Annotated in this window: 55 protein-coding genes; 29 read left to right on the forward strand and 26 right to left on the reverse strand. The window is 65.9% G+C overall.

The features are described 5' to 3' along the window. Positions 1 to 1249: pectate lyase family protein (locus AC3WJD_RS12045; RefSeq protein WP_492746886.1), on the forward strand; the 1249-nt coding region annotated here is incomplete at its 5' end. Between the two features lies 1 nt (position 1250). Here the strand turns inward: AC3WJD_RS12045 and AC3WJD_RS12050 are convergent. The 6 genes from AC3WJD_RS12050 to AC3WJD_RS12075 form a co-directional block, all read right to left on the reverse strand. Continuing rightward, on the reverse strand, positions 1251 to 2825 hold the full coding sequence (locus AC3WJD_RS12050; protein WP_492746887.1) for a carboxylesterase/lipase family protein: 1575 nt from the start codon (positions 2823 to 2825) through the stop codon (positions 1251 to 1253). Beyond that, positions 2812 to 3822, reverse strand: a complete 1011-nt coding sequence (locus AC3WJD_RS12055; protein WP_492746888.1) for a PfkB family carbohydrate kinase — start codon at positions 3820 to 3822, stop codon at positions 2812 to 2814. The genes AC3WJD_RS12050 and AC3WJD_RS12055 overlap by 14 nt, the downstream gene beginning before the upstream one ends. 16 nt (positions 3823 to 3838) lie before the next feature. Beyond that, complete coding sequence (gene kduD, locus AC3WJD_RS12060) at positions 3839 to 4594, reverse strand: 2-dehydro-3-deoxy-D-gluconate 5-dehydrogenase KduD (protein ID WP_492746889.1); 756 nt, start codon at positions 4592 to 4594, stop codon at positions 3839 to 3841. Further along, complete coding sequence (gene kduI, locus AC3WJD_RS12065) at positions 4591 to 5430, reverse strand: 5-dehydro-4-deoxy-D-glucuronate isomerase (RefSeq protein WP_492746890.1); 840 nt, start codon at positions 5428 to 5430, stop codon at positions 4591 to 4593. Before kduI ends, kduD begins: the two co-directional genes overlap by 4 nt. 24 nt (positions 5431 to 5454) lie before the next feature. Beyond that, positions 5455 to 6903 carry a glucuronate isomerase gene (uxaC, locus tag AC3WJD_RS12070; RefSeq protein ID WP_492746891.1) on the reverse strand — a complete coding sequence of 483 codons (1449 nt, stop codon included), beginning with the start codon at positions 6901 to 6903 and terminating at the stop codon, positions 5455 to 5457. 94 nt (positions 6904 to 6997) lie between these two features. Continuing rightward, positions 6998 to 8032 carry a LacI family DNA-binding transcriptional regulator gene (locus tag AC3WJD_RS12075; RefSeq protein ID WP_492746893.1) on the reverse strand — a complete coding sequence of 345 codons (1035 nt, stop codon included), beginning with the start codon at positions 8030 to 8032 and terminating at the stop codon, positions 6998 to 7000. A 104-nt stretch (positions 8033 to 8136) separates the two neighbouring features. Between AC3WJD_RS12075 and AC3WJD_RS12080 the strand changes: the two genes are divergently transcribed. Together AC3WJD_RS12080 and AC3WJD_RS12085 are read left to right on the forward strand one after the other, a co-directional pair. Then, positions 8137 to 9627 carry a UxaA family hydrolase gene (locus tag AC3WJD_RS12080; protein ID WP_492746894.1) on the forward strand — a complete coding sequence of 497 codons (1491 nt, stop codon included), beginning with the start codon at positions 8137 to 8139 and terminating at the stop codon, positions 9625 to 9627. Next, on the forward strand, positions 9624 to 11060 hold the full coding sequence (locus AC3WJD_RS12085; RefSeq protein WP_492746895.1) for a mannitol dehydrogenase family protein: 1437 nt from the start codon (positions 9624 to 9626) through the stop codon (positions 11058 to 11060). The genes AC3WJD_RS12080 and AC3WJD_RS12085 overlap by 4 nt, the downstream gene beginning before the upstream one ends. 5 nt (positions 11061 to 11065) lie before the next feature. Here the strand turns inward: AC3WJD_RS12085 and AC3WJD_RS12090 are convergent, their stop codons facing one another. Next, positions 11066 to 11917, reverse strand: coding sequence for a DUF6807 family protein (locus tag AC3WJD_RS12090; RefSeq protein ID WP_492746896.1), 852 nt, complete (start codon positions 11915 to 11917; stop codon positions 11066 to 11068). Between the two features lie 81 nt (positions 11918 to 11998). Here AC3WJD_RS12090 and AC3WJD_RS12095 point away from each other — a divergent pair, with 81 nt between their 5' ends. The 7 genes from AC3WJD_RS12095 to AC3WJD_RS12125 all read left to right on the forward strand — a co-directional run bounded on the left by AC3WJD_RS12095 (position 11999) and on the right by AC3WJD_RS12125 (position 20590). Next, a complete protein-coding gene (locus AC3WJD_RS12095) occupies positions 11999 to 12814 on the forward strand; it encodes a 2-keto-4-pentenoate hydratase (RefSeq protein WP_492746897.1) in 816 nt (271 codons plus the stop codon). 14 nt (positions 12815 to 12828) lie between these two features. Next, a complete protein-coding gene (locus AC3WJD_RS12100) occupies positions 12829 to 14115 on the forward strand; it encodes an MFS transporter (RefSeq protein ID WP_492746898.1) in 1287 nt (428 codons plus the stop codon). Positions 14116 to 14258: 143 nt separating this feature from the next. Continuing rightward, positions 14259 to 15071 carry a universal stress protein gene (locus AC3WJD_RS12105; protein ID WP_492746899.1) on the forward strand — a complete coding sequence of 271 codons (813 nt, stop codon included), beginning with the start codon at positions 14259 to 14261 and terminating at the stop codon, positions 15069 to 15071. Between the two features lie 154 nt (positions 15072 to 15225). Continuing rightward, positions 15226 to 16737: a flavin-containing monooxygenase gene (locus tag AC3WJD_RS12110; RefSeq protein ID WP_492746900.1), complete on the forward strand. Its 1512-nt coding sequence runs from the start codon at positions 15226 to 15228 to the stop codon at positions 16735 to 16737. Positions 16738 to 16948: 211 nt separating this feature from the next. Continuing rightward, a complete protein-coding gene (locus tag AC3WJD_RS12115; RefSeq protein ID WP_492746901.1) occupies positions 16949 to 19111 on the forward strand; it encodes a methyl-accepting chemotaxis protein in 2163 nt (720 codons plus the stop codon). Between the two features lie 113 nt (positions 19112 to 19224). Then, a complete protein-coding gene (locus AC3WJD_RS12120) occupies positions 19225 to 20067 on the forward strand; it encodes an HpcH/HpaI aldolase/citrate lyase family protein (protein ID WP_492746902.1) in 843 nt (280 codons plus the stop codon). 1 nt (position 20068) lies between these two features. Continuing rightward, entirely contained in the window at positions 20069 to 20590 is a 522-nt protein-coding gene (locus AC3WJD_RS12125) for a hypothetical protein (RefSeq protein WP_492746903.1), read from the forward strand. Positions 20591 to 20691: 101 nt separating this feature from the next. Here the strand turns inward: AC3WJD_RS12125 and AC3WJD_RS12130 are convergent, their stop codons facing one another. Together AC3WJD_RS12130 and AC3WJD_RS12135 are read right to left on the reverse strand one after the other, a co-directional pair. Continuing rightward, on the reverse strand, positions 20692 to 21132 hold the full coding sequence (locus tag AC3WJD_RS12130; protein ID WP_492746904.1) for a DoxX family protein: 441 nt from the start codon (positions 21130 to 21132) through the stop codon (positions 20692 to 20694). 69 nt (positions 21133 to 21201) lie between these two features. Continuing rightward, on the reverse strand, positions 21202 to 21681 hold the full coding sequence (locus AC3WJD_RS12135) for a DoxX family protein (RefSeq protein WP_492746905.1): 480 nt from the start codon (positions 21679 to 21681) through the stop codon (positions 21202 to 21204). 186 nt (positions 21682 to 21867) lie between these two features. On the opposite strand from AC3WJD_RS12135, the gene AC3WJD_RS12140 reads away from it, so the two are divergent. Continuing rightward, on the forward strand, positions 21868 to 22230 hold the full coding sequence (locus tag AC3WJD_RS12140) for a tetratricopeptide repeat protein (RefSeq protein ID WP_492746906.1): 363 nt from the start codon (positions 21868 to 21870) through the stop codon (positions 22228 to 22230). Positions 22231 to 22454: 224 nt separating this feature from the next. On the opposite strand, the gene dcd is transcribed toward AC3WJD_RS12140, so the two are convergent. From dcd to AC3WJD_RS12160, 4 genes are all read right to left on the reverse strand, one after another. Beyond that, positions 22455 to 23009, reverse strand: coding sequence for a dCTP deaminase (gene dcd / locus AC3WJD_RS12145; protein ID WP_492746908.1), 555 nt, complete (start codon positions 23007 to 23009; stop codon positions 22455 to 22457). A gap of 124 nt (positions 23010 to 23133) precedes the next feature. Beyond that, complete coding sequence (locus AC3WJD_RS12150) at positions 23134 to 23580, reverse strand: cytidine deaminase (RefSeq protein WP_492746909.1); 447 nt, start codon at positions 23578 to 23580, stop codon at positions 23134 to 23136. Then, the gene (locus AC3WJD_RS12155; protein WP_492746910.1) at positions 23577 to 24251 is read right to left on the reverse strand and encodes a GH25 family lysozyme; all 675 of its coding nucleotides are present in this window, start codon (positions 24249 to 24251) and stop codon (positions 23577 to 23579) included. The genes AC3WJD_RS12150 and AC3WJD_RS12155 overlap by 4 nt, the downstream gene beginning before the upstream one ends. Positions 24252 to 24275: 24 nt before the next feature. Next, positions 24276 to 24758 (reverse strand): UPF0262 family protein, encoded by a 483-nt coding sequence (locus AC3WJD_RS12160; protein ID WP_492746911.1) that lies wholly within the window; start codon positions 24756 to 24758, stop codon positions 24276 to 24278. Positions 24759 to 24969: 211 nt separating this feature from the next. Here AC3WJD_RS12160 and AC3WJD_RS12165 point away from each other — a divergent pair, with 211 nt between their 5' ends. Next, positions 24970 to 26481: a replicative DNA helicase gene (locus tag AC3WJD_RS12165; protein WP_492746912.1), complete on the forward strand. Its 1512-nt coding sequence runs from the start codon at positions 24970 to 24972 to the stop codon at positions 26479 to 26481. A 248-nt stretch (positions 26482 to 26729) separates the two neighbouring features. On the opposite strand, the gene AC3WJD_RS12170 is transcribed toward AC3WJD_RS12165, so the two are convergent. The 7 genes from AC3WJD_RS12170 to AC3WJD_RS12200 all read right to left on the reverse strand — a co-directional run bounded on the left by AC3WJD_RS12170 (position 26730) and on the right by AC3WJD_RS12200 (position 34400). Then, complete coding sequence (locus AC3WJD_RS12170) at positions 26730 to 27500, reverse strand: phosphoadenylyl-sulfate reductase (RefSeq protein WP_492746913.1); 771 nt, start codon at positions 27498 to 27500, stop codon at positions 26730 to 26732. Further along, the gene (locus tag AC3WJD_RS12175; RefSeq protein WP_492746914.1) at positions 27481 to 27918 is read right to left on the reverse strand and encodes a DUF934 domain-containing protein; all 438 of its coding nucleotides are present in this window, start codon (positions 27916 to 27918) and stop codon (positions 27481 to 27483) included. The genes AC3WJD_RS12170 and AC3WJD_RS12175 overlap by 20 nt, the downstream gene beginning before the upstream one ends. Then, positions 27911 to 29542: a nitrite/sulfite reductase gene (locus AC3WJD_RS12180; RefSeq protein WP_492746915.1), complete on the reverse strand. Its 1632-nt coding sequence runs from the start codon at positions 29540 to 29542 to the stop codon at positions 27911 to 27913. Before AC3WJD_RS12180 ends, AC3WJD_RS12175 begins: the two co-directional genes overlap by 8 nt. 137 nt (positions 29543 to 29679) lie before the next feature. Beyond that, on the reverse strand, positions 29680 to 29976 hold the full coding sequence (locus tag AC3WJD_RS12185; protein ID WP_492746916.1) for a DUF2849 domain-containing protein: 297 nt from the start codon (positions 29974 to 29976) through the stop codon (positions 29680 to 29682). Beyond that, the gene (gene cobA, locus AC3WJD_RS12190; protein WP_492746917.1) at positions 29973 to 30758 is read right to left on the reverse strand and encodes a uroporphyrinogen-III C-methyltransferase; all 786 of its coding nucleotides are present in this window, start codon (positions 30756 to 30758) and stop codon (positions 29973 to 29975) included. The genes AC3WJD_RS12185 and cobA overlap by 4 nt, the downstream gene beginning before the upstream one ends. Positions 30759 to 31496: 738 nt before the next feature. Next, a complete protein-coding gene (gene astD, locus AC3WJD_RS12195; RefSeq protein WP_492746918.1) occupies positions 31497 to 32912 on the reverse strand; it encodes a succinylglutamate-semialdehyde dehydrogenase in 1416 nt (471 codons plus the stop codon). Positions 32913 to 33002: 90 nt separating this feature from the next. Continuing rightward, entirely contained in the window at positions 33003 to 34400 is a 1398-nt protein-coding gene (locus tag AC3WJD_RS12200; RefSeq protein WP_492746919.1) for a protein adenylyltransferase SelO family protein, read from the reverse strand. 38 nt (positions 34401 to 34438) lie between these two features. On the opposite strand from AC3WJD_RS12200, the gene AC3WJD_RS12205 reads away from it, so the two are divergent. The 3 genes from AC3WJD_RS12205 (at position 34439) to AC3WJD_RS12215 (ending at position 37907) form a co-directional block, all read left to right on the forward strand. Next, positions 34439 to 35311, forward strand: coding sequence for an alpha/beta fold hydrolase (locus AC3WJD_RS12205; protein WP_492746920.1), 873 nt, complete (start codon positions 34439 to 34441; stop codon positions 35309 to 35311). Further along, a complete protein-coding gene (locus AC3WJD_RS12210; RefSeq protein WP_492746921.1) occupies positions 35308 to 36435 on the forward strand; it encodes a glycosyltransferase in 1128 nt (375 codons plus the stop codon). The genes AC3WJD_RS12205 and AC3WJD_RS12210 overlap by 4 nt, the downstream gene beginning before the upstream one ends. Before the next feature lie 68 nt (positions 36436 to 36503). Further along, positions 36504 to 37907, forward strand: a complete 1404-nt coding sequence (locus tag AC3WJD_RS12215) for an NAD(P)H-dependent flavin oxidoreductase (RefSeq protein WP_492746922.1) — start codon at positions 36504 to 36506, stop codon at positions 37905 to 37907. A gap of 137 nt (positions 37908 to 38044) precedes the next feature. On the opposite strand, the gene AC3WJD_RS12220 is transcribed toward AC3WJD_RS12215, so the two are convergent. After that, entirely contained in the window at positions 38045 to 39043 is a 999-nt protein-coding gene (locus AC3WJD_RS12220) for a 2-hydroxyacid dehydrogenase (RefSeq protein ID WP_492746923.1), read from the reverse strand. A 108-nt stretch (positions 39044 to 39151) separates the two neighbouring features. On the opposite strand from AC3WJD_RS12220, the gene AC3WJD_RS12225 reads away from it, so the two are divergent. Then, positions 39152 to 39634: an SH3 domain-containing protein gene (locus AC3WJD_RS12225; RefSeq protein ID WP_492746924.1), complete on the forward strand. Its 483-nt coding sequence runs from the start codon at positions 39152 to 39154 to the stop codon at positions 39632 to 39634. A 91-nt stretch (positions 39635 to 39725) separates the two neighbouring features. On the opposite strand, the gene AC3WJD_RS12230 is transcribed toward AC3WJD_RS12225, so the two are convergent. Beyond that, positions 39726 to 40580: a hypothetical protein gene (locus AC3WJD_RS12230; protein WP_492746925.1), complete on the reverse strand. Its 855-nt coding sequence runs from the start codon at positions 40578 to 40580 to the stop codon at positions 39726 to 39728. 95 nt (positions 40581 to 40675) lie between these two features. Further along, positions 40676 to 41947 carry a S8 family serine peptidase gene (locus AC3WJD_RS12235; RefSeq protein WP_492746926.1) on the reverse strand — a complete coding sequence of 424 codons (1272 nt, stop codon included), beginning with the start codon at positions 41945 to 41947 and terminating at the stop codon, positions 40676 to 40678. Positions 41948 to 42011: 64 nt separating this feature from the next. On the opposite strand from AC3WJD_RS12235, the gene AC3WJD_RS12240 reads away from it, so the two are divergent. The 3 genes from AC3WJD_RS12240 (at position 42012) to AC3WJD_RS12250 (ending at position 43691) form a co-directional block, all read left to right on the forward strand. Beyond that, positions 42012 to 42557 carry an RNA polymerase sigma factor gene (locus AC3WJD_RS12240; protein ID WP_492746927.1) on the forward strand — a complete coding sequence of 182 codons (546 nt, stop codon included), beginning with the start codon at positions 42012 to 42014 and terminating at the stop codon, positions 42555 to 42557. Then, complete coding sequence (locus AC3WJD_RS12245; RefSeq protein WP_492746928.1) at positions 42554 to 43243, forward strand: anti-sigma factor family protein; 690 nt, start codon at positions 42554 to 42556, stop codon at positions 43241 to 43243. Before AC3WJD_RS12240 ends, AC3WJD_RS12245 begins: the two co-directional genes overlap by 4 nt. Positions 43244 to 43400: 157 nt before the next feature. Then, a complete protein-coding gene (locus AC3WJD_RS12250; protein ID WP_492746929.1) occupies positions 43401 to 43691 on the forward strand; it encodes an endonuclease domain-containing protein in 291 nt (96 codons plus the stop codon). Between the two features lie 101 nt (positions 43692 to 43792). Here the strand turns inward: AC3WJD_RS12250 and AC3WJD_RS12255 are convergent, their stop codons facing one another. Next, positions 43793 to 44980, reverse strand: coding sequence for an acetyl-CoA C-acyltransferase (locus AC3WJD_RS12255; protein WP_492746930.1), 1188 nt, complete (start codon positions 44978 to 44980; stop codon positions 43793 to 43795). A 45-nt stretch (positions 44981 to 45025) separates the two neighbouring features. Then, the gene (locus tag AC3WJD_RS12260; RefSeq protein WP_492746931.1) at positions 45026 to 45940 is read right to left on the reverse strand and encodes a LysR family transcriptional regulator; all 915 of its coding nucleotides are present in this window, start codon (positions 45938 to 45940) and stop codon (positions 45026 to 45028) included. 108 nt (positions 45941 to 46048) lie between these two features. Between AC3WJD_RS12260 and AC3WJD_RS12265 the strand changes: the two genes are divergently transcribed. The 5 genes from AC3WJD_RS12265 (at position 46049) to AC3WJD_RS12285 (ending at position 50277) form a co-directional block, all read left to right on the forward strand. Further along, complete coding sequence (locus tag AC3WJD_RS12265) at positions 46049 to 47203, forward strand: isovaleryl-CoA dehydrogenase (RefSeq protein WP_492746933.1); 1155 nt, start codon at positions 46049 to 46051, stop codon at positions 47201 to 47203. After that, complete coding sequence (locus AC3WJD_RS12270; RefSeq protein WP_492746934.1) at positions 47200 to 47601, forward strand: VOC family protein; 402 nt, start codon at positions 47200 to 47202, stop codon at positions 47599 to 47601. The genes AC3WJD_RS12265 and AC3WJD_RS12270 overlap by 4 nt, the downstream gene beginning before the upstream one ends. A gap of 118 nt (positions 47602 to 47719) precedes the next feature. Next, entirely contained in the window at positions 47720 to 47968 is a 249-nt protein-coding gene (locus tag AC3WJD_RS12275) for a hypothetical protein (RefSeq protein WP_492746935.1), read from the forward strand. A 226-nt stretch (positions 47969 to 48194) separates the two neighbouring features. Beyond that, positions 48195 to 49796, forward strand: coding sequence for a carboxyl transferase domain-containing protein (locus AC3WJD_RS12280; protein WP_492746936.1), 1602 nt, complete (start codon positions 48195 to 48197; stop codon positions 49794 to 49796). A 10-nt stretch (positions 49797 to 49806) separates the two neighbouring features. Further along, positions 49807 to 50277: a nuclear transport factor 2 family protein gene (locus AC3WJD_RS12285; protein ID WP_492746938.1), complete on the forward strand. Its 471-nt coding sequence runs from the start codon at positions 49807 to 49809 to the stop codon at positions 50275 to 50277. Between the two features lie 16 nt (positions 50278 to 50293). Here the strand turns inward: AC3WJD_RS12285 and AC3WJD_RS12290 are convergent, their stop codons facing one another. Next, the gene (locus AC3WJD_RS12290; RefSeq protein WP_492746939.1) at positions 50294 to 50704 is read right to left on the reverse strand and encodes an endonuclease domain-containing protein; all 411 of its coding nucleotides are present in this window, start codon (positions 50702 to 50704) and stop codon (positions 50294 to 50296) included. Positions 50705 to 50778: 74 nt separating this feature from the next. On the opposite strand from AC3WJD_RS12290, the gene AC3WJD_RS12295 reads away from it, so the two are divergent. From AC3WJD_RS12295 to AC3WJD_RS12315, 5 genes are all read left to right on the forward strand, one after another. Next, complete coding sequence (locus AC3WJD_RS12295) at positions 50779 to 52734, forward strand: acetyl/propionyl/methylcrotonyl-CoA carboxylase subunit alpha (protein ID WP_492746940.1); 1956 nt, start codon at positions 50779 to 50781, stop codon at positions 52732 to 52734. 169 nt (positions 52735 to 52903) lie between these two features. Continuing rightward, the gene (locus AC3WJD_RS12300; RefSeq protein WP_492746941.1) at positions 52904 to 53686 is read left to right on the forward strand and encodes an SDR family oxidoreductase; all 783 of its coding nucleotides are present in this window, start codon (positions 52904 to 52906) and stop codon (positions 53684 to 53686) included. Beyond that, positions 53686 to 54138 carry a MaoC family dehydratase gene (locus AC3WJD_RS12305; protein ID WP_492746942.1) on the forward strand — a complete coding sequence of 151 codons (453 nt, stop codon included), beginning with the start codon at positions 53686 to 53688 and terminating at the stop codon, positions 54136 to 54138. The genes AC3WJD_RS12300 and AC3WJD_RS12305 overlap by 1 nt, the downstream gene beginning before the upstream one ends. Next, positions 54135 to 55001 (forward strand): HpcH/HpaI aldolase/citrate lyase family protein, encoded by an 867-nt coding sequence (locus tag AC3WJD_RS12310; protein WP_492746943.1) that lies wholly within the window; start codon positions 54135 to 54137, stop codon positions 54999 to 55001. The genes AC3WJD_RS12305 and AC3WJD_RS12310 overlap by 4 nt, the downstream gene beginning before the upstream one ends. Positions 55002 to 55142: 141 nt before the next feature. Continuing rightward, a partial coding sequence (locus AC3WJD_RS12315) for a prepilin peptidase (protein WP_492746944.1) occupies positions 55143 to 55680 on the forward strand: 538 nt, incomplete at its 3' end.

Consider the following 55680-nt stretch of genomic DNA (forward strand, 5'->3'; position numbering starts at 1 on the left):
GACGCAGGGTGGGCGGGGCGGCCGCATCATCCGCGTGACGACGCTCGCTGCGGAGGGCGCGGGAAGCCTCAAGGCGGCACTCGAGGCGACGGGGCCGCGGATCGTCGTGTTTGAGGTGGGCGGCGTCATCGATCTCGGCCGCACCACCTTGACGATCACCGAGCCCCATCTGACGATCGCCGGGCAGACCGCGCCATCGCCGGGGGTCACGATCATCCGCGGCGGCATCGACCTCAAGGCGCATGACGTCATCGTCCGCCATATCCGCATCCGCCCCGGCGTTGACGGGCAGGCGAAGATGAGCGGGTGGGAGGTCGACGCTTTCTCGACCGTCGGCGCCTATAACGTGATCGTCGACCATTGCACCATGACATGGGGGCTCGACGAGAATCTCTCCGCCTCGGGTCCGCGCTTCACCGGCAAGACGGTGGAGGACTGGCGCAAGGGCACCTCGCACAACATCACCTTTTCCTACAATCTGCTCGCCGAGGGGCTTGCCAATGCGAGCCATCCCAAGGGTGAGCACAGCAAGGGCTCGCTCATCCACGACAATGCAACGGGCATCCTGATCTACCGCAACGTCTATGCGCACAATGTCGAACGCAGCCCGCTGCTGAAGGGCGGTGTGCACGCGTCGGTGGTCAACAACCTGATCTACGATCCCGGCAAGCGTGCGGTGCACTACAACCTCATGGCGCTCGAATGGGCGGGGCAGCCTTACCAGACGGGCGAGCTGTCGGCGGTGGGCAATATCATGCGCGGTGGTCCCTCTACCGTTAAGGGGCTGCCGTTTCTGATGCTCGGGGGCGATGGCGACCTGCGCTATTACGGGCAGGACAACATTGCGGTCGACAAGCATGGCAAGTCGCTGCCGATGTTCGGGCGCTATGGTGAGACGCGCGCGCAACTGATCGAGGAAAAGGCACCCGTTGCATGGCCCAAGGGGCTGGACGTCCTCCCCGCGCGCGATGTCGAGTCGCATGTGCTCGCCAATGCCGGCGCACGTCCGTGGGACCGCGATGAGCACGACATCCGCGTGCTGTTCTTCGTCGCCGAGGGACGCGGCGAGATCATCGACGACGAGAAGCAGGTCGGCGGCTATCCACAGGTCAAGGAAACGCGCGCGCCCTTCGTCGACGCCGAATGGAACCTCGACACGATGGAGCCCAGATCGGGCCGCTATCCGGGACAGAAGGGGGGGCCGATACAGGAGAGCATGTCGGTCCGCGACCGCGCGATGCGCAACTGAATCAGCTGCCGGGCTGAATATAGGGGACGCGCGCGAAAAGCTCGCGTTCCCACTGGCGCGGATCGTTGATCACGCTTGTCTGCGCGTCGAACACCATCGTAGCGCGATCGGGCAGCGTATAGCCCGACCAGTCGGGCAGATCGGCATGGGCGGGGCTTCCAGTGCGCGCGAGCGCCGCGAAGGCGCCCATCATCTGCGCGCTCAGCCGCTGCGCATGGGCGCCCGTGCCGGTCAGTGAACCCTCCGCATCAAGCGTTCCGAAGACCAGCGGGATATCGTGGGCGTGCGCCGCGCGGCGTTCGGGCCGCGTCGGCGACGCGAAATCGAGCTGATAGACCCATGTCGCGATCGCGCCAGCCCCCGCGCGCGCGTCAGCTTCCTCAACCTGGCCACGCCAGCTCCGTCCGGCGGTGGTCGCGGCATAGAAGATGTCCGCGGGCGAATAGGCCGGATAGCGCGCGCGGAACTGCGCGACGACCCATTCGGGCAGGATATCGACCTTCAACTCGGGCGCGATGCGCTCGGCGAGATTGTCCCAGCCCAGCCCCTGGAGCCTGGGCCCGTTCGGATCGATGAAGGCGCGCGTCTCGTCACGCGTGTTGCCGAGGATCATCGGTATCGCGTTGGATTGCGGGTTGGGGTCGGGCCAGAAGGGATGGCGCATCAGCCATTTCATGTCGAGCACCGGCCCCATATAGACGCCGCCGCCCAGCACCGGATCGGTGGCCTCGAGCGCTTCCACCAAGCGCTCGGTAGGCAGATCGAGCAGGGCGCCGAGATCGCTCTCTTTCACTCCCAGCGCGGCCAGATAGCCGCGTGCGCGCGCAGTCGCGTTGAGCGGCCCCGAGACGGTCACCTGCTGGCCGCTCATCGTCGCGGCAGCATGGAACAGCCCCCTGGCCGCGGGCATCCCCATCATCGTCGCGATCTTGGCGCCGCCGCCCGACTGGCCGAACACCATCACGCGCGCGGGATCGCCACCGAAAGCCGCGATATTGTCGCGCACCCACTGGAGCGCGAGGATCAGGTCGAGCTGCCCGACATTGCCGCTGTCGGCAAAACGCGGGTCGAACCGCGCGAGATAGAGATAGCCGAGCGCGTTAAGCCGGTGATTGACCGTCACCACCACGACATCCTCGCGCGCCGCGAGGTGATGCCCGTAATTGAGCGGGTCGATTACGCTGCCCGTCGAATAGGCCCCGCCGTGGATATACAACATCACGGGACGCCTGGCGCGCGCGTCGGCGCCGGGGGTCCAGATATTGAGGAACAGGCAGTCCTCGCTTGTCCGCACGTAGCGATCGTTTTTCTGCGGGCACGACGCCGCGAATTCATACGCTTTCTGGACCGCAGATGACGGTCTGGGCGCGACGGGCGCCCGGAAGCGGCGCTGCCGGGTGTCTTGGCCATAGCGAATGCCGCGAAAGACCTTGAGGCCACCTTCGGACAACCCGGCATAGCGCCCGCCGGCGCTCCGCACTTCGGCAGCACCGCGGGCCGATACGATGGCAGGCGCGATGCCGAGCGCAAGCCCGCCAGCTATTGTGGCGCGGCGCGTGATCCTAGCGCCGGACATCCAGTTCGCCGGCGAGGAAGGCGTTGATGTCCGCGCGGCCGAACAGGCTGGCGTCGCCGGGCAGCGAATGTTTGAGGCAGGTCAGCGCCAGCCCCGCACGCACCGTCCAGTCGAGATCGGCGCCGAGGTTCAGGCCGTGCAGTATCCCCGCAGCAAAGGCGTCGCCCGCGCCGATCCGGTCGACGATTCCTGCCACCACGACCTCGTCGCTCTGATGCGCGCCGGCCGGGGTATCGATCCGCGCCGCGAGGCGGTGCCAGTCGGCATCATCGACATGACGCGCGGTCGACGCGATGAGCTTGAGATTGGGAAAGGCCGCAAACGCCGCCTCCGAGGCCTCGCGCCGGCGCTCTGGGCCGTCGCCGTGAAAGGGTTCGCCGAGCAGCAGCGAGATGTCGCGATGATTGCCGAACAGCACATCGGCGACACCGACGAGCCGGGAGAGCACCGCTCGGGGATCGCTGTCCCAGCTTTCCCACAGCCGCGCGCGGTAATTGCCGTCGAACGACACCGCGATTCCCATCGCCCTGGCGGTTTCGGCCGCACGGATTGCGGCCTCGGCGGTGGCGGGGCCGAGTGCGGGGGTGATCCCCGACAGATGCAGGCGATCGACCCCGGCGAGCAGCGCCTGCCAGTCGAACGCATCGGCGGGCGCATCCGCGAAGCTCGAATGCGCGCGGTCATAGACGACCTCGGAGGCGCGCAGTCCCGCGCCGGGGGTGAGGAAATACAACCCCATACGCCCGTCGCGAAGCGTGACATCGCTGCAATCGACGCCATGCCCCCTGAGCGTGGTGATCGCGGTCTGGCCAAGCGGATTGTCGGGGACGGCGCTCACCATTTTCACGTCATGGCCGAGCCGCGCCAGCCCCACCGCGACATTGGCCTCGGCGCCGCCGACATGGACGTCGAGCCGGCCCGACTGCAACAGCAGCTCGCGCCCCGGCGCGGTCAGGCGGAGGAGCAGTTCTCCGAAAAAGGCGGTGCGACTGGCCACGCGTCTGTCCCCCTTGTCAGCGCGCGAGCCAGCCGCCGTCCACGGCCAGAATATGGCCCTGGACATAATCGGCGGCCGAGGAGGCGAGGAACACCGCGGCGCCGCCCATATCGCTCGGCTGGCCCCAGCGCCCGGCCGGAATTCGCTCCATGATCTGGCGGTTGCGCGTCTCGTCGGCCTGCAGCGCAGCGGTGTTGTTGGTCGCGATATAGCCGGGGGCGATCGCGTTGACGTTGATGCCTTTCGCGGCCCATTCGTTGGCGAGCAGCTTGGTCAGCCCGCCGATCCCGCTCTTCGAAGCGGTATAGCTCGGCACGCGGATGCCGCCCTGAAAGGTCAGCATCGAGGCGATGTTGATGATCTTGCCGCCGCCATTGGGGATCATGTGGCGCGCTGCGGCCTGGCACAGGAAGAACACCGATTTGAGGTTGGTGTCGATCACCGCGTCCCAGTCTTCCTCGCTGAAGTCGACCGCATCTGCGCGGCGGATGATCCCCGCATTGTTGACGAGGATATCGAGCCCGCCGAGCTTCTCGACCGCCTCCTCGACGACGCGTCCGACCGGCTCGATCGTCGAGAGATCGGCACTGATGACCTCGGCGCGGCGCCCAAGCGCGCGCGCCTTTTCGACGGTCTCGGTGGCAGGTGTCCGCCCAACCGCCGCGATATCGGCGCCCGCGGCGGCAAGCGCGAGCGCGATGCCCTGGCCGATACCCGTATTGGCGCCGGTGACGACGGCGACCTTGCCCGAAAGGTCGAACATTCCGCTCATGCCAGTTGGCAGATATCGAGGACGTTCATGTCGGTATAGTCCTGGTTCTCGCCCGCCATCGCCCAGATGAAGGCATAGGCCTTGGTGCCCGAGCCCATGTGGATCGACCAGGGCGGCGAGATCACCGCTTCCTCGTTCGCCATGACGATGTGCCGCATCGCCTCGCCTTCGCCCATATAGTGGAAAACGCGGTCATTCTCGCCGTCGAGCTCGAAATAGAAATAGATCTCGCTGCGACGCTCATGGATGTGGGGGGGCATGGTGTTCCAGACGCTGCCGGGCTTGAGCACGGTCAGCCCCATGACGAGCTGGGCGCTGTCGCACACGCCGGGGATGACGAGCTGGTAGATCGTGCGCTCGTTCGATTCCTCAAGGCTGCCGCGCTCCAGCGCATTGGCGTCCCCGATCGAGAGCTTGCGCGTCCTGAAGCCTTTGTGCGCGGGGCACGAGGCGAGGTAGAAGCGCGCGCCTTCGCCCGCGAACACGACGTCCTTCGCGCCCATCGTCACATAGAGGCAGTCCTTGTTGCCCAGCGTGAAGCTCTCGCCATCGACGGTCACACTGCCTCCGACCTTGCCGACGTTGACGATCGCGAGCTCGCGGCGCTCGAGGAAGGGATGGCCCGCGGCCGAGGGTGGTTCGGTCTGGTCGGGCAGCTTCACCGCAGCACCCGCGACCTGCACGCCGCCTATCACGAAGCGGTCGGCATGCGTGTAGTTGAGCACGCATTCGCCGGGACGGAACAGGTTCGAGATCAGATAGCGATCGCGCAGCTCCTCGTTGGAGACGCACTCCATCATGTCGGGGTGCGTGGCGTAATAGGTACGGTCGAACATCATCTACTCCGTGAGGCGATCAAATCAGGCTGCCGCGGCGGCCGGCGAAGGGAAGGGGGTGTCCAGCTTGTAGGCCCGCTTGACGAGGCCATAGGCGAGTTCATGCGCCAGTTCCGCGGCTTCCCAGTCGGCGATCCGGTGTTCGGCGACGAGCCGCGCGAGAAAGGCGCAGTCGACGCGGCGTGCCACATCGTGCCGCGCCGGGATCGAAAGGAACGCGCGCGTGTCGTCATTGAAGCCGACGGTGTTGTAGAAGCCCGCGGTCTCGGTCGTCATCTCGCGGAAGCGGCGCATGCCCTCGGGGCTGTCATGGAACCACCATGCGGGGCCGAGCTTCAGGCAGGGATAATGGCCCGCAAGCGGCGCGAGTTCGCGGGCATAGGTCGATTCATCGAGCGTGAAGAGGATGATCGACAATCGCGTCTCGGTGCCGAAGCGGTCGAGCAGCGGCCTGAGCGCCTGGACATAGTCGGTGCGCATCGGAATGTCGGCGCCCTTATCGCGGCCATGGCTCTCGAACAGGCGCTGGTTGTGGTTGCGGCAGGAACCGGGATGGATCTGCATCACCATATCGTCCTCGACGCTCATCGCCGCGAACTCGGTCAGCATTTGCGCGCGGAACAGCTCGGCATCGGCGGACGTCCAGTTGCCCGTCACGATCTGGCGGAACAGCCTTTCGGCTTCGTCGGGGCCCAGGTTGGCGGTCGCCGCGGTCGGATGGCCGTGATCGGTCGCGGTCGCACCCGCCGCGCGGAAATCCGCGCGCCGCTTGCGATGCGCCGTCAGATAGCCCCGCCAGTCATAAACGTCCTCGCCGGTCAGCTCGGCGAAGCGCGGCATCGCGATAGCGAAATCGTGATGCTCGGGATCGACCACGGCGTCGGGGCGATAGGTGGTGACGACGCGTCCCTGCCAGCCCGAGGCGCGGATCGCGGCATGATGGTCGAGATCCTCGTGCGCACCCTCGGTGGTCGCGAGCAGCTCGATATTGAAACGGTCGAACAGCGCGCGCGGGCGGAAGGCGTCGCTCGCGAGCTTCTCGCCGATCGCGTCGAAATAGCGGTCCGCGGTCCCGGCGCTCAGCGCAACATCGAATCCGAACACCTCTGCAAAGACATGGTCGAGCCACATCCGCGACGGCGTCCCACGAAAGAGGTGATAATTGGCCGCGAGCAGCCGCCAGGCGTCGCGCGGATCGGTCGCGGGCGCGCCCTTGCGGTCGGGCACCCCCAGCGCGTCGAGCGCGATCCCCTGGCTGTAGAGCATGCGATAGAGGTAATGATCGGGGGCGAGCAGCAGTTCGGTCGCGTTGTTCCACGGCGCATCGCTCGCGAACCAGGCGGGATCGGTATGGCCGTGCGGGCTGACGATCGGCAGTTTGGCGACCGTGCGATACAGCGAACGCGCAATGTCGCGCGTCCGTGAATCCGCCGGAAACAGCCGGTCTTCATGCAATTGCAGCGGCCTTGTCATCGCTCTCCTGAGTCCCTTGAACGGGCTTGCTGGCCCCATTGGTAACCGGTGTCAAAATAATGTTCAAGACCGAAAGCCTTGCACGCATACGTCATCAGTCGGCGGTCGAAGGCGGCGTCACCGATGCGCGCCGGATGAGCGAGGAAAGGAAGAGCGAGGGCTCGGCGGCGGCGCTGCCCTGTCCCGTTGCGTCGCACACCAGCTTGAGGGCGGCTGAGCGCGCCATTGTCGCGATCGGCCAGCGCACCGTGGTCAGCGGCGGCCAGATATGCGCGGCGATCGGGTTGTCATCGAAACCGATCACCGAAAGGTCGCGCGGCACTTCAAGCCCGCGTTGGCGCGCGGCATGGATAACGCCTGCTGCCATCTCGTCATTCGACGCGAAGATGGCGGTAGGGCGTGGGAGGTGGTCGAGCAGGCGGTCGCCCGCAGCCAATCCCGAATCGAAGGTGTAGTTGCCGTCGGCGATCAGGCTACCGGGCAGCGCGATGCCCGCGGCTGCGATCGCGTCCTCGAAACCCTGGCGCCGTTCCTGCGCCGAGCGGAACCCATGCGGTCCGAGTACCAGCCCGATGCGGCGGTGTCCCGTTTCGATGAGATATTCGGTCGCCGCGCGCACCGCCTCGCGATCATTCGAGGCGACCATATGCTCGGGCGCGTCGAGCTCGGCCGAGCCCATCCGCACATAGCGACAGCCGATCTCATCACACAGCGCCGCCAGCTGGTCGTTCTCCGAGATCGGCGGCATCAGCATCACCCCGTAGAGCCGCTGCTTCTCGAGGAAGTGGCGGATATCGTCGAGCATGCTAGGCGATCCGCGATTGACCGGATGGATGACGAGCTCGAACTCGGTATCGCGCAGCGATTCCAATATGCCCTGCTGCACGCTGAGCACGGTCTGCGCGGTCGGGTTGTCGTGCACCAGCCCGATCAGGAAATTGCGGCGCAATGCGAGCGCGCGGGCCTGCGGATTGGGGATATAGCCCAGTTCGCTGATCACCCCGAGCACGCGCTGGCGCGTATCATCATTGAGCAGCGGCGATCGGTTGATAACCCGGCTCACGGTTTTCTTGGAAACCCCGGCAAGGCGGGCAACATCATTGATCGTCGGCTGTGCGCTCTTTTTCATAGGCAATTGCATAGCTGTTCATTCCTCGCCCGCCAATCGCCCCCGATGGGAATTGCGCTGATCCTTGACACCGGTTACCAGTGAAAGCGGGAAAGGATCAAGTCGTGACCGAGTCTGCAGTGTTGAGGATTGCTGCCGAAGACAGCGTCGCCACTGCGCTGCGCGACATCGCCCCCGGCGAAGCGCTGCGGATCGCGGACACGTCACTCGTTACCGTGGAAGCGGTGCCCGCGGGACACAAGCTCGCGCTGAGGCCGATCGCGGCGGGGGAGGCCGTGCTCAAATTCGGCTTTCCGATCGGCATGGCTTCGCAACCGATCCGCGCAGGCGCGCACGTCCACAGCCACAATCTGGTCACCGCGCTCGGCGGGGCGCAGGGCTATTGCTACGAGCCCGATCCCATCCCGGCCGGGCAGGGCAGGGGAAAGGGTCGCTTTTTCGACGGCTATCTGCGCGCCGATGGCCGTGCCGCGACGCGCAACGAGATCTGGGTGCTGCCGACCGTGGGCTGCGTCGCGCGCACCGCGCAGAAGATCGCGACGATCGCGGACGCGCGCCATCGCGGCGCGATTGACGGGGTGCATGCCTTCACGCATCCCTTTGGCTGTTCGCAACTGGGCGACGATCTCGACGCGACGCGCGCGATGCTTGCGGCACTGGCGAGCAATCCCAATGCGGCGGGCGTGCTGATAGTCGGGCTGGGCTGCGAGTCGAACCAGATGAAGCCGCTGCTCGACGCGATAGCCCCCGACATTCGTGACAATATCCGCGTGCTCGGCGCGCAGCAGGCGGAAGACGAAGTGGCCGAAGGCGTCGCGCTGATCGATGAACTGGTCGAGCGCGCTGCGCCGGCCCGACGTACGCGGCTACCGATCGACAAGCTCGTCATCGGCGTGAAGTGCGGCGGCTCCGATGGCCATAGCGGGCTCACCGCCAATCCGCTCGTCGGTCGGATCAGCGACGTGATCACCGGCGCGGGCGGCTCGGCGATCCTGACCGAAATTCCGGAGATCTTTGGCGCCGAACAGTTGCTCATGCGCCGCGCCGTCGATGAAACCGTGTTCGACGCCACCGTCGCGCTCGTCAACGGCTTCAAGCGCTATTTCATCGAACATGGCGAGCCGGTTTCGGAGAATCCCTCGCCGGGCAACATCGCAGGCGGCATCACCACGCTCGAGGAGAAGTCGCTGGGCGCGGTACAGAAGGCGGGGCACGCACCGCTCGGTGACGTCCGTCAATATGGTGAGCGCGTCCGCCGCGCGGGACTGACTTTGCTCGAGGCACCGGGCAATGACGCGGTGTCCTCGACCGCGCTCGCTGCGGCTGGCGCGACGCTGATCCTGTTCACCACGGGCAGGGGCACACCGCTCGGCTTTCCAGTGCCGACGGTCAAGATCGCATCGAACAGCGACCTCGCGCGCCGCAAGCCCGGCTGGATCGATTTCGACGCGGGTCTTGCGCTGACGCGGGGGTTCGATATCGCCGCCGAGGCGCTGCTCGACATCGTGCTGCGCGCAGCCTCGGGAACACAGACTGCGGCCGAACGCAATGATGAGCGTGAGATTGCCCTGTGGAAGCGTGGAGTAACCCTGTGACCCGTCTTTCGCTCGCGACGCTCGACCGGCTACCCGCGTCGATCGCGCGCCCGGCCTATGATCCGCGCACGGTTGCCACGGGCGTGGTGCATATCGGCCCCGGCGCCTTTCACCGCGCGCACCAGGCCGATTATTTCGACCGGCTGCTGGCCAGGGATCCGCGCTGGGGCATCGCGGCGGCGTCGCTGCGCACGCCGGGCACGATCGACGCGCTCTCGCAGCAGGACGGGCTCTATAGCCTTTCGATCCTCGACGCGGAGCCCAGGACGCGTGTGATCGGCGCGCATCGCGCCTGGATCGGTCCTGGAGAGGGGGCCCGACTGGCGGCGCTCCTCGCCGCGCCCGACACGCACCTCGTCACCACGACGGTCACGGAAAAAGGCTATTGCCTCGACGGTTGGGGCACGCTCGATTTGGCGCATCCCGATATCGTCCACGATCTCGCCACGCCTGCGGCGCCGCGCAGCGTGATCGGCTGGATCGCGGCGGCGCTGGCCGCACGGCGAGACGCCGGACTGTCGCCCTTCACGGTGCTGTGCTGCGACAACATGACCGGCAACGGCGCGAAGCTCGGCGCCGCCGTCACCGCTTTTGCTGCGCAGCAGGACCGCGATTTCGCCAACTGGATCGCGGACAGCGTGCGCTTTCCCGACACGATGGTCGATTCGATCACCCCCGCCAGCGATGCGGGCTTTCTGGCGGACGCCGCACAGCGGCTCGGCATGGATGATGCGGCCGCGGTGCAGCGCGAGGGCTTTGCCCAATGGGTGATCGCGGCGGGGCCGATCGCGGGCGAACCCGATCTCGAAAGCGTGGGGGCGATCCTGACGACGAGCGTTGCGGGTTATGAGCGCGCCAAGCTGCGCATCCTCAACGGCGCGCATAGCACGCTTGCCTATCTGGGATTGGCGCTGGGGCATGACAGCGTGCGCGACGCGATGGCGGATGCGGCGCTCGCGCGGTTCGTCGAGCGCATGGTGCGCGCGGACATTATCCCTACCCTGCCCCGCGTCGCCGGGCTCGATCTTGACGCCTACACGTCCGCGATCCTCGCGCGCTTCCGCAACCCTGCACTGCGCCACCTGCTGTCGCAGATCGCTTGGGATGGCTCGCAGAAGCTGCCCTATCGGCTGCTCGATACGATTGCCGAGGCGCGCGCTGCGGGGCGGCCGATCGCGCGGCTTGTTGTCCCCATCGCCGCGTGGATGTGGTTCGTCCACGACCGCGCCGCGCGCGGTGCCGCGATCGTCGATCCGCTCGCCGAGCAACTGGCCATCACGGGCGGCTCCGCCGACGGTCTCGTTGACCGGCTGCTCGACCTGCGCGTGATCTTTCCGGCAGCACTCGCCGGTGACAACGCGTTCCGCAGCCCCGTCGCCGAAGCTTTCGCTGCGCTGCGGGCAGGGCAGATCGAAGCGCTTCTGGCGCGCTGAACGCGTCAGTCCTCGATCGAAATCTCGGCGGTCAGCACGACCGGCCTGCCGCGTGCAAGCGCGACCGGGGTCGCGCCCGGCCAGACGCAATTCTGCATGCTCGCCTCGCGCCGCAGGATCCAACTGGTGATCGGCTTGCCGTCGACGGTGCAACGCATCGACACGCTCCTGGGCAGCGATGCGGGCGCGCCGTCCCAGCTGAAGCGCACCGTCTCACCCGCCTCGATCGCCTGACGCTTCGCCTCGACCGGCTTGCCCAGGCTTTCGAAGCGCATCTGGTCGGCATCGCGCAGCCGCAGCGATATTCCGCCATAGCCCTTGTCATCGGCGCTGCCGCCGAGCGCGAAGCCATCGACCAGCGGCGTCAGCGTCACGCGCACCGCAAGCCCGGTATCGGTGACGTGGATCCTGGCCTCTTCGCGCAGCACCGCGCGGTCCCCGACGATCCAGTCGGTCGTCATCGTGCCTGCCTTGCCGCGCTCGGCCACGCTGCTCGCGACGGGGTTGAAGCGGATATCCATGAGCAGCCAGCCATTGGCGCGCCGCGTCCCGTCGATGATGATCTGGTGCCAGCCCCAGAAGAGCCCGCGCTGGTGGATATGGTCGGCGGGATATAGTTCGGTGAGAATCGCGCCCTTGCCGCTGAGCAGCGGATGGACAAAGGTTGCAGGGGGCGTCGCGCCCTTCGCAGCCAGTTGTGGATCGGGCGGGCCCAGCGGCACGAGCCGCGCGACGCGTGCGCCGTCACGCTGCAGCCAGAACTCGCCATCAGGTGAAGGCGGGGTCGGCGTGCTTGCGCAGGCCGAAAGGGTCAGCGCACTTGCGACCGCGCCAAGCCGCCATGAAATGAGCCTCATCGCATTGCCTTCTTGTCAATGACACCGGTTTCCAATACTTCATGCCGAAGCAGTCGACAAGCAGTCAGGGAGCAGCCGAGCGTGAACGAATCGCAGTCCGGGCTTGAACGGGATCGGATCGCGGAAGCCTTTGTTTCCGCACGGCGCGCCGCGCGCGGCCTTTCCGACTATCCCGGAATCATCCCCGAATCGCTGAAATCGGCGTATTCGGTGCAGGACATCGCGATCCGGTTGCGGAGCGTGCCGGTTGCTGGCTGGAAGGTGGGCCGCATCATGCCCCCGCTCGACGCGCAATTCGGCGCCGATCGGCTCGTGGGCCCGATCTTTACGGACAGCGTTTTTTTTGACCGCGAAGGGAAACCGGTTTCCATGCCCGTCTTCGCGGACGGTTTCGGCGCGGTGGAGGGCGAATATCTGCTGCGCGTCGCTGCGCGGCCCGATCCGGCAAAGCGGCATTATTCGCTCGAGGACGCCGCCGATCTGATCGATGCGGTACATGTCGGGCTTGAGATCGCGAGTTCGCCGCTCGGCGCGATCAACGATCTTGGGCCTGCTGTCACCGCTTCGGATTTCGGAAACAACAACGGTCTTGTCGTCGGCGCCGCGATCCCTCGCTGGCGTGAGTCGGGCTTTGCGGCCTGGCCCGTTGTCGTCTCGATCGATGGTGCCGAGATCGGCGCGGGGCGCGGCGATGCGATGCCCGATGGTCCGATCGGGGCGGCGCGTTTCCTGTTCGAACTCATGGCCGAGCGCGGTATTGCGCTCGAGGCGGGGCAATGGATCTCGTCGGGCGCCGTCACGGGCGTCCATCGGGTGGCGCCGGGCGCGTCGGTTGAGGCGCGCTTCGGCACGGACTATGCGGTGCACTGCACGATAGAGGCAGCAGCCGCGCGATAAACGGGAGTGAGAGGATGACCTCGATCGAGGCACAAGCCGTCACGGGGGCCGCGGCACGCGCCGGCCGCTATCGCTGGATGATCGTCGGGCTGCTCTTCGCCGCCACCGTCATCAACTATATCGACCGACAGATGATCGGCGTGCTCAAGCCGACGCTGTCGCAGGATCTCGGCTGGACCGAGACCGATTTCGCCAATGTCATCTTCTGGTTCCAGGCGGCCTATGCGATCGGCTATATCGGCTTTGGCCGCATCGTCGACGTCATCGGCGCCCGCATGGGCTATGCGGTCGCCTTCGTTATCTGGCAGCTGGCGCACATCGCGCATGGCGGCGCCTGGTCGGTGACGCAGTTCGCGATGGCGCGCTTCGGTCTCGGGATCGGCGAGGCCGGCAACTTCCCCGCAGGTATCAAGGCGGTGACCGAATGGTTTCCCGCCAAGGAACGCGCGTTTGCGATCGGCGTCTTCAACGCCGGCGCCAATGTCGGCGCGATCATCACCCCGCTGCTCGTGCCCTGGCTGACCATCGCCTATGGCTGGCGCATGGCGTTCGTCATCACGGGCGTGGCCAGCTTCGTCTGGCTCATCGCCTGGTGGCTGATGTATCGCCGTCCGCGCGAGCACAGCCGCGTGTCGACGCAGGAACTCGCCTGGATCGAGCAGGATCCCGCCGATCCGGTGACGCCCATTGCGTGGAAAAAGCTGATCGGCATCCGCGAGACCTGGGCCTATGCGCTGGGCAAGTTCTTCATCGATCCGATCTGGTGGTTCTTCCTGTTCTGGCTGCCCGGTTATCTCGGGACGCGCTACGGGCTCGACCTGCTGAGTTTCGGTCCGCCGCTCGTCGCGATCTATCTGCTGTCCGATGTCGGCAGCATCGCTGGCGGATGGATGTCGTCACGGCTGCTGAAGGCCGGGCGCAGCGTCAATTTCGCGCGCAAGGCGACGATGTTCGTCTGTGCGGTCGCGGTCCTCCCGATCTTCTTCGCGCAGAATATTGACAATCTGTGGCTCGCCGTGCTCGTCATCGGCATCGCGACCGCGGCGCACCAGGCCTTTTCCGCCAATCTCTACACGCTGCCTTCGGACCTGTTTCCGCGTGCGGCGGTGGGTTCGGTGGTCGGCATCGGCGGCACGGTGGGCGCGATCGGCGGCATGCTGATGGCGAAGTACGCGGGCTACATCCTCGACAGCTTCGGCACTTACACGCCCTTGTTCGCGGTTGCCGGCAGCGCCTATTTCCTCGCGCTGCTCGCGGTGCACCTGCTCTCGCCGGGGCTGGAGCGCGTCGAGGCGCGCTGAAGACGTGGCCGCGCGTCATCTATCGGCGCGCGGCCCGTTTTTGGTAGGGTATTTCGCGCCTTGCTTCGTAAATTCGCGTAGTTACGATAGCGGTGAACGCGCGTAGCCTGGTGGACCGAAGCACGAGCAAGGGAGTGCCGCCTATGAAGACCGTCCTGCTCCACGTCCATGACGATGCCGGCCAGGAAGCGCGCCTGCAGGCGTCACTCGATATAGCGCGCGCCACGGACGGGCATATCGCCTGCGCGCAGATCACGCCGCTCGAATATTTTGTCGGCACCGATCCCTTTGGCGGCATGTACGCGGTCAAGGAAGTGCTCGCCAACCTCCGCGCGCAGGAAACCGTCGAGCGCGCGCGGATCGAGGCGCGGCTGCAGACCGAGGGCGTTTCCTGGGATTGGCGGCAGTTCGACGGCAATGTCGTCCAGACCTTGGTCAGCCATGCGCGACTCGCGGATGTCGTCGTGCTCAGTCAGCCGATGCGCAAGAGCGATCCGATGGTCGAGCCGATCCCCGTGGTGCCCGATGTCGCGATCCATGCGCGCGCGCCGATCCTGTCGGTGCCCGTCGGCACGCGCGGGCTCGACGTTTCGGGCACCGCGATGATCGCGTGGAACGGATCCTACGAGGCCGCGCACGCGCTGCGTTTCGCGCTGCCGCTGCTCAGGCTCGCCGGGTCGGTGCATATCGTCGAGGTCACCGATGACACGCGCGAATTCCCGTCGACCGCCGCGGCAGAATATCTTTCGCGGCACGATATCCCGGTCGAGCTGAAGGTGGTCCCCAATGCCGGGCGCGACCCCGGCGCCGGGCTGCTCGATCAGGCGAAGCAACTCGGCGCGAGCTATGTCGTGATGGGCGCCTATGGCCATTCACGGCTGCGTGAAATGATCCTCGGCGGTGTCACGCGCAAGCTGCTCGGGGAGGCAGAGGTTCCGCTGCTGCTGGCGCACTGACGCCGGTCGCCCGGTGCGACGGCTCTCCCCGTCGCAATCGGGCGAGATGTCGATTTGTGATGGACCTCGGCCACAGCTGCGTTATTATTTGACTGACATAAGTGTAAATAGAAGATGCGGTATGAAGCCGCGCCCATGAGAGGAAGGACAGGCTGTGGAGCATTTCGACGTGCTCGTCGTCGGTGCCGGCATTTCGGGCATCGGCGCCGGCTACCATTTGCAGCGCGATTGCCCCGACAAGAGCTATGCGATCCTTGAGGGGCGCGAGGCGATGGGCGGTACATGGGACCTTTTTCGGTATCCCGGTATCCGTTCCGACTCGGACATGTACACGCTGGGCTACGCCTTCAAGCCGTGGACCAACGCCAAGGCGATCGCCGACGGCCCCTCCATCCTCGGCTACCTCCACGAAACCGCGCGCGAGCACGATATCGAGCGCAAGATCCGTTATGGCCACAAGGTCAGGCGCGCCGACTGGTCGAGCGAGGATGCGCGCTGGACCGTCGAAGCAGAGCATGCAGGCGAAACGCGCCGCTTCACCTGCGGCTTCCTGTTCGTGTGCAGCGGCTATTACGACTATGACGCCGGCTACACCCCCGAGTTCAGGGGCAGTGACCGTTTCACGGGCCGCATCGTCCATCCCCAGAAATGGACCGGGGACATCGATTACAAGGGGAAGCGCGTTGTCGTGATCGGCAGCGGCGCGACCGCGGTCACGCTTGTTCCCGAAATGGCGAAGGACGCGGCGCACGTCACGATGCTCCAGCGTTCGCCGACCTATATCGTCTCGCGCCCCTCCGAGGACGGAATCGCCAACTGGCTGCGCAGCAAGCTGCCCGACAAGCTCGCCTATGGCATAACGCGCTGGAAGAACGTGCTTTTGGGCATGTTCTTCTTCAACATGGCGCGCAAGCGGCCCGAACGTATCAAGGGCAAGATACTCGAGGCGGTGCGCGGGGAACTCGGCCCCGACTATGACGTCGCGACGCATTTCACGCCGCGCTACAATCCCTGGGACCAGCGGCTCTGCCTCGTTCCCGATGGTGACCTCTTCCGATCGCTGCGCGACGGCAGCGCCTCGATCGTCACAGACACGATCGACGCCTTCACCGAAAAGGGCATCCTGCTCAATTCGGGCAAGGAGCTCGAGGCCGACCTGATCATCACCGCGACGGGGCTCAGCATAAAGCTGCTCGGCGGGATCGAGGTCGTGGTCGACGGTGTGCCCGTCAATCCCGCGCGCTCGCTGGCGTACAAGGGGATGATGTACAGCAATATCCCCAATCTTGCCTCGTCGTTCGGCTATACCAACGCCTCATGGACACTGAAGGCAGACCTGACCTGCGCCTACGTCTGCCGGCTGCTCAACCATATGGACAAGCTCGGCATGCGCCAGTGCACCCCCGTCGCCAAGGACGGCGAGGTGCCCGAAGAACCCTTCCTCGATTTCACCTCGGGCTATGTCCAGCGCGCGGTCGACAAGATGCCCAAACAGGGCGCGCACCGGCCCTGGCGTGTGCATCAGAACTATGCGCTCGATCTGATGGCGTTCCGCTATGGCAGTCTCGAGGACGGCGCGATGGCTTTCTCCAACCCGCGCCGCGCGCCCGAACGCAGCGCCGCCCCCGCAGGTCAGGGCACGGCCGCTTTACCCGTCGCGCCCTGACGCGGCGGCACTCGCAACCCGTCAAATAAGGGGTTGGCGGAGGCGCCGCCCGCCGCGCGCGTCTCTTATAATGACTGCAAAGTTGCCGTCACGCGGCTGGACGTCGCGGCCGTCTATCCTGCCGCAGCTGACGGCCTTGCCCCGATCGCGCCGGGCGCCCTCTATAATGGAATGGGGGCGGCCCGCACGCCGCGACAGGGAGAGTTTTGTTATGGAACGTTTTGCGAGAATGCCGATCGCCGGCAAGCTCCTGACGGTCGCGGGGCTTGCGATCGGGACGCTGGTGCTGGTCGGGTTTGCCGGTGTGGTGTTCAAGACAAGCGGCGTCGTCGGACAGCTTTCGGCTGACTCGGCGGTGGCGCAGGCGGAGTCGGAGGCCAACGGCCTGCGCGCCGATCTTGACCTGATCGGGGGTGCCGCCCGGGCGATGAGCGGCGGAATCGGCGCGATGCACGAGGCCGGCGTTCGCGACCGGTCGCTGGTGACGGCGACGGTCAAGCCCAACGCCTTTGTCTCGGACATGGCGCTCGGCAGCTGGTTCTTCGCTGAGCCCAACGGGTTTGACGGGCAGGATTCAGCGATGACCGGTCATCCCGCGTCGAATCCCAAGGGCAACTTCGTACCCTACTGGATCCGCGACAACGGCGAGATCAGGCTGGAACCCAACCTCGAAGCCGGTCTCTATTCGGCATCCTACTACGCGCTCGCGCGTGATTCAGGCAAAGCCGCGATCACCGATCCCTATCCCTATGAAACGGGCGGCAAGACAATCACCATGACCTCGATCGCCTATCCGGTGAAGTCGGGCGGGCGGCTGATCGGTGTCGCGGGCGTCGACATCGCGCTGGACACCATCTCGAACCGGCTCGCAAAACTGAAGCCCTTCGGAACCGGCCGGGTGATGCTGCTGTCGGGCTCGGCGATGTGGGTCGCGCACCCCAGTGCCGACGTCCGGATGAAGACGTACAAGGAGGCGGGTGCCGACAAGGTACGTGAGGCGCTTGCCACCGGTCAGACGCAGGTGATCGACGGTTTCGAGGTCGATGGCGAAAGCATGCTGCGCGTCATCTATCCGATACGGCTCAGGGAGCTGAACGCGACCTGGGCGCTCGTGCTGGACGTGCCGACCGCGACGATATCGGCGCCGGCAAGGGGCCTCGCGTGGATCCTCACACTCGGCGGGCTCGTGCTGCTCGGTGTCGCGCTGTGGAGCCTCTTCAGGGCGATCGCCGCGATCGTTCGCCGGCCGCTCGCCTCGCTAACCGAAGCGGTCGACCGACTCTCGCACGGTGAGGATGTCGCGATTCCCCATCTCGATCGCGAGGACGAGATCGGTACGTTGGCAAGGGCGGCCGACGTGTTCCGCAGTGCCGCTGCCGAGCGCGCCGCCGGGGACAAGCGATCGGCCGAGGAGCAACGGGTCGTGACAAGTGCGGTGGGAGACGGGCTGCTGGCGCTCACCGAGGGCGACCTGACCACGCGAATCACGGCTGATTTTCCTGTGGGCTACGCCTCGCTCAAGACCAACTTCAACGAGGCCGTCGATCGTCTCAGCCAGATGATCGCAAGCGTGACCGAAAGCGCGCGTGGCATCCGCACGGGCTCGCAGGAGATTGCGCAGGCTTCCGAGGACCTGGCGCGCCGCACCGAGGGCAATGCCGCGAGCCTCGAGGAGACCTCGGCGGCGCTCGTCCAGATCGACGAGCGGCTCAAGGCTTCGGCAAGTGCGGCGACGACGACCGTCGAACGCGCCGACGGGGCGCTGGCGACCGTCTCGGGCGGGCGTGCGATCGCGGTCGAGGCGGTGCAGGCAATGGACCGCGTCAGCGAAAGCGCCAAGGGCATCGATCAGGTGATCGAGGGGGTCGACAAGATCGCCTTCCAGACGCGCGTGCTCGCGATGAATGCCGCGGTCGAGGCGGGGCGTGCGGGTGATGCGGGCCGCGGCTTCGCGGTCGTGGCCGATCTCGTCTCGGCGCTCGCAATGCGCGCCGAGGAAGAGGCCAAGCGCGCGCGCGACCAGCTGACGGTGACGCAGTCAGACATCGTCACCGCGGTCGACGCGGTGCAGCGTGTCGACACCGCGCTCGAGAACATCGCGGGCGGGGTCAGTGAGGTGCACGGGCTGCTCGGCCAGATGGCGGATGACAACCGCGCGCAATCCTCGGCGATCACGCAGATCAGCGTTGCCGTCACGACGATGGACCAGTCGACACAGCAGAATGCGGCAATGGTCGAGCAGACCTCGGCCGCCGCGCGCAACCTCACCACCGAAGCGGTCGGGCTCGACGATCAGGCCGCCAGATTCCGGACGACTTCGACCGATGACTCGTCCGCGTCCGGGGGCCGCGCACGGATCCTCGCCGCCGCCTGATCCGATCCCGTCCACACTAGAGGACGCGTCCCGCCATTGGTGGGACGCGTCTTGCTTGTGTCGGGCGCGCATTTTCCGGTTGTGCCCGCGCGCGCTTTTTGTCTTTTGGCGGCATGACGATTGCCCGCCCCCGCCGCAGCGCGCTGTATCTGCCCGCCTCAAACGCTCGCGCGATCGAAAAGGCGCGCACGCTCGACGTCGACGTCGTCATCCTCGACCTGGAGGACGCGGTCGCGCCCGAGATGAAAGCCGAGGCGCGCGCGCAGGCGGTGGCCGCGGTCCGCGAAGGCGGCTTTGGCGCGCGCGAGCTGGTGATCCGCGTGAACGGCCTCGATACCGAATGGGGCGCTGATGATCTCGCCGCGGTCGGTGGCGCCGGCACGGACGCGGTGCTGGCGCCCAAGGTCAGCAGCGCGGACGACGTTGCGGCCTATCGGGCGCAGCTGCCCGACATCCCGCTCTGGGTCATGATAGAAACCTGCGCGTCGCTGTTCCGGCTCGACCAGATCGCGGCGTCCGGACCGGGGTGCCTCGTCATGGGCACCAACGATCTTGCCAAGGAGATGCGCGCGCGGCTGACGGTGGAGCGCACCGCTTTCCACCCGGCGCTGGCGTTGACCGTCGCGGCGGCGCGCAGCGCGGGAATCGCGGTGCTCGACGGTGTCTGCAACGAGATCGAGGATCAGCAAATGCTGCGCGCCGCCTGCGATCAGGGCGCCGAATTCGGCTTTGACGGCAAGACGCTGATCCACCCGGCGCAAATCGCGGTCTGCAACGCGGCTTTCTCTCCATCGCCCGAGGCGCTGGCGCACGCGCAGGCCGTGATCGCCGCCTTTGCCGATCCCGCCAATGCGGACAAGGGCGCGATCCGCGTCGACGGCCGCATGACCGAACGCCTCCATCTGGCCGAGGCCGAACGGCTCGTCGCGGTTGCCGCGGCGATCGCGGGTCGCTGACATGACCGAGATGCGCGGCGGAATCGATATCGACTGGCGGCGGCTCGTCGACGGCACGCTCGCCTATGAAATGCCCTGGCCCGCCGCCGATGGCGACCGCTTCGAGCGTATCGCACGCGGTTTCGGCGCGCATTATCAGCTCGACTGGAGCTCGGCCGACGCCTTCGGCTTTTCGCGCGGCGAGGGCTATACGCGTTTTGGCCGGCGCGATGCCTTCAACTATGTCGACCGCGGCACCGTCGAGCGCCTGCGCGCCGAAACGCAGCCGCTGGATGGCGATGGCGAGAATGTGGTGCTGATGCCGCCTGGCTATCGCGGCCTGCGCTTCACGCTCAATATGCGCGTGATCCTGATTTTCTATGCGGTGCTGCTGGCGACGCTCTATCTGGCGTTCTTCATGCATACCCCGGTAATTGCCTGGATCGCTGGCTTTGTCGCGATCTATGCCATGCATGTCGTGCTGGTCGTCGCGAGCCTGCGCCGCAAGCTGGAGCAATGGGTCGCGCGACCGACCTGGCACTGAAACCCGGCCGCACTCGGGAGCTTTGGAAATGATGGACCCCGCGTCCGTCCCGCGCTGCGGCGGGAGGGGCGGGTAACGGCGCTAAGCCGCGATGGAACGGGTCAGCCTTCGGTGCTCGAAGCCGTGCCCGGGGGAACGTCGAGTTCGGTCTGCGCCTTGCCCTCCCAGAAATGATCCATGCTGTAGGGGTTGGCCGGATCCGACGCGAGCACGAGGAAGCCGCCCGCCATGGCAACGTTCTTCAGGAACATCACCAACTGTACCGGTTCCCCGAAGCTGGTGTGGAACATCAGCGCGGTGATCAGGCAAAATCCCGCGAACAGGATCGAAGTTGCGCGCGTCCAGACGCCCATCAGGATGAACAGCCCGCCGATCAGCTCGAAAAAGGCCACCGGCCAGGCGAACGCCTCGGGTAAACCCGACCTGCCGATCGTGGCGCTCGTTTCCGCGATATCGACGATCTTCCCCCATCCGCTGATGATGAAGATAGCCGACAGGAGAATGCGTCCGATCAGCGTCGTCACCCCATTGATCGTGGTCATGATTCCTCTCCTTCTCATGCCATGTGAAGAGGGTGCGCCTATCTTCTCGCGGCGTCAACGAAAGCGATGTTACGCGCGCCGACTCCGCAAGCGTTCCCGCCACGACCGCCGATAAACGGGTGAATCGGCAATAACGGGTTCGCGTTCGACGACGACCGTCCGGCGCCGCGCGCGCCACGCATCGAAGCTGTGCGCAAGCGTGCCATAGGCGAACAGCGTCAGAAATCCGCCGGCCAGCCCGACATTCTTCCAGAAGTGCGCCGCCTGCATCGGATCGGCGAAATTGTTGTGGAACATCAGCGCGGCCAACACGCAGAAAAGCGCGAGCAGCAGGGCCGCCGGCCGCGCGAAGATGCCGAGCAGTATCGCAAGCCCGGCGGCCAGTTCGAAGATCGCGACAGGCCAGGCCAGATCCGCCGAAAGACCCGCGCTCGCCATATACGCCACCGTGCCGGGCATATCGGTCATCTTGCCGATGCCGCTGATGATGAAGATCGCCGAAAGCAGGATCCTGCCTGCCAGCGCGAACAAGCCACTGATGATGCTCATGCGGATGCACTCCTTCACCTCGTCGGATCAACAACGCGCGGCGTGCCCTGAAGAGCCATGCCGCGAGCGTTGCCCGATTGTCGTTGCATTCTTTTCATTTGCGACTGTTTCACGAAAGTGAGATTAAAGTGTCATAAAACTGAAACACAGTCGTCACCAGAACGACACAGTCGGGAGTTTGGAGAGATGTTGAAAAAGGTTGCTGCCGGCTTTTCCGCGGTCGTTCTCCTCGCGCTTGCGGGCGCAGCGAATGCTGCGGGTGAACCCAATCGCTATGGTTTTGAGCAGATTGCCGCCAAGGATCTCAAGGGTGCCGAGGCGCGCCTCGATGCGCAGCGGCTCAAGGAGCCCAACGAGCCCTCGGTGCTTCTGAACCTTGCCTATGTGTATCGTTCCACGGGGCGCGCCGCCCAGGCGAACGCGCTTTACAACGAAGTGCTGAGTCAGCCGGACGTGCTGATGGCGCTTGGCGACGGACGCCCGGCATCGAGCCATCAGATCGCGCTCAAGGCGATGGGACAGCCAAGCGGCTACGCTTCGCGGCAATAGCTTCAGGGAGAGGAGGGGCGTACCCCGGTTCCGGCCTGTTAGCTCCGGGCCAAGACTAATGGCTGAGGTACGCCCCAAACATAAAATGGAACAATGCCTTGGACGGCGCGCCAGCCATCACGGTTGGCGCGCCGCTGCTCTGTTCGGTGTCTCTCAACTTTGAATAGAGCCTGATTCACGCTTTCGGTGGAAGCGCATAGCGCTTCCACCTCAACCGATCAGCTCTAAAGCCGCGGCAGCGTCACGCCTCGCTGGCCCATATATTTGCCCGCACGGTCCGCATAGCTCGTCTCGCAAGGCTCGTTGCCCTTGAGGAACAGGAACTGGCACGCCCCCTCATTGGCATAGATCTTCGCGGGCAGCGGCGTTGTGTTGGAGAATTCGAGCGTCACATGCCCCTCCCAGCCGGGTTCGAGCGGGGTGACGTTCACGATGATCCCGCAGCGCGCATAGGTCGACTTGCCGAGGCAGATCACGAGCACGTCGCGCGGAACGCGGAAATATTCGACCGTGCGCGCCAGCGCGAAGCTGTTGGGCGGTATGATGCAGACATCGGTCTTGCGGTCGACGAAGCTGTTCGCCGCGAAATCCTTGGGGTCGACGACCGCGCTGTCGACATTGGTGAAGATCTTGAACTCGTCGGCGACGCGCGCGTCATAGCCGTACGATGACAGGCCATAGCTGATGCAGCCGTCGCGGCGCTGGTTCTCGACAAAGGGCTCGATCATACCCGTCGTTTGCGCGTGTTCGCGGATCCACTTGTCGGAAAGGATTGCCATTCTTCTTCCGTTCACTCCGTGTCATTCCCGCGTAAGCGGGAATCCAGACGATATTGGTGTGGGTCACCGGCCCCGCATGGATTCCCGCTTTCGCGGGAATGACAGTGAAGGGCAAGCCGCTGCTTCATCTGATGCCGAGATCGGCGGGGCCGAAGGCGTGGGGAAGGAGGTCGGAAAGCCGGTGCGTCTCCACCGTCTCGCCGTCGCCCGAGGAACAATGGACGAGAATATCGCGCCCGCCAAGCTGCGCTGCCTCGTTCAAAATCTGGCGGCAGCGGCCGCATGGCCGCACTGCATCGGCGCCCGTGACCCCTCCGTCGGCACCAAGCATGCCGCCGATGATGCCGATCTCGGTCACCCGCCGCAGGCTGCCCTCGCTGTTCGCCTTGGCCAGCGCCACCGTCTCGGCGCAGAGCGAGAGGCCATAGCTCGCATTCTCGAAATTGGTTCCCGTCACCACGCTGCCATCATCGAGCAGCAACGCCGCCCCCACGCCGAATTTGGAATAAGGTGCATGTGCGAAGGCAGCGGCCTCGCGCGCAGCGTCGATAAGTTTTTTCCTATTTATCATTCGCGCACCACATTCCATTCGACAGGCCCATCGACGCCCTCGATACGCCGGAAATCGGACGCGCGCCACATGACCCAAGGCGAATCCTCCTGGTCGGGCGCGAGGAAGTTGCGCGTCCGCCAGCGCGTCCGCTGCACCACCTCTGCGATCGCGTATTCGTCCTCGAAATCGTCCTCGATGCGCAGGATGGCGGGCTTGCCACTATGCGCCTCGATCATGCTCACCAGTGTCGCGACCTGTTTCTGCACATGCTCGCGCGACGGACGCATCGGACAATTTTCCTCGAATTGCAGCACGATCGCGGGCGGCAACGCCTCCGCCTCGCGCGGGACGGTGGCGATGAAGGCGGTCGCCTGTTCGGCGGCGTCGCGGCACAGGCTGTAGTCGTGCCACGCGCCCCGCCGCAGGCCTGCGGCGTTCGTCTCGGCCCAGCTGGTCTCGAACGCGGGGTCGCGCTGCACGCCGCCTGTCGCCTTCAGATAGGCGATGTCGGCGCCCCCGGCCTTGAGGGTGGGCCAGTGGATCGGTCCCTCTTCGGCGGAGACGCTGACGCCCTGGATAGGAAATTGCTCAGTGGCCGGGTGCCATCCGCGCGCATAGCCCCAGGCCGCGCCCGCGAGCGCGCAGCACGCAAGCACGCCGCCCCCGAGCAGCGTGAGCTGCCGCTTCACCGTCCGTCGCCCCATTGCCCCGTCTTACCCCTTGATATGCAGCACGCAGATCAGCGTGAACAGCCGCCGCGCGGTATCGAAATCCAGATCGATCTTCCCCTCGAGCCGCTCGACGAGCAGCGCCGCAGCATCATTGTGGAGGGCGCGCCGGGCCATGTCCACCGTCTCGATCTGCTGCGGCGTCGACTGGCGGATCGCCTGGAAATAGCTGTCACAGATCGCGAAATAGTCCTTGATCGGACGCCGGAAGCGCCCGAGCCCGAGGATGATCGATTCCAGCGGCGTCCTGTCCTCGCGCCCGATATCGATCGCCAGCCGCCCTTCCTCCACGCGCAGCCGGATCGCATAGGGGCCCTTGTAGCCGTCGTCATGCTCGCGCTGCGGTGCGAAGTGATTGCCCTCGAGAATATCGAAGATCGCGATGCGGCGTTCCTGCTCGACATCGGCGCTGCGCCAGATGATCGTAGCCTGGTCGAGCTCGATATCGATGATGCGCGGGTCCGCCATTGTGTCCGCCTCTATCGGGGAAGCGGTCTCGCCTCAACACCTCCTGATCGTGTCATTCCCGCGAAAGCGGGAATCCAGACGATGCCCGGCCCCTCGATGCTCCATGGATTCCCGCTTTCGCGGGAATGACATAGATGTGCTATGGGTTATCCACAGAAACATACAGGGTTGTTCCACTTGAGTGGAACCGCGGGGTGGAACACACAGCGGCATGGCCGATCCGATCCGACTGATTCCCGCCAGTGAAGGCGAAACCCCCGAGCTTCCGCAGAATATCGAGGCGGAGGCGGCGCTTCTCGGCGCGATGATGCTCGACAACCGCGTCGCCGAGGACGTGATGCAGAAGCTGCGCTCCGAGCATTTCTACGAGCCGGTTCATGGCCGCATTTATGATGCCATCCTCAAGCTGGTGACCAAGAACATGGTCGCGAGCCCCGTCACGCTGCGCCCGATGTTCGAGGGCGATGAGGCGATGAAGGATCTCGGCGGCCCCGCCTATCTGGCCCGCCTCACGGGCAGTGGCGCCGCACTGATCGCGGCGCGCGATTTTGCCGAGCAGATCTACGAATTGGCGATGCTGCGCGCGCTGATCGGCGTCGGACGCGAGCTCGTCACCAAGGCGATGGACACCTCGGACGAGGTCAATCCCAAGAAGCAGATCGAGGACGCCGAGGTCGCGCTCTACCGGGTGGCCGAAGAGGGCGGCGAGACCGGCTCGGTCAAGTCCTTCCTTCAGGCAAGTCGCACCGCGGTCGAGATGGCCGAGAAAGCGCTCAATGCGGGCGGCGGCCTGTCGGGCGTCACCACCGGCCTGACCACGCTCAATGCGCGCATCGGTGGTCTCCACCACTCGGACCTCATCATCCTCGCGGGCCGTCCCGGCATGGGCAAGACCTCGCTCGCCACCAACATCGCCTTCAACGCCGCCAGCCGCTGGCAGCGCGATTTCGAGGACGGGATCGACATGAAGAAGTCGGTCGGCGCCAAGGTCGCCTTTTTCAGCCTCGAAATGGCTGCCGACCAGCTCGCGACGCGTATCCTCTCCGAACAGTCGGGGATCAGCGGTGAAAGCCTGCGCATGGGTAAGATCAGCCAGCAGGATTTCCGCAACCTCGCGCGCGCCTCGGGCGAGCTCGAAAACCTGCCGCTCTATATCGACGACACGCCCGGCCTCACCATCGCCGCGCTCCGCACGCGCGCGCGGCGGTTGAAGCGCCGTCACGATATCGGCTTCATCGTGATCGACTATCTCCAGCTGCTCCAGGGCTCGGGCAAGTCGAGCGACGGCAACCGCGTGCAGGAAATCTCGGAGATCAGCCGCGGCTTGAAGACGCTCGCGAAGGAACTCAACGTCCCCGTGATCGCGCTCTCGCAGCTCAGCCGTGCGGTTGAATCGCGCGAGGACAAGCGCCCGCAGCTGTCGGACCTTCGTGAATCGGGCTCGATCGAGCAGGACGCCGACATGGTCTGGTTCGTCTATCGCGAGGATTATTATCACTCGTTCAAGAAGCCGACCGAACCCAACGCCAACTCCACCGCCGAGGAGCATGACGCGTGGAACGCGTGGCTTCAGGAGGATTTCAAGATCAGCGGCCTCGCCCAGCTCATCATCGCCAAGCAGCGCCACGGCGCGACGGGCTCGATTAAGATGCGCTTCGACAGCAAGATCACGCGCTTCGGCGACTATATCGAGGATAACCGGCTGCCCGAGCAGTATAACTGAGGCGCCGTCCAAGGCGACACACCACTGAAAAACCCACCTTGTCATTCCAGAAGCCGATTTTACCCAAATCTCAGATTTGGATAGAAAATCGAGCTATCTGGAATCCGTGAACACGGAGCCAAGAGGGCCGGCGGCAATGTTCATGAATTCCGGGTTCCAAGTCGAAGCGGCGAAAAACCTTCGGTTTTTCAGGCTCGACTAAGCCCCGGAATGACACCCGCGGATAATTGGGACGTTGTCGCCGTCCCTCAGAACACCGGCTGGTTTGCGGGATCGTCGGGGTCGGCGATCGGCGTGTGGATGCCGCACTCGACCTTGTCCCAACCGCGCCAGCGGCCCGCGCGCGGATCCTCGCCCGGCTTCACCTTGCTCGTGCAGGGCTGGCAGCCGATCGAGGGATAGCCCTCGGCCTCGAGCGGGTGGCGGGGCAGGTCGTGCTCGACGAAATAGGCTTCGAGGTCTTCCTTGGTCCAGTCGGCCAGCGGGTTGATTTTCAACCGGTCGCCATCGACCTCGAAGCGGGGCAGGCCCTTGCGCGTCGCCGACTGGAAGCCCTTGCGGCCCGAGATCGAGACGTCGAACCCCGCCAGCTCGCGCTCGAGCGGGATGACCTTGCGGATCTCGCAGCAGCCATCGGGGTCGTACGACCAGCGCAGCTCCTTGTCGTCCTTCTTCGCCAGATCCGCGGGATCGGGGCGATAGGTGATGACATTGGTCAGGCCCAGCAATTCGGTCAGCGTGTCGCGATAGTCGAGCGTCTCGGGGAACATCTTGAGCGTGTCGCCGAACAGCACGGGCACGTTCGGATCGATCGACGCGATCAGGTGCAGCAGCACCGCGCTCTCGGCCCCGAAGGACGAAACGACCGCGATCCGGCCAAGGCTGTCTTCCTCGATCAGCGTGCGCAGCATCTCGACGGTATCGGTGCCCCGAAACCGGTTGTTGAGCGCGATAGCATCCGCCTCGGTGAAACGCGGACGGGCATCGATAAAGTCGATTTTACGCAAGGCTTGGGTCATGACGGCGTTTCCACACGGGCACTGCGGCGTCGGCCGCGCCCTGATAATATTGGTGATAGCGTTCGAGCGACGCCTTCAGCACTTCGGGATCGACGGGCTGTTGCGGCGCGAAACTGTCGAAGCCGCAGCGGCGCATGTGCGGGATCTGGTCGACGAGCACATCGCCCTGCGCGCGCAGTTCGCCCGTATAGCCTGCCTCGCGCAGGATGCGCGCGGCCGAATAGCCGCGGCCGTCCCTGAATGCGGGAAAGCTGATCTCGATCAGCGCGAGCCGGTCGAGAAAGGGAATGAGCGCGCGCACATCCTCATCGGGCTCGACCCTGACAGCCGTAGCGTTCGACTGGTCGAGAAAGGCGTCGAGCGTAACCGCCGGCTCTTCATGCGGCGTGGTGTCGCTGAGCGAGACGGGGTTACCCATAAATGGCTTCCTTGAAGGGTTCGATGCCGACGCGGCGATAGGTGTCGACGAAGCGCTCGCCCTCGGTCCGCAGCGCCTTGTAGGTGTCGGTCACCTTCTCGATCGCATCGACCACGCCGTCCTCGTCGAAGCCGGGGCCCGTGATCTTGCCGAGGCTCACATCCTCCGCACCCGAGCCGCCGAGCAGCAGCTGGTAGTTTTCGGTGCCCTTACGATCGACGCCAAGGATGCCGATGTGCCCGGCATGATGGTGGCCGCAGGCGTTGATGCAGCCCGAGATCTTGAGCTTGAGTTCGCCCAGGTCGCGCTGCCGGTCGAGATCGGCGAAGCGCTGCGCGATCTTCTGCGCGACCGGGATCGAGCGCGCATTGGCAAGGCTGCAATAATCGAGGCCGGGGCAGGCGATGATGTCGCTGATCAGGTCGAGATTGGGCGTGGCGAGCCCCGCGGCGTCGAGCGCCTGCCAGATCGCATGGAGATCGGCCTTCCTCACATTGGGCAGCACGATGTTCTGCGCATGCGTCACGCGCAGCTCGTCGAAGCTGTATTTCTCGGCAAGGTTGGCCATCAGGTCGATCTGGTCGGCCGAGGCGTCGCCCGGAATGCCGCCGATCGGCTTCAGGCTGATGTTGACGATCGCATAGCCCGGCTGCTTGTGCGCCGCGGTCTGCGCCTGCACCCAGACCCGGAAATCGGGATCGGACAGGTCGATCTCGTCCGATACGCCCGCTTCATAGGCCGGCGGGGCGAAGAAGGCTGAGATGCGCTCCAGCTCGGCAAGCGGCGGGTCGATGCCCAGCGTCTTCACATGCGCGAACTCTTCCTCGACCTGGCGGCGATATTCGTCCGCGCCAAGTTCGTGGACGAGGATCTTGATCCGCGCCTTGTAGATATTGTCGCGCCGGCCATAGCGATTGTAGACGCGCAGGCACGCCTCGACGTAGCTCAGGAAATCCTCAATCGGCACGAAGTCCTTGATCTCGGGCCCGATCATAGGCGTGCGGCCCATGCCGCCGCCGACAAAGACCTTGGCGCCGAGCCGTCCGTCCTTCTCCAGCAGTTCGACGCCGATATCGTGCAGCCGCATCGCCGCGCGGTCCTCGGGCGAGGCGATCACCGCGATCTTGAACTTGCGCGGCAGATAGCTGAATTCGGGATGGAAGGTCGACCACTGGCGCAGCAGCTCGGCCCAGGGCCGCGGATCGGTCACCTCGTCGGCCGCGGCGCCCGCATACTGGTCCGAGCTGATGTTGCGGATGCAGTTGCCGCTGGTCTGGATGGCGTGCATCTCGACGGTCGCCAGCTCGGCGAGGATGTCGGGCGCGTCCTCGAGCTTGATCCAGTTGTACTGGATGTTCTGGCGCGTCGTGAAATGACCATAGCCGCGGTCGTATTTGCGCGCGACATGGCCCAGCATCCGCATCTGCTTGCTGCTGAGCGTGCCATAGGGCACCGCGACGCGCAGCATATAGGCGTGCAACTGCAGGTAGAGCCCGTTCATCAGCCGCAGCGGCTTGAACTGGTCCTCGCTCAGCGCGCCCGACAGGCGGCGCTTCACCTGATCGCGGAACTCCTCGACGCGGGCGTCGACGATCGACTGGTCGTATTGGTCGTATTGGTACATTTTTCAGTCCAAACCTGAAATGTCATTCCCGCGAAAGCGGGAATCCATGAACACCGTCTTCCCAGAAAACGGCACGGTTTCCGTGTTCCGGGATTCCCGCTTGCGCGGGAATGACAAGAAAGAGGGTTCGAAGGCCATCAAATCACCCAATTCCCTGCATCGGGGTCGGCGGGTTTCAGCGTCAGGTCGGGGCGGACGGTGGGACCGAGCGCACGGATGCGGTCCTTGATATGCGCGGGGCGGGGGCCTTCTGGCGTCGCGGTCGCCTCGATCACATAGGGGCCGTTGACGCGGCGCGCGGCCTCTTCGGTGCGCGCGATCGCCTCGCCCTGCTCGTCGACATCGACTGCGTCCTCGACATGGCGCGACCAGTCGGTGCCGGTCCACCACACCACATCGCCCGTCGGCAGGTCATTGCCCGTCAGTATCTTCACGCAAGAGTCTCCGCCTGTCTGGCAAACTGGAAAAGCCGATCCTCGGCATCGGCGCGCAGCACGACCTCGCCGACCACGATCAGCGCGGGGCTCTTCACGCGCTCGCGCGCGATCATGTCGCCCAGGTCGGTCAGGATCGTCCGCAGCGCGCGCGCGTCCTTGCGCGTGCCCTTTTCGAGCACCGCCACGGGCATGTCGGGCGCAACGCCGTCGGCGATCAGCTTGTCCGCGATCTCGGCCGAGGTCGCGACACCCATATAGATGACGAGCGTGCGACCCTTGCCCGCAAGCCCCGACCAGTCCTGCTGGGTCAGCCCCTTGCACTGGCCCGCGACGAAGCTGACCGCGCTCGATGCCTCGCGGTGGGTGAGTGGGAGCAGCGCCTCGGCCGCGCAACCAACCGCGGCGGAAATGCCGGGGATCACTTCGACGGGAACGCCCGCCATGCGGCACGCATCGACTTCCTCGCCGCCACGACCGAAGATGAAGGGATCGCCGCCCTTGAGGCGCACCACGGTCTCGCCCTTCAGCGCCTCGTCGACGATCAGCGCATTGATGCCGTCCTGCGCCAGCGTATGCCGCGCCCGGCTCTTGGCGACCGAAATCCGGCGCGCGCTTGCGGGGGCAAGTTCGAGGACGCGATCATCGACCAGCCCGTCATGCACGACCACGGTCGCGCGCTCCAGCGCACGCACCGCGCGCACCGTCAGCAGATCGGGATCACCCGGTCCCGCGCCGACCAGCAGCACCGTTCCGGGGACAATGTCACGCCTCTTGTCCATGACAGCCAGATGGATCGTCCCCCCGCCAAACGCAAAGCAGGCTTTTTTTGGGAGCGGTTAGCTGAGCTTGTGCGGGGTGGGATTGCGTTTGGCTGATTGGGCGATTTCGACCGAATCCTTGCCGTTCAGAGGCCTTTGTTGAGTGCTCTAAGTTGGCCCTTCGTTTAGCAGTGTCAGTAGATTAGTCTGAAATTGGCACGAGACACCCTTGTCGGCATACGATCGCGTGATATGCTATCAGTTAGACATCGGAATTGGAAAATGCATCGTCCACTTCTGGATATAACTGATCGAATAGCTGAACCGCCAAAGTGGTGGATAGATGGGATTCCCCGATATTGTGAATATCACCCCAAGCTGGCGATCGGGTCATTCAGCATTTTAATTCGTGTTTCCTGCGAAACGTGTGGGCATCATTTTGACGTCGCTTTTGGAGCAAACAAGAAGCTGGGGGGCGGCCTGGTCGACTTGGAAACTGGCTTTCTTGTCGTAGATGCCTTTCCGAACCCTCCATTCCATCTTGGGTCTAATGGATTTAACTGCGCCGGTAATCACAATGGCGTGATCCCAATTGCGGTCCTTCAAGCTTGGGAGGCGCGGGGTCGGACATGGGCGCCGGATTGGGAACGCCGCGCAGACTTGGAAGGCTCCACGCTCGCCGACATGTGAGCAGCCATGCCACACGATCCCCATCGTCCGCGAATCCAGAAATCTCTCTCGGCTGATACGCCGCGTTACTTATCCATCCCGCAACCCGATTCCGATCGCCGCGCGTGCCTGATCCATTTCAGAGGACACCACCGGATAGGCGCAATAGTCCGCCGCGTACCACGCGCTCGGGCGGTGGTTGCCCGACAGGCCGAGCCCGCCAAAGGGCGCGTTCGACGGCGCGCCGTTGGTCGGGCGGTTCCAGTTGACCACGCCCGCGCGGATTTCGGTCCAGAAGCGGTCGTAGAGCTTGGGGTTTCCACCGATCAGCGAGGCGGACAGGCCGAAACGCGTATTGTTGGCCTCGGCCATCGCGCTTTCGAAATCGGGAACGCGGATCACCTGCAGCAGCGGGCCGAACATCTCGTCGTCGCCGCGGTCGGCGACACTGGTCACGTCGATGATGCCGGGGGTAAGGAAGGGGCGGCCCTCGACAGGGCGATCCATGCGCCGGATCGGTACGCCGCCCTTCATCATGAGTGCCAGATAGGTTTCCTGCAGCGCATCGGCGGCGTCATTGTCGATCACCGGGCCCATGAAGGGCTGGGGCTCGTCATGTGGCGCGCCGATGATCAGCCGGTCGGCGAGCTTGCCGATCTTTTCGAGGATCGCCTCATGCTTGCCGTCCTCGACGATCAGCCGCCGCGCCGCGGTGCAGCGCTGGCCCGCGGTCAGAAACGCGCTCTGCACGATCGTGGTGGCGGCGGCGTCGAGATCGGTGGGGTTCCACAGCAGGATGGGATTGTTGCCGCCCATTTCGAGCGCGAGGATCTTGCCGGGCTTTTCGGCGAACTGGCGGCTGAGCTGGAGCCCCGCGCGCGCCGATCCGGTGAAAAGCAGCCCATCGATTCCGTCATGCGCCGCAAGCGCCTGCCCCTGTTCGGCGCCGCCTACCAGCAGCCGGACCACACCCTCGGGCACGCCCGCCTCGTGATAGCACTGCACGAGCAGTTCGCCGGTCGCGGGCGTCTTTTCCGACGGCTTGAACACCACCGCATTGCCCGCGATCAGCGCGGGGATGATATGGCCGTTGGGCAGATGCGCGGGGAAGTTGAAGGGGCCGAGCACGCCGAGCACACCGTGCGGCTTGTGACGTACCGCGTTGCGCGCGCCCATCGCGCCTTCGAGGCGGCGCTGGCCGGTGCGCTCGCCATAGGCCGAAACAGAGATGTCGACCTTGGCCATCACCGCCTCGACCTCGGTGCGCGCTTCCCAGAGCGGCTTGCCCGTCTCGCGCGCAATCAGCTCCGCGAAAACCTCGGCATTGCCGCGCACCACGTTGACGAAGCGGCGCAGCGTCTCGATGCGGACGGTGACCGGGCGCGCGGCCCATTCGGGAAAGGCGGCGCGCGCGGCCGCGATCTCGGTTGCGGCATCGCCCACACGGCTGCGCCAGAGTTCAGCGCCCGTAGCCGGTTCATATGAGACGATTTCGGGCGCGGTCATCGGGGCCACGCTCTCCAGCATCCGCGTCGGCACGTCAAGCCGTGGCGCTCACCTAAGCCCCTCCCTTGAAAGGGAGGGGCGAAAGCGGCCTTACCCCGCCATCGCTTCCCCCATGCGACGCACCGCCGCGACCTTTGCCTCCAGCGCGGACCAGTCATCGGCCTCGGCGATCCGCGCCCAGATTGCCTCGACCTCGTCGATATGCATCGAGCAGGGCGCGGCATCGGACCAGTAGGGATGATCGAGCGTGCGCGCGGGCTCATAGCCCGCCACCGCCTCGCGGAAATCCTCGAACGCCGGTCCCGCATAATACATGTCGGCGGGCGTCGCGCCGCGCTTCCGTCCGCCGGCCCAGTCGAAGAAGAAGCGGTCGATCTCGACCGTCCCCTCCATCAACGCCTTCTCGATCGCGCCGACCAGCGGCTTGTCGAATTCCGCGCCGCGCGGCCTGACCCCCAGCCGCCACAGGAATCGGTCGATCAGCCCGTCTTCATAACCCTGCGCGAAGGGTTCGATCGCGGGCACCAGTTCCTCGGCCTCGGCCACCAGTCGCAAGGCAACCGCGAGCTGGACGATGTTCCAGTGCACTGCCTCGGCCTGCCGGCCAAAGGCATAGAGCCCGGTCTGGTCGAAATAGGCGGCGGTGAAGCCGGGGTCGTAGAATGGCGTGAAGCGCCACGGGCCGTAATCGAAGCTCTCGCCCGTCACGTTGATATTGTCGCTGTTGAGCACGCCGTGGACGAAGCCCGCGGCGATATAGGAGGGAGCCAGCCGCGCGGTGCGGCGCACGACATGGCCGAGCAGCCGCGCGGGCGCATCCTCACCGGCTTTCTCGCCGAAATAGTGCCTGAGCACATAGGCGATCAGCCGGTGCATGCCCTCCTCGTCGCGCAGATAGGCGAGCCGCTGGAAGCTGCCGATGCGGATATGGCCGTGGTTCAGCCGCACGAGCACCGAGGACCGCGTCGGCGAGGGCTCGTCGCCGCGCTCGAGCGCCTCGCCCGTCTCTATCAGCGAGAAGGTGCGCGACGTCTCGACCCCCAGCGCCTCGAGCATCTCGGTCGCCAGGATCTCGCGCACGCCGCCCTTGAGCGTCAGCCGTCCGTCGCCGAAGCGGCTCCACGGCGTCTGCCCCGAGCCCTTGGTGCCGAGGTCCATCAGCCGCCCGTCGCCGTCGCGCATCTGCGCGAACAGGAAGCCGCGCCCGTCGCCGATCTCGGGATTGTACACGCGGAACTGGTGCCCGTGATAACGCAGCGCCAGCGGCTGCGTCAGATTGTCGGGCAGCGGATCGAAGCGCCCGAAATGCGCGATCCAGTCGTCATGGCTCAGGCCCGCAAGTCCGATCTCGGCTGCGGCGCGATCGTTGCGGAACCCCAGCTTCATTTCGGGAAAGCGCGCGGCCTCCACACGGTCGTAGAACGACTCCCCCAGTTCGAGGATCGGCGTTTCGGGGCGATATTTGGCAGCTTGCGGGAGCGTCGTCATGCGGCGATATGGAGGGGGAAAGGGGAAGGGCGCAACCTATGGCGGCATTCGCGGACGGATATTGGTGGTCGAATGACGGTTTGCGCCTGCATTACCGCGACTATCCGGGGCCGTCGGATCGGCCACCCATCCTCTGCATCCCCGGGCTGACGCGCAACGCGCGCGACTTCGAGGGCGTTGCCGAGCGGCTTTCCGGCCGCCATCGCGTGATCTGCGTCGATCTGCGCGGGCGCGGTGAAAGCGCCTACGCCAAGGACCCGATGACCTATGTCCCGCTCACCTATGTGCAGGACATCGACCGACTGATCGATGAGCTCAAGCTTGACCGGCTGATCGCCTTCGGCACCTCGCTGGGCGGCATCGTCTCGATGCTGCTCGCCTCGACGGAGCCCGCGCGCTTCGCGGGGGTGCTGCTCAACGATGTCGGGCCGGTGATCGAGCGCAAGGGGCTCGACCGGATCCGCGGCTATGTCGGCAAGCCCGGCGCCTGGCCGACCTGGGTCCATGCGGCGCGTGCGCTCGCCGAGACCAATGCCGATGTCTATCCCGGCTATGAGCTGCAGGACTGGCTGCGCATGGCCAAGCGGCTCTACCGGCTCAATGCGCAGGGCCGCATCGTCCCCGATTATGACAGCAAGATCGCCGAGCCCTTCCGCCTGCCCGGGGGCGAGGCGGGGGTCGATTTGTGGCTCGCGCTCGACGCGATGTACGCCGTCCCCGTCCAGATCATCCGCGGCGAACTGTCCGACGTGCTCAGCACGGAGACCGTCGCGCAGATGAAGAAGCGGCTCGACGATGCGCGTGTGACGACGGTGCCCGGCGTCGGCCACACCCCGACGCTTGAGGAGCCGCAGGCCGCGCGTGCGATCGACAAGTTCCTCGCGGCGGTCTTGAGTGAAGTGGCTGCGTGACCGTCCACATCCTGCACCTGCATTCCAGCTTTGATCTCGGCGGCAAGGAGGCGCGCGCCGTCCAGCTGATGAACGCCTTTGGCGACCGTGCGCGGCACACCGTCGTCAGCGGCGTGCCCGGCGCACTCGGCGCGCGCGCGGCGATCGACCGGCGCGTGAAGGCCGCCTTCCCCGACGATGCGACCCCGCTCACGGGCAAGCCTTCGGTCGCGCGCTATCAGGCGCTGGCGCGCTATATGCGGCGCTTCGATCTCGTGCTTACCTATAACTGGGGCGCGATGGACGCGGTGATGGCGCGACGACTGTTTCCCGCAGGCGTGCCGCCGCTGATCCATCATGAGGATGGCTTCAACGCCGACGAGGCCAGGCGTCTGAAGACCGAGCGCAACATCTTCCGTCGCGTCGCGCTGCCGGGCGCGGATGCGCTCGTCGTGCCCTCGCAAAAGCTCGAGGCGATCGCGCGCGACACCTGGAAACAGCCGGATTACCGTGTCCACCGTATCGCCAACGGGATCGCCACGCGTCGCTATGCGGGTCGTCCCGATCCACGGGCCTTGCCGGGCTTCGTCCGCGGCAAGGACGATCTGGTGGTCGGTTCGGTGGCTGGGCTGCGCCTCGTCAAGAATCTGCCGCGACTGGTGCGCGCGGTCGCGGGGGCAGGCAAGGCACTCAGGCTGGTGATCGTGGGTGAGGGGCCCGAGCGCGCCGCGATCGAGGCCGAGGCCGCACGGCTCGGCGTCGCGCTCACCCTGCCGGGGTTCCAGCGCGATCCCCACCGCTATGTCGGGCTGTTCGATATCTATGCAATTTCCTCGGACTCTGAACAATTTCCTATTTCGCTCGTCGAGGCGATGGCCGCGGGGCTTCCGGTGGTTGCCACCGATGTCGGCGACATAGCCGCGATGGTAGCGCCCCGGAACCGGCCTTTTGTCGTGCCGCGCGGCGGCGAAGCCGCGCTCGCGGGCGCGATAGCCTTGCTGGCGGCCGATCCCGCGCTTCGCATGCAACTTGGTGCTGACAATCGCGCCAAAGCTGTGGCAGAATATGACGAGCAAGTGATGATCGCGCGCTATGGGGGCCTTTACGGCGGCGCGATCGGGCGATCCGGGGCGCTTGCGGGCTAGACCATTTTGTCCGCGCATTTTGTGCGCAGCCTGCTATTAGGCGCCGGGATTTTGAGGGAGTGATTGAATTGTTCAAGGGTCTTAAGCCCATCCTTTACGGCGGCCGCGAGGTGTGGCCGTTGATCGAGGGTGGCAAGGGCGTCGCGGCCAGCAACCATATGAGTTCTGGCGCGTGGGCGGCTGCGGGCGGCATCGGCACCGTTTCTGCGGTCAACGCCGACAGCTATGATCCGACGGGCAAGATCATTCCGCAGATCTACCGCGCCAAGACGCGGCGCGAGCGCCATGAGGAACTGATCGAATATGCGATCGCGGGGGCGGTCGACCAGGTCAAGCGCGCCTTCGAGATCGCGGGCGGCAAGGGCGCGATCAACATCAACGTGCTCTGGGAAATGGGCGGCGCGCAGCGCGTGCTCCACGGCGTGCTCGAACGCACGCGCGGAATGGTCGCGGGCGTCACCTGCGGCGCGGGCATGCCCTACAAGCTGTCCGAGATCGCGGCCTCGTACGAGGTCAACTACCTCCCCATCGTCAGCTCGGGCCGCGCCTTCCGCGCGCTGTGGAAGCGCGCCTATTCCAAGGCCGCCGAGTGGCTGGCGGGCGTGGTCTATGAGGATCCCTGGCTCGCGGGCGGGCACAACGGCCTGTCCAACGCCGAGGATCCGCTCAAGCCCGAGGATCCCTATCCGCGCGTCAAGGCGCTGCGCGACACGATGCGCGAGGGCGGCATTTCGGACGACGTGCCGATCATCATGGCGGGTGGCGTCTGGTATCTGCGCGACTGGAACCACTGGATCGACAATCCCGAGCTCGGCCAGATCGCCTTCCAGTTCGGCACGCGCCCGCTGCTGACGCAGGAAAGCCCGATCCCCGAGGGGTGGAAGGCGCGGCTGATGACGCTCAACGAGGGCGATATCCTGCTCCACCGCTTCTCGCCCACGGGCTTCTATTCCTCGGCGGTGCGCAACCCCTTCCTGCGCAATCTCGAGGCGCGCTCTGAACGCCAGATCGCCTTTTCGGGCGATCATGCGGGCGATCACCAGTTCCAGCTCGACGTCGGCGTCAAGGGCAAGAGCTTCTGGGTCACGCGCAACGACCTGTTGCGCGCGCGCGAATGGTACGGTCAGGGCTTTACCGAGGCGCTCAAGACCCCCGACAACACGCTCGTCTTCGTCACGCCCGAGGAAAAGGTCGTCATCCGCAAGGATCAGGCCGATTGCATGGGCTGCCTGAGCCATTGCGGCTTTTCGAGCTGGATGGACAGCGAGACCAACTCGACCGGCCGCCTCGCCGATCCGCGCAGCTTCTGCATCCAGAAGACGCTGCAGGACATCGTCCATGGCGGGCCGACCGAGGAGAACCTGATGTTCGCGGGCCACAACGCCTTCAACTTCAAGAAGGACCCGTTCTATTCGAACGGTTTCGTGCCGACCGTGAAGCAACTCGTCGACCGCATCCTGACGGGCGACTGAGGCTAAGAACCCCGGCTCAGGCCGGGGTGTCGGTGCTCCGGGCTTGACCCGGAGCCCATGTCCGAAGCGATGGTGCGCCTGCCGGCATGGGCTCCTGCTTGCGCAGGAGCACTGATGAGGATGTGTCTCGCGTTGCGCTAAACCCAGCCCTCGAGCACTTGATCGGGGGGGCGATGGCCGTCGGCCCACATGCGGATATTGGCGATCACCTTGGCGCCCGTATCCTCGCGCGCCTCGATCGTGGCGGAGGCCATGTGCGGCAGCAGCACGACATTGTCGAGCGTGCGCAGGCGCGGGTCGATCGCGGGCTCGTGCGCGAACACGTCGAGCCCCGCCCCCATGATGCGGCCCTGCTCAAGCGCGTCGATCAGCGCGCCTTCCTCGATCAGCTCGCCGCGGGCGATGTTGATGAGGTACGCGTCGCGTCGCATCAGCGCGATTCGCCGCGCATTCAGCAGGTGATGCGTCTCTTCATTGTGCGGGCAGTTCAGGGAGACGAAATCGACCTCCCCCAGCATCGTGTCGAGATCGGGGGAGAAGGTCGCGTCCACCGCACGCTCGACGACATCAGGCAGGCGGTGGCGGTTGTGATAGCGGATCGAGAGGCCAAAGCCGCGCGCCCTGAGCGCGATCGCCTGGCCGATCCGTCCCATGCCGACGATGCCCAGCGTCTTGCCGTGGATGCGGTGGCCAAGCATCGCGGTCGGGCGCCAGCCCGTCCACTCGCCCGAGCGCATCCGCCGCTCACCCTCGGCGACGCGGCGCGGGATCGAGAGCAGCAGCGCCATCGCCATGTCGGCGGCGTCCTGGGTCAGCACGCCCGGCGTGTTGGTGACGATGATGCCCCCGGCGCGCGCGGCCTTCAGGTCGATATGGTCCACGCCATTGCCGAAATTGGCGATCAGCTTGAGCTGCGGTCCCGCCGCCGCGATCAACGTCGCGTCGATCTGGTCGGTGAGCGTGGGGACGAGCACGTCGCAGTCCGAAACTGCCGCCAGCAGCGCGGCGCGGTCCATCGTCGCATCGGCCGGCGCGAGCACGGTGTCGAAGAGTTCGCTCATCCGCGCCTCGATGACGGCGGGCAGCCGGTGGGTGACGACCACCTTGGGATTGTGCGGACGATCGGCGTCGGTCATGGGAACTGCGCTAGGCTGCGCCGGGCGGGTGCGTCAAGCCGCAGCAGCGCCTTGAAGCCGCGCTGCGCATTTGCGAGAAGGACGGTGATGATTGCGAAGGGGGGAAGTGTGCGTTTGGGCAAGCCGCTGGCGGCCACGATGGCCGTTGTGATGCTGTTGTCTTCTGCCGGCGACGCGGTCGCGCAGAAGAAGCCGCCTTACTGGGCGTCGATTTCGGCGGGCAAGGCGCGCACGCGCACCGGGCCGGGCCGGCAGTTTCCCGCAATGTGGCTCTACCAGCGCGCGCATCTGCCCGTGAAGGTGATCGAGACGTTCCCCAACTGGCGCAAGGTGCAGGACCCCGACGGCGCAACGGGCTGGATGCAGGCCAATTTGCTGAGCGAGGACCGCACCGCGATCATCCGCGGCGAAATCCGTCCGCTCCGGGCGAAGCCCGATGTCGGCGCGTCGGTCAGCTGGCGTGCCGAACCCGGCGTGGTCGGCGCGATCACCGATTGCGCTGATGGCTGGTGCCGTTTCGAGGTCGAGGGCAAGGCTGGCTATGTCGAAACCAGCCATATCTGGGGCGCCGAGGATCTGGGCGGGGAATAGCCGGAATATGGAAACGCATGCCGGCCTCGCGACCGACATGCGCTTCCCCCTTTGGACCTTTTTTTGCGGGGGTCAGGCCCTTGGGTAAGGATCAGCGCCGGTCGTTGCGATCGGGCTTTTCCGTGGACCGCTGCGACGATGCGCTGGCGGGCGCCTCATCCTGCCGCTTGGCTTCGGACTTGAGTTCGCCCTTCGACATGGCGGAGAGGAGCGCATCGCCCGAGGCGCTGAAATTGCCCGCGGGGACCAGTGCGGTCCTGTCGCCGACCGTGACGAGCACCGACTGGATCGTGCCGCTCGCGGTCGTGCGGACGCTTTCGACCGTGCCGATCGCACGCCCGCGCGCATCCTCGATCGCCATGCCCGGCTGGACCGCGAAACTGCCTGCGGCGTTCGCCGCCGCCGAGCCCGCCGCGGCGAGCTGGCCGAGGCTGCCCTGCGCCATGCCCTGCGCGCTGCCCGCGGCGCTGCCGCCCGCGCTGACCGCCGAATTGGCCGCACCGTCAATGGTACCGCGCGCCGAACCCGCGACGCCCTGCGCGGTGCCCACCGTCTGGCCGGCGGTGCCGCGCACGAAATCGGTGCCGACCGCCTGTGCGGCGACGCCGCCCTCGGCCGCGCCCGAACCACTGCCCGAGCCACTGCCCGACAGCGTCTGGCCAAGCACATCGCCCGACGCCGAACCCGAGCCGTCCGCATTGCCGCTGCCGCGCGCCTTTGCCGAAGCCTTGCCCGAGCGGCGATCGATATTGCGTTCGGCCGAGGCGTCGCCGCCCGCGCGGCCTGCGCCCGAAAGGCCACCGGTCACGCCGCCGATTGTTCCGCCGACCTGACCACCCAAGCCGCCCAGGCCGCCAGCTCCGCCACCGCCGCCAAGCAGCTGCGCCGAGGCGGGCGCGGCGAGAACGAGCGCGAGCGTCGCGCTTGTCGCAAACAGGATTTTCATCGTTCATCTCCTCGTTGAACCCGGAGCGCCGCGATGCGCTCTCAATCGGCTAACGAGGGGGCGTTCCGGTTTAATCCCGGGATGCGCGAAATTTTTCAATGATTGGCGCAATCGCCGCAGACAAGGCCGTATCCGTAGAGCTTGTCGGGCCCTTTCTTGCCGAGATCGCGCGCCTCGCGCGTCAGCCGCTGGAGCGCCAGCGGCCGCAGCGCCGGACCGACCGCCGGATAATGCGCGAAGAGCCGCCCCGCGACGAGCGGCGCGGCGTAGGAGGTGCCGCGCACCTTCGCGCTGCCGCCCACGGCTGCTGCGCGCATGTCGGCGCCCGGCGCGGCATAGTCCAGATGCGCACTGCGCCCCGCCTCGACCAGCGCGCGCTCGCGCGCGTCGACCCCCGTGACCGCGATGACTCCAGCATAGGAGGCGGGGTAGGCGGGCGGTGCGGCGGGCCCGTCATTGCCGACCGCGGCAACGATCACCAGCCCCCTGTTCTGTGCAGCGCCGACGGCGCGGGCGAGCAGCGGATTGGCGGGGCCGACCAGGCTCATCGTCACCACGCTGGTGCGCCGGCTCACCATCCAGCCGAGCGCGCGCGCGATCGCGGTGGCGCTGCCGCCTGCGGGATCGTCGCCATAGACATCCGCGACGAGCAGCGGCTTGCCCGGCGCCGCGCCACGGATGGCGCCATTGCCTGTCAGCAGCGATGCCACCGCGGTCCCGTGCGCGCTGGGCGCGGGGGCGCCTTTCGCAAAGCCGCGTTGTTCGACGCCGCCGGTCAATGCGGCATGCCGCGCGACGCCGCCGTCGATCAGCCCCAAGGCAGGGCCGCTTACGCTACCCGATTGCGCGAGCGCGCCACCCGCCGCACCTGCGCCGCCGCCGCTCGTGAAATAGAGATGGTCGGCGCCCAGCTCGACCCCGGGGAGCAGCGTGCGCAGCCGCTTGAGCGCGGATCCGAGACGCTGCCCGTCGGGCGCGCGGAAGCGGACAAGGCTCAGGTCGAGTCCTTCGATCGTCTCGCGCCCGATCACCGCGAAGCCCCCCTGCTGGGCGCGCGCGACGTCTGCGGCGCTTGCCCCGGTCGCCACCAGCACGCCGCGTACCGCGGGGTTTCTCGCGTCATCGAACTCGATCGTATCGCGATTGCCGCGCACCAGCGCCTCGAGCCTTTCGACCCGCTCGGTGACAAGGCGCCGCGCGGCTTCGGCGGGGCGCAGCGCAGTGACCGGCTCGACCGGCAGCGTATCGGTGACGCGGTCGATCACGCCACCCGGCGCGGGAAGGCCGGGCAGCGCGACTTGCGCGACGACCGCGACGGGCAACATGCCGAGCGCCGTCAGCAATATCGTCCTCGAAACGCGTTTCATGTCCGCTGCCTAAACCTTTCCATCGGCGATTGAAATTTTCCGCATTTTTTTCATCATGCACGGGATGAAACGCCCGGGGCCACCCGTTTCATCCGCATGGAGCCAAAAAGGCAATGGTGTGACGGCATTCGAACGTGACCTTCTGGCACTGCTGCCGCGGCTGCGGCGCTTTGCGCTGTCGCTGTCGCGCAGCGCTGCCGATGGCGACGATCTGTGTCAGGCCGCGCTCGAGCGGGCGCTCAACGCGCGCGGCCAGTGGCAGGCGGGGACGAGACTGGATAGCTGGATGTACCGGATCATGCGCAACCTCTGGATCGACGAAGCGCGCGCACGGGCGCGGCGCGACAGGACCTTCGCACCCGAGGAAGAGGGGCTGAATGTGGGCGACGCCGGCGACCGGCAGATCGAGGCCGCGGTCGAGCTGGGCGATGTCGGGCGCGCCATGGACCGGCTGCCGCCCGAACAGCGCGAGGCGATCGCGCTCGTGCTCGTCGAAGGCCTTGCCTATAAGGAGGCCGCGGAAATTCTGGACATTCCGATGGGCACGCTCACCTCGCGGCTCGTGCGCGGTCGGGCGGCGCTGATGGCCGAGCTTGGAGAGGCGGCATGACGATCGATCCCGAAATGCTGATGGCCTATGCCGATGGCGAGCTCGACGACCTGACCGCGAAGCGCGTCGAACGCGCGATCGCCGAGGATCCGGCGCTTGCGCAGCAGGTGGAGGCACACCGCGCGCTGCGCGCGCGGGTCGCGGGGCATTTCGCGCCCGTCGCCGATGAACCCGTCCCCGACCGGCTGAAGGCCTTGCTCGAAGGCAATGTCGTCGCGCTCGACGATGCGCGCGGGGTGAAGCGCACCTGGTCGCCTTCGCGCGGCAGCATTGCCGCGATGGCCGCGACGCTCGTGATCGGTCTGTTGCTGGGGCAGGGGATCGATCTCAATCCGTCGCCTGTCGCCAGTCGCAACGGCGCGCTCGTCGCTCAAGCGGGGCTCGAGACGGCGCTCGACACCCAGCTCGCTTCCACCCAGCCGACTGATGCCCAAACGCGGATCGGTCTCACCTTCCGCGACAAGGCGGGGGCGGTGTGCCGGACCTTCGAAGGCGCCGCGCTCGCGGGCATCGCCTGCCGCGCGGGCGATGACTGGCAGCTCAGGCAGGTGATGAGCGGCGCGGTGAGTACCGACTATCGCCAGGCAGGCAGCGCCGAAACCCTCGCCGCCGCCGAGCCCATGATCGCCCAAGGCCCCTTCGACGCCGACGCCGAGCGCGCGGCGCTTGAGGGCGGGTGGAGGTAGCGTACCGACTGGTTTCGACCGGATTGCGCTCGTTTCCTTTGAGCCCTCTCCCGCCCTTGCGGGAGAGGGTTGGGTGAGGGTCTTATTTCTTTTACTCTCATCCACATGGGGCCCGTAAGACGACAGATCAGCCCGTATGCTGCGCGCCTGAGGCGACATGACCGACGTTGAACGCAAATTATGGTTGGCGGTTCGTGATCGTCGGCTCGACGGTTTCAAGTTTCGTCGACAGGCCACCATCGGTCCGTTCGTCGTCGATTTTCTGTGTGTCGAGGCGCGGTTGATCGTCGAGCTTGATGGCGGGCAGCACAATGCCGCCGTTGATGCGAAGCGCACCGCCTATCTCGAGGCGCGAGGCTATCGCATGCTTCGCTTCTGGAACACCGAGGTGATCGAGAGCTTTGACGGGGTCCTTGAGATGATCGTCCGCGCGTTGGATTGCGATTGAATCCAAGAAGAAGAAGACCCTCACCCAACCCTCTCCCGCAAAGGCGGGAGAGGGCTTCTGGAGCAGCGCGATCATGCGTCTGTCCTCAGGGGTATTTCAGCTCAATCCACCAGCTCGAGCGCCACCGCGGTCGCTTCGCCGCCGCCGATGCAAAGCGATGCCAGGCCCTTCTTGCCGCCGCGGTTCTGGAGCGCTGCGATCAGCGTCGCCATGATGCGCGCGCCCGAGGCGCCGATCGGGTGGCCGAGCGCGGTGGCGCCGCCGTTCACATTGACCTTGTCGTGCGGGATGTCGAGGTCGCGCATCGCGATCATCGTCACGCTGGCGAACGCCTCGTTGACCTCGAACAGGTCGACATCGCCCACGCTCCAGCCCGCCTTGTCGAGCGCCTTCCGGATCGCGCTGACCGGCGCGGTGGTGAACTTGGCGGGCTCATGCGCGTGCGCCGCGGTCGCGACGATGCGCGCGACGGGCTTGAGGCCCAGCTTGTCGGCAACGCTCTGGCGCGTCATCACCAGCGCCGCGGCGCCGTCGGAGATCGAGGCCGAGGTCGCGGCGGTGATCGTGCCGTCCTTGGCGAAGGCGGGCTTCAGCGTCGGGATCTTCTCCGCATTGCCCTTGGGGGGCTGCTCGTCAAGCGTCACCGTCTCGACGCCCTTGCGCGTGGTGACCTCGACGGGAACGATCTCGCGGTCGAACGCGCCGGTCTTCTGCGCTTCCTGCGCGCGGCTGAGTGAGGCGATCGAATAATCGTCCTGCGCGGCGCGCGTGAACTGGTATTCGCCCGCGGTTTCCTCGGCGAAGCTGCCCATCGCGCGGCCCGGTTCATAGGCGTCTTCGAGCCCGTCGAGGAACATGTGGTCCATCACGCGGTCGTGCCCCATGCGCGCGCCGCCGCGGTGTTTCTGGAGCAGGTAAGGGGCGTTGGTCATGCTCTCCATGCCGCCCGCGACGATGAGGTCGGCGGAACCGGCGGCCAGCGTGTCGGCGGCCATGATAGCGGCCTGCATGCCCGAACCGCACATCTTGTTAACCGTGGTCGCCTCGACCGACTTGGGCAGGCCCGCCTTGAGCGCGGCTTGGCGCGCGGGCGCTTGGCCGAGGCCCGCGGGCAGCACGCAGCCCATATAGATGCGCTCGACCTTGTCGCCGTCGACGCCCGCGCGTTCGATCGCGGCCTTCACCACGGTCGCGCCGAGGTCGGTCGCGCTGGCGCCGGCAAGGCTGCCCTGGAAGCTCCCCATCGGGGTGCGGGCATAGGAAACGATAACGACGGGATCGGTGGTCATGGCAACAGGGTCCTCACGCAGGTTGTTCCATTGGATGCAGGCGATCTAGGGTGCGCTCTGCCGCAGCGCAACATGACCGCGTTGTCCGTCCGTCCGGAAAGCGTGCGCCGCCGTCCGGATCGCGCCGACAAGCGCGGCATCCGCGCCGTAATGCGCTTCCCAGTCGGGCGCGAACAGCAGGCCGATCTCGCGCGTCATGTCGAATCCGGACAGGCGCGGCATCGCAACGCCGGGCGCCTGCAACGACTCGGGGGCGACCGTGATGCCCAATCCCGCGCGCACCATCGCCATCACCTTGTCGTCGTTCGCGGAGCGCAGGCTGAAGGGCGGACGCACACCGCGCTCGGTGAAGAATCGGCTCGTGTCGGGCAGCACCTCACACGAACGCCTGGCGATCATCGTCTCGCCCGCAACCTCCTCCGCCGCTACGCTCTCGCGGAATGCAAATGCATGGCGGTCGGGGAGGGCGAGGCGATACCCTTCGCTGAACAGCGTTTCGCGCGGGAATCGCGTTTCGCCCGGACGAAGGAGCGTCAGCGCAAGGTCGATCTGCCCCCCGGCAAGCCCAGCCGTCAGCTCGCGCTCCCCGCCCTCCACGATTTCGAGGGGCTCGGCGCCTTGATAATTGGCGATCGCCGTTTCGAGCAGCGCCGTCGGCGCGGTGGCGAGCACGCCGAGGCGGATCGGCCTGAGCGGCGCGGACACCCCCGTCACGCTCTGTTCGGCGAGCACGAACTCGCGCTCGATCGTACGCGCATGGCCGAGCAGCCGGTTGCCCGCCTCGGTCAGCTGGACGCGGCGGTTGGACCGTGTGAACAGTTTCGCGCCCAGCCGCTTCTCGAGTTCGGATATCCCTGCCGACAGCGTCGGCTGCGACACGTTGATCCGGCTGGCGGCGCGCGTGAAATTGCCCGTCTCGACCACGGCGAGGAACTGGCGCAGATGGGTGCGGTTGATCATAGGATGATCCTATTATGATTGCATTGAACTTTCAATTTTTCCGATAGTGCGCACGGGGCTATGAAGGCCGCAAAGGCTTCGATAGCCTTCCCTCAGGAGAGTTCAGCCATGATCGCAACCCCCGAATTCGATTTCGCGCTCGGCGAGAATGCCGACATGATCCGCGAGACCACGCGCCGCTTCGCGGAGGAGCGCATCATGCCGCTCGCCGCGAAGATCGATGCCGATGACTGGTTCCCGCAGGAACTCTGGCCCGAAATGGGCGCGCTCGGCCTCCACGGCATCACCGTCGACGAGGAGGATGGCGGGCTTGGCCTCGGCTACCTCGAACATGTCATCGCGGTGGAGGAAGTCAGCCGCGCCTCGGCCTCGATCGGGCTCAGCTACGGCGCGCACTCCAATCTCTGCGTCAATCAGATCCGCCGCTGGGCTTCCACTGAGCAGAAGGCGAAATATCTGCCCAAGCTGATCTCGGGCGAACATGTCGGCTCGCTCGCCATGTCCGAGGCGGGTGCGGGCTCCGACGTCGTCGGCATGAAGCTCAAGGCCGACGCGGTGCAGGGCGGCTATGTCCTCAACGGCACCAAGTTCTGGATCACCAACGCGGCCTATGCCGACACACTCGTCGTCTATGCCAAGACGGGCGAGGGGTCGAAGGGCATCACCGCCTTCCTGATCGAAAAGGACATGCCCGGATTCTCGATCGGGCAGAAGATCGACAAGATGGGGATGCGCGGCAGCCCCACCGCCGAACTTGTCTTCGACGACTGCTTCGTTCCCGAAGAGAATGTCATGGGGCCGATGAACGGCGGCGTCGGCGTCTTGATGTCAGGCCTCGACTATGAGCGCGCGGTGCTCTCGGGCGTCCAGCTCGGCATCATGCAGGCGTGCCTCGACGTCGTCATCCCCTATGTCCGCGAGCGCAAGCAGTTCGGCAAGGCGATTGGCAGCTTCCAGCTCATGCAGGCCAAGGTCGCCGACATGTATGTCGCGCTCAACTCGTCGCGCGCCTATGTCTACGCGGTCGCCAGGGCCTGTGATGCGGGCAAGACCTCGCGCTTCGACGCCGCTGGCGCGATCCTGCTCGCCTCCGAGAACGCCGTGAAGGCAGGGCTCGAGGCGATCCAGGCGCTGGGCGGCGCGGGCTACACCAAGGACTGGCCCGTCGAGCGCTTCCTGCGCGACGCCAAGCTGCTCGACATCGGCGCGGGCACCAACGAGGTCCGCCGCATGCTGATCGGCCGCGAACTGATCGGCGCGTGACCACCCGCGCGCCAGCGCTGACCGGCTTCGACCACATCGTGCTGTGCGTCGCCGACGTCGCGGCAACGCGCGCCTTCTACGAGCGCGTGCTCGGCATGGAATCGCGCGAGGAGCGGCCGGGCAAATGGTCGCTCCATTTCGGACCGCACAAGATCAGCCTGCAGGACGCGCGCACCGCACCCTCGATCGCGCGCGACACCGTGCCCGGCAGCGGTAATTTCTGCGTGCTGACCGAAACCCCCGTGGCCGAACTCGTCGCGCATCTCGAGGCGCTGGGCATCGCGATTGTCGACGGACCCGTCGAGCGGGCAGGGGCCACCGGCCCGATCTGGTCGGTCTATTTCCACGATCCCGACGGCAATCTCGTCGAGGTCAGCAACCCGATGGGCGCCGCATGAAAAGCCCCTTCACCGTCATGCTGAACTTGATTCAGCATCCATTACCGCTTGCGTGTCCGATCTTGGCACGATCGTGTTCATGGATCCCGTATCAAGTCCGGGATGACGGAGGGCGCGCATGAACGGCCCCGTCGAATGGTTCGCCTCGATCGTGGGCATGATCGCCGCGCTGATGATCGCCTGGGACCATAGCCGCCGCATCACGGGCTGGGGCTTCGTCCTCTTCGCCTTCGCGTCGATCGCATGGATCATATCGGGCGTCGTCAACGGCACCACGCCGCTTGCGGTGCAGAACATCGTCCTGCTCGCGATCAACCTGTTCGGCGTCTATCGCTACCTCATCCGCAAGAAGGAAGTTGAGGCATGAGTACTTATAACGAACCCCTCCCTTTCAAGGGAGGGGAGTGGCGGGTCGGATTGCTCCCAGCAATCCGAGATCGTGCCGGGGGCACGATCGACCCGACGCTGGGTGGGTGCGATCGCCGTCAGGCGATCGCCTACGACGCCGCCGCGTCGGCGAGCATCGTCGCTCGCGACATGTGTCGTTCGCTACCCACCCCAAACCCCTCCCTTGAAAGGGAGGGGCTTTCACGATGAGCGCCCCCGTTCTCGACACCAAAATCTCGACCGAAAGCGAGGCGTTCCGCGCCAATGCCGCGCATAACAAGGCGCTGGTCGACACGCTCTACGAGGACGTCGCCAAGGCCGCGCTCGGCGGCAGCGAGGCGGCGCGCCACAAGCACACCGCGCGCGGCAAACTCCTCCCCCGCGACCGCGTCGAACGCCTGCTCGATCCCGGCTCGCCGCTGCTCGAGATCGGCCAGCTTGCCGCCTGCGACATGTATCATGGCGAGGTGCCCGGCGCGGGCATGATCGCCGCGATCGGCCGCGTCTCGGGGCGCCAGTGCATGATCGTCGCCAATGACGCGACGGTGAAGGGCGGCACCTATTACCCGATGACGGTCAAGAAGCATCTCCGCGCGCAGGAGATCGCCGAGGCCAACAACCTGCCGTGCATCTACCTCGTGGACTCCGGTGGCGCCAACCTGCCGCACCAGGCCGAAGTCTTCCCCGATCGCGACCATTTCGGCCGCATCTTCTTCAATCAGGCCAATATGTCGGCCAAGGGCATCCCGCAGATCGCCTGCGTCATGGGCAGCTGCACCGCGGGCGGCGCCTATGTGCCCGCGATGTCCGACGAGACCGTGATCGTCCGCAATCAGGGCACGATCTTCCTCGCCGGCCCGCCGCTGGTGAAGGCCGCGACGGGCGAGGTGATCTCGGCCGAGGATCTGGGTGGCGGCGATCTTCACGGCCGCAAGTCGGGCGTCGTCGATCACGTCGCCGAAAATGACGAACATGCGCTGACCATCGTCCGCGACATCGTCTCGACGCTGAACCATCCGCACGATCCCGGGGTGAAACGCGTCGAACCGCGCGCGCCCAGATACGACCCGCACGAACTCTACGGCGTCATCCCGCAGGATGTCCGCGCGCCCTATGACGTGCGCGAGGTGATCGCGCGCATCGTCGACGGCAGCGAGTTCCACGAGTTCAAGGCGCTCTACGGCACCACGCTCGTCTGCGGCTTCGCGCATATCTGGGGCATGCCCGTCGCGATCCTCGCCAATAACGGCGTGCTGTTCAGCGAAAGCGCGGTCAAGGGCGCGCATTTCATCGAGCTCGCCTGCCAGCGCCGCGTGCCCTTGCTGTTCCTCCAGAACATCTCGGGCTTCATGGTCGGCGGCAAGTATGAGGCGGAAGGCATCGCCAAGCACGGCGCCAAGCTCGTCACCGCGGTCGCCACCGCCACCGTCCCCAAGATCACCGTGCTGATCGGCGGCAGCTTCGGCGCCGGAAACTACGGCATGTGCGGCCGCGCCTATTCGCCCCGTTTCCTCTTCACCTGGCCCAACAGCCGCATCTCGGTGATGGGCGGCGAACAGGCCGCCTCGGTGCTCGCCACGGTCCACCGCGACGCCGAGAAATGGACGCCCGAGGAAGCCGAAGCCTTCAAGGCCCCGATCCGCCAGCGCTATGAGGACGAAGGCAATCCCTGGCACGCCACCGCGCGCCTCTGGGACGACGGCATCATCGACCCCGCGCAGACCCGCGACGTCCTCGGCCTCGCCTTCGCCGCGACGCTGGAGGCACCCATTCCCGAGCGCCCCGCGTTCGGCGTGTTCCGCATGTAATGGAGTATTGATGAGCGTCCTTCTCGCCCTGCTGCTTGCCGCCCAGTCGGAAAAGCTTCCTCCCGCCAATCCCATCCCGTTCGACCAGAGCGACGAGGCCGCGGTGATGGTGCCGGTCAACGCCATCTTCGCCGGCCTCGCCGCGCATGACGGGCAGGCCATCCTCGCCCAGGTGCGTGCCGAGGGCGCCGCCACCGTCGCGATCGAGAAGCCCGATGGCGGGCGCACGATCCGCCGCATGAGCTGGACCGACTTTGCGGGCGGGATCAAGCCCGGGCCGCAAAAGCACGAGGAGCGGATGACCAACCCCGCGATCGACATCGACGGCGACATCGCGATGGTCTGGGGCCGCTATGTGTTCCTCGCCGACGGCAAGGCGCACCACTGCGGCGTCAACCATTTCGACCTGCTGCGCGAAAACGGCCAGTGGAAGGTGCTCAACGTCACCTGGTCCCAGCGCACGACGGGCTGCGGGGAATAGCGTGATGGCGCGCGCCCTACAAATCCTCCCCGATACGGGGAGGGGGACCACCCGAAGGGTGGTGGAGGGGCTGCGCCAAAGCCTCGCATTCCGCCACAATGAGCGAGATCACCGCATTCATGTCCTTGAGCACTACGCGCGCAGGAATGCGAACCGTTCGATAGTCTTGCGTCATCAACCATTGGTCTCGTGCAATATCCCGATCAGGCGCGCCGGTTCTGCTGTGGGCATCTCCATCAATCTCGATCGCAAGCCGCGCTTCAACGCACGCAAAGTCGAGAATGAAAGGTCCGGCCGGATGCTGCCTTCGAAACTTGAAGCCACCCGGCCGTCGTCGCAGCTCGCGCCACAGCAGAACCTCAGGCAAGCTCATCGTTCGCCGCAGCTTTCGCGCTTTCGCGATCGTCGCCCCCGGTCCCGTCAGCATCCTGCCAGCCCCTCCACCGTGCTTCGCACGGTCCCCCTCCCCGTGCCGGGGAGGATTTTGCACGGTGACGCATCATGATCAAATCCCTCCTCATCGCCAATCGCGGCGAAATCGCCTGCCGCATCATCCGGACGGCGCGCGCCATGGGCATTCGCACCATCGCGGTCTATTCGGACGCCGACGCGAAGGCGCTCCACGTCCGTCAGGCCGACGAGGCCGTCCATATCGGCCCGTCGCCCGCGCGCGAAAGCTATCTGGTCGGTGAGAAGATCATCGCCGCGGCGAAGGCCACGGGCGCCGAGGCGATCCACCCCGGCTACGGCTTCCTTTCGGAGAATGCGGGATTCGCACAAGCCGTGATCGATGCCGGCCTCATCTGGGTCGGCCCCAAACCCTCCAGCATCACCGCGATGGGCCTCAAGGACGCCGCCAAGAAGCTGATGCAGGATGCGGGCGTCCCCACCACGCCCGGCTATCTCGGCGAAAATCAGGATCCCGATCTCCTGAAGTTCGAAGCCGACGCGATCGGCTATCCCGTCCTCATCAAGGCGGTCGCGGGCGGCGGCGGCAAGGGCATGCGCCGCGTCGATGCGGCGGCGGACTTCGCCGACGCGCTGCTCTCCTGCAAGCGCGAGGCCGCATCCTCCTTCGGCGACGATCGCGTGCTGATCGAGAAATACATCCTTAGTCCACGCCACATCGAAGTGCAGGTCTTCGGCGACACCCACGGCAACATCGTCCACCTCTTCGAGCGTGACTGCTCGCTCCAGCGCCGCCACCAGAAGGTGATCGAGGAAGCCCCCGCGCCCGGCATGGACGAGGCGACGCGCGAAGCGATCTGCGCCGCCGCGGTCCGCGCCGCGAAAGCCGTGGACTATGTCGGCGCGGGCACCATCGAGTTCATCGCCGATGCCTCGGAGGGTCTCCGCGCCGACCGCATCTGGTTCATGGAAATGAACACGCGCCTCCAGGTCGAGCATCCCGTGACCGAAGAGATCACCGGGCAGGACCTCGTCGAATGGCAGCTCCGTGTCGCCTCGGGCGAGCCGCTGCCGAAGAAGCAGAGCGAACTCAGCATCAACGGCTGGGCGATGGAGGCGCGGCTTTATGCGGAGGATCCATCAAACGAGTTTCTGCCCTCGATTGGCAAGCTTCAGATATTGCCGTTCAATTTCTCTGACGGCTGGCCCCCGGCGGAGGACATTCGCATTGATACCGGCGTCGTCGAAGGATCGGAGGTCAGTCCCTTTTATGACCCGATGATCGCAAAGATTATCTGTCGAGCCTCAACGCGAGATTTGGCGATCGACGGTCTGGCCCAGGCCCTCGACGATATGTCGATATGGCCAGTTCGTACCAATGCTAGCTTTGTCGCCAAGGCGCTGCGCTCCGAACAGTTCCAGGAAGGCACAATCGACACTGGCCTAATCGCAAGAGCCGGTGAGACGTGGACCACGCGTGATCCGGTTTCTCCCGCCCTGCTCCAGAAGGCGGGAGCTATTCTTGCCGGGTATGGCTCCGCATGGCTGACGGCCGAGACACAGCCGAAGTCGCCAACGGTCAACCCGGAGTTCGGCTGGCGCCTCAATGCGCCTGCCAACCAGAATATTGTCCTGAGCGTAAACGCTGAGCGTGTTGAGCTCGATGTAGCGGACGAGCAGCCAACTTATCGCGAAGTGGGAGATTCCCTTTTCACTGGTTCGATGCGAAGTGTGGATGGATCAGAATTGATCCTGACCGAGCGAGGTTCATCGACGTCTGTATCTCTGTATCGGCCCCGAGGAATGACCGGCGGCACCGCAGCCGACGGCGCCATCCTCTCCCCCATGCCCGGCCGCATCATCGCGGTCGATGTCGCGGCTGGCGCCAGCGTTGCCAAGGGCCAGAAGCTCGTCACCTTGGAGGCGATGAAGATGGAACACAGCCTCGTCGCGCCTTTTGACGGCGTCGTCGCCGAACTCAATGCCGAGGCGGGCGGGCAGGTGTCCGAGGGCACGTTGCTGGTGCGGATCGATCAGGCCGGAGACTGATAGCCGAACTACCCCGGCGGAGCGTGCCGGGTTACAAGATGTGCAGCGGGCCTGTCCTACAGGGGGCCGCCGGTGTATGGTGCGTAAGTTACTGATTGATATGGTTTTTCTGTTTTACTGATTTGCTCACATGCGTGAGCTTTGCGAAGATCGGACAGGAGAGGCAGCCATGACGATGCCGGTATTCGACTTCTCGGGAAAGAATGTCTTCGTCTTCGGGGGCACCAGCGGAATCAATCTCGGCATCGCGCACGCCTTTGCGCGTGCCGGGGCGAAGCTGGCGGTGGCCAGCCGCAACCCGGAAAAGGTCGAGGCCGCGCGCGCGGCACTGTCGCACACGCATGACGCGCTCGGCTATGCGCTCGATGTCCGCGAGTTCGACGCGGTTCAGGCCGCGATCGACGATCACAAGGCGAAGCGCGGGCAGATCGATGTGCTGATCTCGGGCGCGGCTGGCAATTTTCCGGCGGCCGCCGCTGCACTCAGCCCCAACGGCTTCAAGGCAGTGATCGACATCGATTGTGTCGGCACCTTCCACGTCATGCGTGCGGCTTATGGCGCACTCGTCAAGCCGGGCGCGGCGGTCATCAACATCTCGGCGCCGCAGGCGTTCATCCCGATGGCATTTCAGGCGCATGTCTGCGCCGCCAAGGCGGGGGTCGACATGATCACCAAGACGCTCGCGATCGAGTGGGGGCCGGAGGGCGTGCGCGTCAATTCGGTCTCACCCGGCCCCATCGAGGGCACCGAGGGAATGGAGCGGCTCGCGCCCACCCCCGAGGCGAAGAAGCGTTCGGCGGAGTCGGTGCCCCTCAAGCGCATGGGCACCGTCGACGATGTCGCTGATGTATGCCTGTTCCTGGCCTCGGATGCGGCGCGCTATGTTTCGGGTGTGGTTATCCCTGCCGACGGCGGCTGGACCGCGGGCAGGGGCTTTGGAGGATTGGGTTGATGGCGGGGAAGTTTTTCGACGAGTGGTGCGTAGGCGACGTCATCAAACACGATCTGCGCCGCACGGTCACCGAGACCGACAACCTGTTTTTCTCGACGATGACGCACAATCCGCAGCCGCTGCACCTCGATGTCGAGGCCGCGAAGGCGAGCGAGTTCGGCCAGATCCTCGTCAACGGCACCTTCACCTTCTCGCTGATGGTCGGCCTATCGGTGGGGGACACAACGCTCGGCACGCTCGTCGCCAATCTGGGCTATGACAAGGTCGTGATGCCCAAGCCCGTCTTCATCGGCGACACGCTGCGCGCCGAGACCGAGATCATGGAATTGCGCGGCAGCCGCTCACGTCCCGATGCGGGCATCGTCACCTTCCGTCATTCGATGATCAACCAGCGCGACGAGGAGGTCTGTTCGTGCCTCCGCATGGCGCTGCTTAAGACGAAGCCCGCATGAAGCTCCGCTCGCTCCTGTTCGTCCCGGGCGATCGTCCCGATCGCATGGAAAAGGCGGCTGCAAGCGGCGCCGACGCATTGATCCTCGATCTCGAGGATGCGGTGGCGTTGACGCAAAAGGACGCGGCGCGCGAGAGCGTTCGTGCCTTCCTCGAAAACACCGCTCGCCCTGACGGGCGCGCTGTGCCGCTCTTCGTCCGTGTCAATCCGCTCGACAGCGGCATGACCGATGACGACTTGGCAGCGGTGCTGCCCGGCAAGCCCGATGGCGTCGTACTTCCCAAGGCGGAGGGACGAGAGTCGCTCAAGGCGCTCGACTCCAAGCTCGACTGGGCGCGGACGAAGGATGTGGTGATCCTTCCCATCGCGACCGAAACGCCCGCGGCGATGTTCCAGCTTGGCACCTATGGCGGCGTCACCAACCGGCTGATCGGGCTGACCTGGGGCGCCGAAGACCTCCCCGCCGCGATCGGCGCCACCGCCGCGCGCGAGGCCGATGGCCGCTATACCGCGCCGATCGAAATGGCGCGTTCGCTCGCGCTTTTCGGTGCGCATGCCGCGGGTGTGCAGGCGATCGAGACGGTCTATCCCGCGTTCAAGGACCTGGACGGCCTTGCTGCCTATGCAGCACGCGGTCGGCGCGACGGCTTCACCGGCATGATGGCAATCCACCCGAGCCAGGTGCCGGTCATCAACGCAGCCTTCACGCCGAGCGAGGCCGAAATCGGGCACGCGCGTGCGATCGTCGCCGCCTTTGCGGCCAACCCTGATGCGGGCGCGCTCTCGCTCGACGGCAAGATGATCGACCGCCCGCATTTGAAACAGGCCGAACGGATTTTGGCGCTTGCCGGCGACCTTGGTTAAGGCTGATGCGGGTGCTTCCACGCCGCCATGCTGAACTCGATTCAGCATCCATGCACGCGATGGTGCCGATCTTGATCCGGCAGTGTTCATGGACCCTGAATCAAGTTCAGGGTGACCTCATGGGCGGTGGGTAACGATCGCGTGAGCCTTCACCTTTCTCTCCCGCTCGCCGGCGCCATGCTCGGCGCGATCTTCGGCAGCTTCATCGCCAACCTCGTTGTCCGCTGGCCGCGCGGCGAGTCGGTGATCGGCGGGCGCTCGCGTTGCGAGGCGTGCGGCAAGGCGCTGGGGACGGCCGAGCTGGTGCCGATCCTCAGCCACCTGATCCAGCGTGGCCGCTGCCGCGCATGCGGCGCCGCGATCGACCGCCGGCATCTCGCGATCGAGATCGGCGCGGCGCTGATCGGGGCGAGCGCGCTGCTTGCCTCGCCCGACCTGCCGGGCATCACCGGCGCGGTCTTCGGCTGGTTCCTGCTCGCGCTCGCCGCGCTGGATGCGGAACATTTCTGGCTGCCCGACCGGCTGACATTGCCGTTGGGCGCGCTGGGCCTCGTCGCGGGAGCCGTCGGGCTCGGCATCCCGCTCACAGACCGGCTGATCGGCGCTGCAGCGGGCTTTGGCGCGCTTGCGCTGATCGCGATCGCCTATCGCGCGCTGCGGGGGAGGGAAGGATTGGGGT

The sequence above is a fragment of the Sphingobium sp. FW306-1B-F04DB genome, from assembly GCF_058781925.1.

Bases quoted from the DNA above. Each gene is read 5' to 3' on its own strand.
- cobA (WP_492746917.1), bottom strand. From the start codon at position 30,758: ATGGACAAGAGGCGTGACATTGTCCCCGGAACGGTGCTGCTGGTCGGC.
- AC3WJD_RS12160 (WP_492746911.1), bottom strand. From the start codon at position 24,758: ATGGCGGACCCGCGCATCATCGATATCGAGCTCGACCAGGCTACGATC.
- AC3WJD_RS12300 (WP_492746941.1), top strand. From the start codon at position 52,904: ATGACGATGCCGGTATTCGACTTCTCGGGAAAGAATGTCTTCGTCTTC.
- AC3WJD_RS12130 (WP_492746904.1), bottom strand. From the start codon at position 21,132: ATGACCACGATCAATGGGGTGACGACGCTGATCGGACGCATTCTCCTG.
- AC3WJD_RS12240 (WP_492746927.1), top strand. From the start codon at position 42,012: ATGAAACGCCCGGGGCCACCCGTTTCATCCGCATGGAGCCAAAAAGGC.
- AC3WJD_RS12170 (WP_492746913.1), bottom strand. From the start codon at position 27,500: ATGACCCAAGCCTTGCGTAAAATCGACTTTATCGATGCCCGTCCGCGT.
- AC3WJD_RS12260 (WP_492746931.1), bottom strand. From the start codon at position 45,940: ATGATCAACCGCACCCATCTGCGCCAGTTCCTCGCCGTGGTCGAGACG.
- AC3WJD_RS12120 (WP_492746902.1), top strand. From the start codon at position 19,225: ATGACGATTGCCCGCCCCCGCCGCAGCGCGCTGTATCTGCCCGCCTCA.
- AC3WJD_RS12125 (WP_492746903.1), top strand. From the start codon at position 20,069: ATGACCGAGATGCGCGGCGGAATCGATATCGACTGGCGGCGGCTCGTC.
- AC3WJD_RS12100 (WP_492746898.1), top strand. From the start codon at position 12,829: ATGACCTCGATCGAGGCACAAGCCGTCACGGGGGCCGCGGCACGCGCC.
- AC3WJD_RS12275 (WP_492746935.1), top strand. From the start codon at position 47,720: ATGAACGGCCCCGTCGAATGGTTCGCCTCGATCGTGGGCATGATCGCC.
- astD (WP_492746918.1), bottom strand. From the start codon at position 32,912: ATGACCGCGCCCGAAATCGTCTCATATGAACCGGCTACGGGCGCTGAA.
- AC3WJD_RS12310 (WP_492746943.1), top strand. From the start codon at position 54,135: ATGAAGCTCCGCTCGCTCCTGTTCGTCCCGGGCGATCGTCCCGATCGC.
- AC3WJD_RS12285 (WP_492746938.1), top strand. From the start codon at position 49,807: ATGAGCGTCCTTCTCGCCCTGCTGCTTGCCGCCCAGTCGGAAAAGCTT.
- AC3WJD_RS12280 (WP_492746936.1), top strand. From the start codon at position 48,195: ATGAGCGCCCCCGTTCTCGACACCAAAATCTCGACCGAAAGCGAGGCG.
- AC3WJD_RS12305 (WP_492746942.1), top strand. From the start codon at position 53,686: ATGGCGGGGAAGTTTTTCGACGAGTGGTGCGTAGGCGACGTCATCAAA.
- uxaC (WP_492746891.1), bottom strand. From the start codon at position 6,903: ATGACAAGGCCGCTGCAATTGCATGAAGACCGGCTGTTTCCGGCGGAT.
- dcd (WP_492746908.1), bottom strand. From the start codon at position 23,009: ATGGCAATCCTTTCCGACAAGTGGATCCGCGAACACGCGCAAACGACG.
- AC3WJD_RS12175 (WP_492746914.1), bottom strand. From the start codon at position 27,918: ATGGGTAACCCCGTCTCGCTCAGCGACACCACGCCGCATGAAGAGCCG.
- AC3WJD_RS12200 (WP_492746919.1), bottom strand. From the start codon at position 34,400: ATGACGACGCTCCCGCAAGCTGCCAAATATCGCCCCGAAACGCCGATC.
- AC3WJD_RS12290 (WP_492746939.1), bottom strand. From the start codon at position 50,704: ATGCTGACGGGACCGGGGGCGACGATCGCGAAAGCGCGAAAGCTGCGG.
- AC3WJD_RS12220 (WP_492746923.1), bottom strand. From the start codon at position 39,043: ATGACCGACGCCGATCGTCCGCACAATCCCAAGGTGGTCGTCACCCAC.
- AC3WJD_RS12050 (WP_492746887.1), bottom strand. From the start codon at position 2,825: ATGTCCGGCGCTAGGATCACGCGCCGCGCCACAATAGCTGGCGGGCTT.
- AC3WJD_RS12250 (WP_492746929.1), top strand. From the start codon at position 43,401: ATGACCGACGTTGAACGCAAATTATGGTTGGCGGTTCGTGATCGTCGG.
- AC3WJD_RS12265 (WP_492746933.1), top strand. From the start codon at position 46,049: ATGATCGCAACCCCCGAATTCGATTTCGCGCTCGGCGAGAATGCCGAC.
- AC3WJD_RS12135 (WP_492746905.1), bottom strand. From the start codon at position 21,681: ATGAGCATCATCAGTGGCTTGTTCGCGCTGGCAGGCAGGATCCTGCTT.
- AC3WJD_RS12090 (WP_492746896.1), bottom strand. From the start codon at position 11,917: ATGAGGCTCATTTCATGGCGGCTTGGCGCGGTCGCAAGTGCGCTGACC.
- AC3WJD_RS12230 (WP_492746925.1), bottom strand. From the start codon at position 40,580: ATGAAAATCCTGTTTGCGACAAGCGCGACGCTCGCGCTCGTTCTCGCC.
- kduI (WP_492746890.1), bottom strand. From the start codon at position 5,430: ATGTTCGACCGTACCTATTACGCCACGCACCCCGACATGATGGAGTGC.
- AC3WJD_RS12245 (WP_492746928.1), top strand. From the start codon at position 42,554: ATGACGATCGATCCCGAAATGCTGATGGCCTATGCCGATGGCGAGCTC.
- AC3WJD_RS12295 (WP_492746940.1), top strand. From the start codon at position 50,779: ATGATCAAATCCCTCCTCATCGCCAATCGCGGCGAAATCGCCTGCCGC.
- AC3WJD_RS12255 (WP_492746930.1), bottom strand. From the start codon at position 44,980: ATGACCACCGATCCCGTCGTTATCGTTTCCTATGCCCGCACCCCGATG.
- AC3WJD_RS12150 (WP_492746909.1), bottom strand. From the start codon at position 23,580: ATGATAAATAGGAAAAAACTTATCGACGCTGCGCGCGAGGCCGCTGCC.
- AC3WJD_RS12180 (WP_492746915.1), bottom strand. From the start codon at position 29,542: ATGTACCAATACGACCAATACGACCAGTCGATCGTCGACGCCCGCGTC.
- kduD (WP_492746889.1), bottom strand. From the start codon at position 4,594: ATGAGCGGAATGTTCGACCTTTCGGGCAAGGTCGCCGTCGTCACCGGC.
- AC3WJD_RS12115 (WP_492746901.1), top strand. From the start codon at position 16,949: ATGGAACGTTTTGCGAGAATGCCGATCGCCGGCAAGCTCCTGACGGTC.
- AC3WJD_RS12165 (WP_492746912.1), top strand. From the start codon at position 24,970: ATGGCCGATCCGATCCGACTGATTCCCGCCAGTGAAGGCGAAACCCCC.
- AC3WJD_RS12105 (WP_492746899.1), top strand. From the start codon at position 14,259: ATGAAGACCGTCCTGCTCCACGTCCATGACGATGCCGGCCAGGAAGCG.
- AC3WJD_RS12235 (WP_492746926.1), bottom strand. From the start codon at position 41,947: ATGAAACGCGTTTCGAGGACGATATTGCTGACGGCGCTCGGCATGTTG.
- AC3WJD_RS12140 (WP_492746906.1), top strand. From the start codon at position 21,868: ATGTTGAAAAAGGTTGCTGCCGGCTTTTCCGCGGTCGTTCTCCTCGCG.
- AC3WJD_RS12075 (WP_492746893.1), bottom strand. From the start codon at position 8,032: ATGAAAAAGAGCGCACAGCCGACGATCAATGATGTTGCCCGCCTTGCC.
- AC3WJD_RS12205 (WP_492746920.1), top strand. From the start codon at position 34,439: ATGGCGGCATTCGCGGACGGATATTGGTGGTCGAATGACGGTTTGCGC.